General features: G+C 57.1%; 51 protein-coding genes and 1 tRNA gene (1 of these 52 running past the window's edge). 27 read left to right on the top strand and 25 right to left on the bottom strand.

Features of this window, described 5'->3' with window-relative positions:
- Positions 1–74: 74 nt before the first annotated feature.
- The 4 genes from ABVF61_RS16415 to ABVF61_RS16400 all read left to right on the top strand — a co-directional run bounded on the left by ABVF61_RS16415 (position 75) and on the right by ABVF61_RS16400 (position 2869).
- A complete protein-coding gene (locus ABVF61_RS16415; protein ID WP_353994610.1) occupies positions 75–641 on the top strand; it encodes a DUF3291 domain-containing protein in 567 nt (188 codons plus the stop codon).
- Between the two features lie 29 nt (positions 642–670).
- Entirely contained in the window at positions 671–1507 is an 837-nt protein-coding gene (locus ABVF61_RS16410) for a hypothetical protein (RefSeq protein WP_353994609.1), read from the top strand.
- Between the two features lie 138 nt (positions 1508–1645).
- Entirely contained in the window at positions 1646–2350 is a 705-nt protein-coding gene (locus tag ABVF61_RS16405; protein WP_353994608.1) for a pirin family protein, read from the top strand.
- A gap of 213 nt (positions 2351–2563) precedes the next feature.
- A complete protein-coding gene (locus tag ABVF61_RS16400; RefSeq protein WP_353994607.1) occupies positions 2564–2869 on the top strand; it encodes a GNAT family N-acetyltransferase in 306 nt (101 codons plus the stop codon).
- A 176-nt stretch (positions 2870–3045) separates the two neighbouring features.
- On the opposite strand, the gene ABVF61_RS16395 is transcribed toward ABVF61_RS16400, so the two are convergent.
- On the bottom strand, positions 3046–3423 hold the full coding sequence (locus ABVF61_RS16395; protein WP_353994606.1) for a hypothetical protein: 378 nt from the start codon (positions 3421–3423) through the stop codon (positions 3046–3048).
- Between the two features lie 187 nt (positions 3424–3610).
- Between ABVF61_RS16395 and ABVF61_RS16390 the strand changes: the two genes are divergently transcribed.
- Entirely contained in the window at positions 3611–3805 is a 195-nt protein-coding gene (locus tag ABVF61_RS16390; protein WP_353994605.1) for a hypothetical protein, read from the top strand.
- 146 nt (positions 3806–3951) lie between these two features.
- Here ABVF61_RS16390 and ABVF61_RS16385 read toward each other — a convergent pair.
- The 3 genes from ABVF61_RS16385 to ABVF61_RS16375 form a co-directional block, all read right to left on the bottom strand.
- Positions 3952–4028, bottom strand: a tRNA-His gene (locus tag ABVF61_RS16385).
- A 186-nt stretch (positions 4029–4214) separates the two neighbouring features.
- On the bottom strand, positions 4215–4730 hold the full coding sequence (locus tag ABVF61_RS16380) for a phasin (RefSeq protein ID WP_353994604.1): 516 nt from the start codon (positions 4728–4730) through the stop codon (positions 4215–4217).
- Positions 4731–5025: 295 nt separating this feature from the next.
- Entirely contained in the window at positions 5026–5412 is a 387-nt protein-coding gene (locus tag ABVF61_RS16375) for a phasin (protein WP_353994603.1), read from the bottom strand.
- A gap of 257 nt (positions 5413–5669) precedes the next feature.
- On the opposite strand from ABVF61_RS16375, the gene ABVF61_RS16370 reads away from it, so the two are divergent.
- Positions 5670–10442 (top strand): ATP-binding protein, encoded by a 4773-nt coding sequence (locus ABVF61_RS16370; RefSeq protein ID WP_353994602.1) that lies wholly within the window; start codon positions 5670–5672, stop codon positions 10440–10442.
- A 396-nt stretch (positions 10443–10838) separates the two neighbouring features.
- Positions 10839–12440, top strand: a complete 1602-nt coding sequence (locus tag ABVF61_RS16365) for an ABC transporter permease (RefSeq protein WP_353994601.1) — start codon at positions 10839–10841, stop codon at positions 12438–12440.
- A 192-nt stretch (positions 12441–12632) separates the two neighbouring features.
- Here the strand turns inward: ABVF61_RS16365 and ABVF61_RS16360 are convergent, their stop codons facing one another.
- Entirely contained in the window at positions 12633–13664 is a 1032-nt protein-coding gene (locus ABVF61_RS16360; RefSeq protein WP_353994600.1) for a Fe(3+) ABC transporter substrate-binding protein, read from the bottom strand.
- 453 nt (positions 13665–14117) lie between these two features.
- Here ABVF61_RS16360 and ftsH point away from each other — a divergent pair, with 453 nt between their 5' ends.
- Entirely contained in the window at positions 14118–15944 is a 1827-nt protein-coding gene (ftsH, locus tag ABVF61_RS16355) for an ATP-dependent zinc metalloprotease FtsH (protein WP_353994599.1), read from the top strand.
- Positions 15945–16079: 135 nt separating this feature from the next.
- Here the strand turns inward: ftsH and ABVF61_RS16350 are convergent, their stop codons facing one another.
- From ABVF61_RS16350 to ABVF61_RS16340, 3 genes are all read right to left on the bottom strand, one after another.
- Positions 16080–16706, bottom strand: coding sequence for a CoA transferase subunit B (locus tag ABVF61_RS16350; protein WP_353994598.1), 627 nt, complete (start codon positions 16704–16706; stop codon positions 16080–16082).
- A 12-nt stretch (positions 16707–16718) separates the two neighbouring features.
- Positions 16719–17414 (bottom strand): CoA transferase subunit A, encoded by a 696-nt coding sequence (locus tag ABVF61_RS16345; RefSeq protein WP_353994597.1) that lies wholly within the window; start codon positions 17412–17414, stop codon positions 16719–16721.
- Between the two features lie 230 nt (positions 17415–17644).
- Positions 17645–18352: a hypothetical protein gene (locus tag ABVF61_RS16340; RefSeq protein WP_353994596.1), complete on the bottom strand. Its 708-nt coding sequence runs from the start codon at positions 18350–18352 to the stop codon at positions 17645–17647.
- A 734-nt stretch (positions 18353–19086) separates the two neighbouring features.
- Between ABVF61_RS16340 and ABVF61_RS16335 the strand changes: the two genes are divergently transcribed.
- Positions 19087–19332, top strand: a complete 246-nt coding sequence (locus ABVF61_RS16335) for a DUF6460 domain-containing protein (RefSeq protein WP_353994595.1) — start codon at positions 19087–19089, stop codon at positions 19330–19332.
- 9 nt (positions 19333–19341) lie between these two features.
- Here ABVF61_RS16335 and ABVF61_RS16330 read toward each other — a convergent pair whose 3' ends face one another.
- From ABVF61_RS16330 to ABVF61_RS16310, 5 genes are all read right to left on the bottom strand, one after another.
- Positions 19342–20166: an ABC transporter permease gene (locus ABVF61_RS16330; protein ID WP_353994594.1), complete on the bottom strand. Its 825-nt coding sequence runs from the start codon at positions 20164–20166 to the stop codon at positions 19342–19344.
- Positions 20163–21092: an ABC transporter permease subunit gene (locus tag ABVF61_RS16325; protein ID WP_353994593.1), complete on the bottom strand. Its 930-nt coding sequence runs from the start codon at positions 21090–21092 to the stop codon at positions 20163–20165. Before ABVF61_RS16325 ends, ABVF61_RS16330 begins: the two co-directional genes overlap by 4 nt.
- A 9-nt stretch (positions 21093–21101) precedes the next feature.
- Complete coding sequence (locus tag ABVF61_RS16320; RefSeq protein WP_353994592.1) at positions 21102–22259, bottom strand: ABC transporter ATP-binding protein; 1158 nt, start codon at positions 22257–22259, stop codon at positions 21102–21104.
- A gap of 79 nt (positions 22260–22338) precedes the next feature.
- A complete protein-coding gene (locus ABVF61_RS16315) occupies positions 22339–23433 on the bottom strand; it encodes a polyamine ABC transporter substrate-binding protein (protein ID WP_353994591.1) in 1095 nt (364 codons plus the stop codon).
- A 150-nt stretch (positions 23434–23583) separates the two neighbouring features.
- Positions 23584–24972 (bottom strand): glutamine synthetase family protein, encoded by a 1389-nt coding sequence (locus tag ABVF61_RS16310; RefSeq protein ID WP_353994590.1) that lies wholly within the window; start codon positions 24970–24972, stop codon positions 23584–23586.
- Between the two features lie 165 nt (positions 24973–25137).
- Here ABVF61_RS16310 and ABVF61_RS16305 point away from each other — a divergent pair, with 165 nt between their 5' ends.
- The 5 genes from ABVF61_RS16305 to ABVF61_RS16285 all read left to right on the top strand — a co-directional run bounded on the left by ABVF61_RS16305 (position 25138) and on the right by ABVF61_RS16285 (position 30681).
- A complete protein-coding gene (locus ABVF61_RS16305) occupies positions 25138–25854 on the top strand; it encodes a GntR family transcriptional regulator (protein ID WP_353994589.1) in 717 nt (238 codons plus the stop codon).
- Between the two features lie 143 nt (positions 25855–25997).
- Positions 25998–27404, top strand: a complete 1407-nt coding sequence (locus tag ABVF61_RS16300) for a glutamine synthetase family protein (protein ID WP_502949973.1) — start codon at positions 25998–26000, stop codon at positions 27402–27404.
- Positions 27405–27436: 32 nt separating this feature from the next.
- Positions 27437–28831, top strand: coding sequence for an aspartate aminotransferase family protein (locus ABVF61_RS16295; RefSeq protein WP_353994588.1), 1395 nt, complete (start codon positions 27437–27439; stop codon positions 28829–28831).
- A 247-nt stretch (positions 28832–29078) separates the two neighbouring features.
- Positions 29079–29471 (top strand): YciI family protein, encoded by a 393-nt coding sequence (locus ABVF61_RS16290; protein ID WP_353994587.1) that lies wholly within the window; start codon positions 29079–29081, stop codon positions 29469–29471.
- On the top strand, positions 29440–30681 hold the full coding sequence (locus ABVF61_RS16285; RefSeq protein WP_353994586.1) for an RNA polymerase sigma factor: 1242 nt from the start codon (positions 29440–29442) through the stop codon (positions 30679–30681). The genes ABVF61_RS16290 and ABVF61_RS16285 overlap by 32 nt, the downstream gene beginning before the upstream one ends.
- Before the next feature lie 10 nt (positions 30682–30691).
- Here the strand turns inward: ABVF61_RS16285 and ABVF61_RS16280 are convergent, their stop codons facing one another.
- Entirely contained in the window at positions 30692–31399 is a 708-nt protein-coding gene (locus ABVF61_RS16280; protein ID WP_353994585.1) for an SDR family oxidoreductase, read from the bottom strand.
- A gap of 107 nt (positions 31400–31506) precedes the next feature.
- On the opposite strand from ABVF61_RS16280, the gene ABVF61_RS16275 reads away from it, so the two are divergent.
- From ABVF61_RS16275 to ABVF61_RS16250, 6 genes are all read left to right on the top strand, one after another.
- Entirely contained in the window at positions 31507–32373 is an 867-nt protein-coding gene (locus ABVF61_RS16275) for a LysR substrate-binding domain-containing protein (RefSeq protein WP_353994584.1), read from the top strand.
- A 144-nt stretch (positions 32374–32517) separates the two neighbouring features.
- Entirely contained in the window at positions 32518–32901 is a 384-nt protein-coding gene (locus tag ABVF61_RS16270) for a VOC family protein (RefSeq protein WP_353994583.1), read from the top strand.
- 110 nt (positions 32902–33011) lie between these two features.
- The gene (locus ABVF61_RS16265) at positions 33012–33419 is read left to right on the top strand and encodes an MAPEG family protein (RefSeq protein WP_353994582.1); all 408 of its coding nucleotides are present in this window, start codon (positions 33012–33014) and stop codon (positions 33417–33419) included.
- 450 nt (positions 33420–33869) lie between these two features.
- Positions 33870–34577 carry a response regulator transcription factor gene (locus ABVF61_RS16260; protein ID WP_353994581.1) on the top strand — a complete coding sequence of 236 codons (708 nt, stop codon included), beginning with the start codon at positions 33870–33872 and terminating at the stop codon, positions 34575–34577.
- 12 nt (positions 34578–34589) lie between these two features.
- Positions 34590–36206, top strand: coding sequence for an ATP-binding protein (locus tag ABVF61_RS16255; RefSeq protein ID WP_353994580.1), 1617 nt, complete (start codon positions 34590–34592; stop codon positions 36204–36206).
- 106 nt (positions 36207–36312) lie between these two features.
- Positions 36313–38613: a spermidine synthase gene (locus ABVF61_RS16250; RefSeq protein WP_353994579.1), complete on the top strand. Its 2301-nt coding sequence runs from the start codon at positions 36313–36315 to the stop codon at positions 38611–38613.
- Positions 38614–38719: 106 nt separating this feature from the next.
- Here ABVF61_RS16250 and ABVF61_RS16245 read toward each other — a convergent pair whose 3' ends face one another.
- From ABVF61_RS16245 to ABVF61_RS16220, 6 genes are all read right to left on the bottom strand, one after another.
- Positions 38720–39253, bottom strand: a complete 534-nt coding sequence (locus tag ABVF61_RS16245) for a DUF934 domain-containing protein (RefSeq protein WP_353994578.1) — start codon at positions 39251–39253, stop codon at positions 38720–38722.
- A 33-nt stretch (positions 39254–39286) separates the two neighbouring features.
- Positions 39287–40048, bottom strand: a complete 762-nt coding sequence (locus ABVF61_RS16240) for a phosphoadenylyl-sulfate reductase (RefSeq protein ID WP_353994577.1) — start codon at positions 40046–40048, stop codon at positions 39287–39289.
- A complete protein-coding gene (locus ABVF61_RS16235) occupies positions 40035–41693 on the bottom strand; it encodes a nitrite/sulfite reductase (protein ID WP_353994576.1) in 1659 nt (552 codons plus the stop codon). Before ABVF61_RS16235 ends, ABVF61_RS16240 begins: the two co-directional genes overlap by 14 nt.
- Positions 41694–41760: 67 nt before the next feature.
- Entirely contained in the window at positions 41761–42060 is a 300-nt protein-coding gene (locus tag ABVF61_RS16230; protein WP_353994575.1) for a DUF2849 domain-containing protein, read from the bottom strand.
- Between the two features lie 19 nt (positions 42061–42079).
- Entirely contained in the window at positions 42080–43543 is a 1464-nt protein-coding gene (gene cysG, locus ABVF61_RS16225; RefSeq protein ID WP_353994574.1) for a siroheme synthase CysG, read from the bottom strand.
- Positions 43544–44555: 1012 nt separating this feature from the next.
- Positions 44556–45722 (bottom strand): acetyl-CoA acetyltransferase, encoded by a 1167-nt coding sequence (locus ABVF61_RS16220; RefSeq protein ID WP_353994573.1) that lies wholly within the window; start codon positions 45720–45722, stop codon positions 44556–44558.
- Positions 45723–46265: 543 nt separating this feature from the next.
- Between ABVF61_RS16220 and ABVF61_RS16215 the strand changes: the two genes are divergently transcribed.
- The 4 genes from ABVF61_RS16215 to ABVF61_RS16200 all read left to right on the top strand — a co-directional run bounded on the left by ABVF61_RS16215 (position 46266) and on the right by ABVF61_RS16200 (position 50616).
- The gene (locus ABVF61_RS16215) at positions 46266–47936 is read left to right on the top strand and encodes an alpha-glucosidase family protein (RefSeq protein ID WP_353994572.1); all 1671 of its coding nucleotides are present in this window, start codon (positions 46266–46268) and stop codon (positions 47934–47936) included.
- Positions 47937–48022: 86 nt separating this feature from the next.
- Positions 48023–48811 carry a glycosyltransferase family 2 protein gene (locus tag ABVF61_RS16210; protein WP_353994571.1) on the top strand — a complete coding sequence of 263 codons (789 nt, stop codon included), beginning with the start codon at positions 48023–48025 and terminating at the stop codon, positions 48809–48811.
- A gap of 127 nt (positions 48812–48938) precedes the next feature.
- Positions 48939–50150 (top strand): BaiN/RdsA family NAD(P)/FAD-dependent oxidoreductase, encoded by a 1212-nt coding sequence (locus ABVF61_RS16205; RefSeq protein ID WP_353994570.1) that lies wholly within the window; start codon positions 48939–48941, stop codon positions 50148–50150.
- 7 nt (positions 50151–50157) lie between these two features.
- Positions 50158–50616, top strand: a complete 459-nt coding sequence (locus tag ABVF61_RS16200; protein ID WP_353994569.1) for a YaiI/YqxD family protein — start codon at positions 50158–50160, stop codon at positions 50614–50616.
- Positions 50617–50760: 144 nt separating this feature from the next.
- Here ABVF61_RS16200 and ABVF61_RS16195 read toward each other — a convergent pair whose 3' ends face one another.
- Both ABVF61_RS16195 and ABVF61_RS16190 read right to left on the bottom strand, forming a co-directional pair.
- The gene (locus tag ABVF61_RS16195; protein ID WP_502949972.1) at positions 50761–51120 is read right to left on the bottom strand and encodes a BA14K family protein; all 360 of its coding nucleotides are present in this window, start codon (positions 51118–51120) and stop codon (positions 50761–50763) included.
- A gap of 130 nt (positions 51121–51250) precedes the next feature.
- A complete protein-coding gene (locus tag ABVF61_RS16190; protein ID WP_353994568.1) occupies positions 51251–51904 on the bottom strand; it encodes a hypothetical protein in 654 nt (217 codons plus the stop codon).
- Between the two features lie 396 nt (positions 51905–52300).
- Between ABVF61_RS16190 and ABVF61_RS16185 the strand changes: the two genes are divergently transcribed.
- A complete protein-coding gene (locus ABVF61_RS16185) occupies positions 52301–52513 on the top strand; it encodes a cold-shock protein (protein WP_299484415.1) in 213 nt (70 codons plus the stop codon).
- 727 nt (positions 52514–53240) lie between these two features.
- On the opposite strand, the gene choV is transcribed toward ABVF61_RS16185, so the two are convergent.
- The 3 genes from choV to ABVF61_RS16170 all read right to left on the bottom strand — a co-directional run bounded on the left by choV (position 53241) and on the right by ABVF61_RS16170 (position 56141).
- Entirely contained in the window at positions 53241–54287 is a 1047-nt protein-coding gene (gene choV / locus ABVF61_RS16180; RefSeq protein ID WP_353994567.1) for a choline ABC transporter ATP-binding protein, read from the bottom strand.
- Positions 54284–55126, bottom strand: coding sequence for a choline ABC transporter permease subunit (gene choW, locus ABVF61_RS16175; RefSeq protein WP_353994566.1), 843 nt, complete (start codon positions 55124–55126; stop codon positions 54284–54286). Before choW ends, choV begins: the two co-directional genes overlap by 4 nt.
- 70 nt (positions 55127–55196) lie before the next feature.
- Positions 55197–56141 carry a choline ABC transporter substrate-binding protein gene (locus tag ABVF61_RS16170; RefSeq protein ID WP_502949971.1) on the bottom strand — a complete coding sequence of 315 codons (945 nt, stop codon included), beginning with the start codon at positions 56139–56141 and terminating at the stop codon, positions 55197–55199.
- 223 nt (positions 56142–56364) lie between these two features.
- Here ABVF61_RS16170 and betI point away from each other — a divergent pair, with 223 nt between their 5' ends.
- Both betI and betA read left to right on the top strand, forming a co-directional pair.
- On the top strand, positions 56365–56967 hold the full coding sequence (gene betI, locus ABVF61_RS16165; protein ID WP_353994565.1) for a transcriptional regulator BetI: 603 nt from the start codon (positions 56365–56367) through the stop codon (positions 56965–56967).
- Between the two features lie 14 nt (positions 56968–56981).
- Positions 56982–57671, top strand: partial view of a choline dehydrogenase gene (gene betA, locus ABVF61_RS16160; RefSeq protein ID WP_353994564.1) — the 5' portion only. It continues 969 nt past the right edge of the window; 690 of the gene's 1659 nt are visible here — the first part of the coding sequence; its start codon is at positions 56982–56984; its stop codon lies beyond the right edge, outside the window.

Genomic DNA, 57671 nt, shown 5'->3' with positions numbered 1-57671 from the left:
TCGCCGGTGCAATAAGCGCTTGAAGTCGACCCGGATTGCAGACAGTCTTCGGCGGGCAGGGATCGGGAGGGGACATGTCCGAACACTGGCTCGCGCTCTATACGTTCGCGCAATTCCGGAAACGCGCAGACGATCCGGCAAATGACGCTTTCTTCAGCAATGAACCCGCCATTTGGGCTGCCATGGAAAGAGCGGACGGGTTCATCGCCCGCGCCGGATACGAGGATGAACCCGGCACCGATATTTGGGGCGAGCAGGTCTTTCCGAAGTACTGGGCCGACAATGGCGACGGTTGGGCGCCTTCCACCATTTCACTCTGGCAGGATCTGGAATCGGCACTCGCCGCTGTTTACCGCGGGGCACATGCGGAGATCCTGAAACTGGGTCATCTCTTCGTCAAGGAAGCGGTCGACTATCCGCCCTATGTCCTTTGGTGGGTCCCCAAGGACCATCAGCCGGATTGGGAGCAAGCCGTGGAAAGACATGAACTGCTCGGCGATGACGGACCGACGGCAGATGCCTTTACGTTCAAGGTCGCGTTTGCGCCCGACGGGAAACCGGTGACAGTGGATATCGACCGGTCGCGCAAAATCGCCGAGCACAACAGGCTGCGCGCCGACCTGCCCAAGGCCGTGCAGTAGCTGCTCCCCTGAGAACAAGAGACAATTTGATGCCCGACGCGTCGCACAGGCAACGTAGCCCTGCAGAAATGGACTTGGTCAGGGCTCTTGCCGTCGCCATCAGCCAGAGACTTTGCCAAATCTTTTCCCGCGAAGAGGGAATGGGCACCGACGATGATTGGTGCATTTATCATCTGCATACGTCTGATTTCGAAACTGCCTGCGGTGCGCTGTGGTCGCTCGGGGTCTGTGCGGCCGCAGTCTTTCGACAACCAGAAGACAAATATCTGTCTCAGGAAGACTTTGAACGCGCCGGGCACAAAGGTTTTCCTGCTGGTTTCTTCATCTACACAAAAGAAGAAGTGGAACGACTGCTAAAGGACCAGTCAGGAACATCCTGGCCGTCGACCGAGGAGATCATCGACGCTTATCTCAGGATCGCCGAAGACTATGGAAGAGACAAAAGCGCGCTATTACCCATCCCAAGAGGAAAACCGTTTCTGCCAACGCATCCCGACCAGATTGCGCCCTTGGAAGCCCTGGTCACCAACGGCTTTGCGCACAAGACCGGCGATCAGTACATCTGGGCGAACCGGATGACCCCGATCATGGTCAAAAACTGGCTTTGGGATGAAACGGATGTGGATTGGTCTTCCCTCGACCGCACCAGGATCTTGGAACAAGTACAGGCTGTTCTGACCAGTCTCAAACCAGAGGGAACGGCCGAAGTCCGGAGAGATCTGAAGATGATGTCCATCACTTTCCGAGGCCTTGAAATCATGCAGAGATGGACGGGATCCGATTGGTTGCCGGCTGGACAAGACGCCCGGTTCCTGAGTTTTGACGAGGCCGTCGCCGTGTCCCGCGAGATTGACCCGGCGCTCTGAGCGCCAGACATCATCATTGTTCAAATATCGATGACTAATCGTCAAATTTCTACGCGATTGTCTGAATTGGCTTTCATAACAATCTTAGGCCCAACAGCGCACGGCTATCCCGTGCCCCAGTTGGGAAAGGATTGACACATGAACCAGATCTTACGTCCTTCAGATGCGCGCGGCGATGCCGATTTCGGCTGGCTTAAAAGCAAGCATACCTTTTCGTTCGGGTCCTATTTTGATCCGAACCACATCGGCTTCGGCGCGCTGCGCGTGATCAATGAAGACCGCGTCGCGCCTTCGGGTGGGTTTCCGACACACCCGCACCAGAATATGGAAATCATCTCCTATGTCGTCTCCGGCGGCCTGGAGCACAAGGATTCCATTGGAACGGGTTCGGTGATCAGGCCCGGCGAGCTGCAGCGCATGAGCGCGGGCACCGGCGTTCGACACAGCGAGTACAACCACTCAAACACCGATCCGGTTCATTTTCTGCAGATCTGGATCGTGCCGGAAGCCGATGGCCTCGCGCCCAGCTACGAGCAAAAGGCCTTTCCGGAAGGAGAGCGCCGCGATGCTCTTCGCCTGATCGGATCGCGGGACGGGCGCCAGGGGTCCGTAACCATTCACCAGGACGTCGATCTCTATGCGTCCTTGTTGAGCGCGGACAAAAGCGTCTCCTTCGATGTCAGGCACGGCCGCAAGGTCTGGCTGCAGATCGTCAAGGGCGCGATCAGTGTCGATGGTCAGGTTCTTGAAGCCGGTGACGGGCTTGGTTTGCTCGACCAGGGCAGGATTGACCTGAACGCCAGGGAGAACGCCGAGTTCCTGTTGTTCGACCTGGCTGCCTAGACTTTGGGGAGGCGCCATCGGCCCTCCCCAACCTCCCTGTCCCGGTTCTCTGAAGGTGCGCGAGCAACTGCTTTAAGGGACGGGCTGCTTCCTTAAATGGACGCCCTCCCCCTTTCCGGAAACTATCGGTCCACCCGGGACAGGGCAGTTGATCCAAACAAATGATTTTAAGCGTAGGACGAATGCGTGGGGGCGCAGGTCCAGGAGGCACTTATGTCGGAAGCGGTATCCCCATCGATTACTCTGGAACGTCATGGTGCCAAAGGACGCTACGTCGCGGTTGTCGATGGTATCGAAGACCCAGCGGAACTTACGTTTTCAATCGTCAACGATCATCTGATCATTGCCGACCATACGGGAGTTCCCGATACCATGCGCGGTCTCGGCGTCGGTAAGGCGCTTTTGGAACGGCTCGTTGCCGACGCCCGGGAAAAACAGGTCAAGATCGTCCCCTTGTGTCCTTATGTGAATGCGCAGCGGCAGAAGCATCCCGAATGGGCGGACGTGTTTCAGGGTTAGTTTCGATCACTCAGAATGTTCTGATAACGCGCCTCGTTCCGCGAGTATTGCATTCGTAACGGCCCACGCCTCAGCTTTCTGCGGCCTGGGCTGTCTTGTCTGCGCGGCACCCCCTGAGCGACAGGGCCGCATCGGTGAGCGTCTGCCCGGCCTGCCTCAAGGCCGCCTCTGCTATGTCAGGACCTGCAGAAGCCTATGATTGCCGCGCTCGAATTCAGGCGTTTGAGATTGCCATTCAATTCTGCGATCTGCGTGGCAATCGCCTTGTCTTCCCGGATATCTGCGACCTCCAATCGGTCCAGAAGCGCTTCTAGCCTGGCATCTACCGATTTCAAGCGCTCCTTGAGCGTCGCCGGCGTAATCTCAAGTTTCGCAAGAGTTGCCTCCGTTACCGTTTCGGCAATGCGCCCGCCTACGTGATCAACGCGGTTCAGCATCACGATGACCAAAATACACGCGATGATGACAAGGAGTGCCGACGCATTGACCAAGGCCAGCAGCAATTCACCGGGCAGGCGTTTCAGACGATCGGAAAGGTCAGGTGTGCGTTTCATTCAGCATGTCCTCGATTGGCGGCGAAAGCGTTCGTGAAGAGCGCGTTGCTCCAACGCGCCCCTTTCGGTCCAGAGGACAAACCGGTGACGCAGCTGTCAATATATGCAATTTTAACGAGAGAAATAAGCTGAAGCGAACACTTGTGCAGTATGAAGGGACTTCATTCATTCAATGGGTTCGCCAAAGATGAAACTGCCGCACATCGCCATTTCGCTTGTCTGTGTATTTGCCGCCTCGAGCCTCATGAAAATGGCCAATGAAAAGTTTGAGCTCATCGCAGCCGACTACGGCCCGCTCGGACCGCTTTTCATTCTCGCGACCGGCCTGTTTCTTATCGTTCTCGGCATTGTGATGTTTTTCCGTGCCTTCCGAAAGGCGTGAGTGCGCCTGGTAACGCGGCTCCTTCAAATCTGATGTTCATGTTTCTTTCAAAGGAACGCACAGGGCAAGATCGGCAGACCAAACGCATACGTCTTGCGGCGCGCACAGCGGCATTCGTTGCCTAAAAAATCGAGTGGAATTTGGAATGGTACAGACGAGTGGATTCGAACCACCGACCTTCGGAGCCACAATCCGACGCTCTAACCAACTGAGCTACGTCTGCTAAGGTCTTACGGTGCCATGAACAATAATTGTCCCGGCCATCGCTTTCAAGGGCGTCTTTTAACTCCCTTTAACATAAGCGGCAAGCTTGAAATTCGGAAAATTCTGAGCTGTTGAAAAGCAAAAGCCCGGGGCGTTGCCCCGGGCGATTCCGTGCGTGCCACATCGTGAATGCAGCGAAACCGGATTAGTTGACCTTCAGATCCTTGAAGGATTTTTCCATTGCTTCTTTGACCGGCGCGGAAACGTCAGTGCCGAGCTTGGTAGCCAGCTCCTGCATTTCCTTGCTCTGCGCGCTCAGCGCATCAAACTGCTGACGTGCGAATGTGGACTGCAGTTCGATTGCTTCAGCAAGGGTCTTGGCGGACATGATGTCCTTGATGAAGTTGAACGTTGCGTCGGCATTGGTTTTCGCTGCGTCGACAGCCTTGTGGTTGAACTCAACAACGCCCTGGCGGGAAGTTTCGAACGTATCTTCGATCAGGTCTGTTGCGTCCTCAGCAGCGGTTTTCACCTTTGCGTAAGCTTCACGTGCATTCTCGATGCCTTTTTCCGTGGCTTCACGGAAAACGGCTGGAACTTCCATTTGAGGAATGGAGAAAGCTTCAAAGTCTGGGAAAGTGGCAGCAGCCGGAGCAGCTTTGGCTTTGGTGGCGCGTGCCTTCGGTGCCGCTTTAGCGGTAGTCGTGCTTGTTTCGGTCATGATCTCATCTCCTAGAGTCCGGATGCGATCATCGGTGCAAATTGTCTCCGCCGTGTCTTCAACCGGCGAACCCTGTCGTCATCCGCAGACCCTACATAGTGCATTCTTTGCTGCATTGCAATATTTTTTTGCACTGCACAATGAAACTTCCGTCGCGGCGCGTTGATGTTCAGCGCCGAGAGGCATGATGCCAAGGGCGACTGCAAGAACCCGCTATTGTTTCCAGTCATATGTGGTGCACTGAAAACAAACGACGCGGGGCATGCCTCACCCCGCGCTCAACTTGCCAAGGCGCTTATTTCTTTTGGGCTGCCTTGGCCGCATCCTGAACGGTTTTGGTCGCAGTGTTGGAGAACTCGCGCGCCTGTTCACCGAGCGCTTCCATTTGTCCACGCAGATAGTCCTGCTGCAGCTTCATCATGTCTTCAACATTGTCCGCCTTGACGAGATCCTGCGCGAACTTGAAGGCTGCGTTGACATGCTCTTCAGCGTAGGTAAGCGCCTTCTTGTTGACGTCGGCCGCACCCGCCTGGACCGCACTGGCGCTGTCTTCCACGTTGGTGACCGCCTTTTGTGTAGCACCCATGAAATCGTCGAATGCCTTGCGCGCCTGATCAACGCTTTTTTCGGCAAATTCGCGCATCTGCTCGGGGACTTCGTAACCGGTTTTGTCAGTGCTCATGTCTGCGCTCCTCAGGTCACGGACAGGACTGCCCGTGTCTCATAAATTCTGACCTTGCCAAAAATTCGTAACATGCAGATGGCAATCCGGCAAACAATTGGGGACAGATTAACCACGCCTTCACGTAAGTCCTTTAGCAAACTTGCTTTACGTGGACGATGCAAAGCTTTGCTTGTATTAACAGAGTGTTTACAAATTCACTCAATCCGGCAGGAGCGTCGCCGCAATTCGGTATCGCCGACCATTGGAGCAACACCATGGACAACCAGACCCAATCGTTCCTGGAACTGAGTGCCATGAAGGATCTGGTCCAAATCGCCGCCGACAAAAGAGCCGCCTGGCTCTGGTCTGCCGACGGCGCGAAAATCTTATGGTCAAACGCAGCCGGCGCGGCCTTCTTCTCTGCACAGTCCGTTTCGGAGCTCGCGGCCCTGACTGCGCTTGAGCGGTCACCTGCCCGCCCGCACATTGCGCGGATCGCGCAATCTGGTCTCACCGATCGTTTCAGCATCGACAGGTTGCGGTTTTACCGCGGTCTCAGGGTGATGTTGCTCACCTGTCAGTGCAAGCGTGTTGAACTGCCCGATGGCGGCACCGCAGCATTGATCGTATGCAGCGACAAGGGACTTGCGCTGACGAAAGAGCCGATCCCCGCTTTTGCCCATCTGTTGCGCTCCGATGGCACAACGGTTTTTCTGATCTCGGACGAAACGGTCGAGGAGACATACGGCGCCCTTACGGGCAACCCTGAGGCCCTCGAGTTGCCGCAAGGCCAGAGAGTGCTATTCGGGCCGCTTGACCTCAACGGCAGCTATCACGACAGCGGAATCCTGCAGATTCCGGCAGGCCCGCGGATCATTGTAGTTCAGGACGCGCCGTTGAACGATCAGGAGGCTCCGGAAGAGCCCGACACTGAAACGGATGAGGCCGCGGCCCCTGTCATGAGCCCGGTCGTTGCCACATCGGAGGATGTTGCCGACGCCGATGCGGTTGAGGAAGTCGCCAGTGAGGACGCGCAGCCCGAAGACGCCGAAACACTCGGCGCTGACGCTGCAGCGGACGAGCCGGGTCAGGAACATGAACCCGAGATCAGCGCCGGCGACGACCCGATTATCGACGAAGCGCCGGAACCGATTGCCGCTGATGCGGAGAACGATCTCCAGGAAAGTGCGCCGGAAAGTGAGCTCGATACGCAGGATGATGCGGAGACTTCGTCTTTGGTTGCGGATCCATCAGAGCCTGATGGGGCTCTGGATGCCGAAGACGCTGGTGCCCCTGACAGTGACACCGCCAACATCGCAGCGGAGACGGAACCGTCAGAAGACGAACCTTCTCTTTCTGACAACGGTCCTGATGATGCGGATGTGGTGGATGGTTTCGTTTTTCAGCCCCGCCGGCGCCCGGTCCGCTTCGCCTGGAAAATGGACATCGAGCAGCGCTTCACTTTCCTGTCCGACGAGTTTGCCGAGGTTCTTGGCCCTGATGCGACGAACATCGTTGGTGCAACATGGGCAGACGTTTCTGAAGAATTCGGGCTGGACCCGCGCGGCAATATCGCCCGTGCGCTTGACCGGCGTGACACCTGGAGCGGAAAAACCGTCGCCTGGCCTGTCACAGGTGCCGCGCTTCGTGTTCCTGTCGACATGGCCGCACTTCCCGCTTTTGACCGGAACCGCAAGTTTGAGGGCTATCGCGGCTTCGGCGTTTGCCGGACATCGGACGCGGTTCAGGATCCGGACGGTTTCATACCTGCGCCCATCATCGCACCCGTACCTATTGAAGGCGACGAGACGCCACCAGCAAAGACGGATGCGGCAGCCGGCACCGAGGACATCGCGGACCAGCACGAGGACGTGGCCGACAGAGACGAACATGGCCTTGAGACCCCAGATCCGAACGACGCTCCAATAGATGAAGACGCATCTGATCTGCACATCGAGGCAGAGCCGGAAGGTCAACCGGAAGCTCCCGAAGAAAGCGAAGAGCATACCGAGATCGATGCCGATGATCGTTTGAGTGAAAACGGCACGAATAGTGTCACCGAAGGTGTCAAGGAAAATGCCGAGTTAAGTGACACCGTCACCAGCGATGCAGCTGAAGACGGTACTGATGAAGCAGCCGTTGAAGTGCAACCGGAGACGCATGACGCCGAGCCATCAGGAGAGACTTCGGAAGAAGTTGCCGCCGACAGCACCGCTGCTGAACAGGATCTGTCGGATCTGAAACCCGCAACTCCGAATTCGTTGGGAGGTCGAACATTTCTCGGGGCGAGTGCCGCTGCACTTGTCGGGTCGCTCTCCATGTTCAAAGGCAAAAAGGACGCCAAACCGGCGGAACCTGTCAACGACCGTGAACCCGTTCCGGAGACCGCTGAACTTGCCGAAAGTGAAGCGGCGGACAGCACAAACGACCTTTCTGAAGATCTGAAGAACGCGGCAGCAGCTCTGGACGCAGCGCCTGAAGACGACGTCTTGGAACCTGAAGCCGAAACCACGTCCGAGAACTTGGAAAGTGCTCCGGATGGTTCCGAAGAAATCGACGATCCGGTTACCTCCGACGAGGACGACATCGCGTCCGAGGGTAATGAAAGCGAAACCGGTTCGAGCGAAGAGACGCCGGAGTCGTCCGAAGGTACTCCAGCCGAGGAAGTTGCCGACGGCGCTGAAGACACAGCCGACGCGGTGGAAGACATCGCAGCCGGCGCGCCCGATCAGGTGGACGAAACGGACGAAGATAAACATGAGAGCGGTGCTGCCGATCATGCGGATGCAGACGCCGTTGAAAGCGGAGCAGTTGAAGAGACTGCTAGCGAGAGCATTGATAAAGAAGCGGAAGAACCCGTCGGCATCGCAGGTCCGGCGGCGCTGAAACCTGCAGAAATCGAAAGCGCTGTCAAAAGCCTGGCGAAGTCCTACAAGCAGTCGGAGACCAAATCGCCCGATCTCTTCGACGACGCTGGCGAAGAAGCGGCTGTAGAGGAACATGCCCACGAAGAAAGTGCGCATGAAGAGGCGACAGAAGCCTCCCTCGACGAAGAGCTTGAGACCGGCACAACAATCGACGAGGAGTCAGACGACGCTTTGTTCGAAGCGGCTAACGAAGAGGCAGACGACGAAGAGGGTGACGACGAAGAAAGCGGCGATGCTGGCCAACCCAGCGCGGACTTGCTGCCTGAGATTGATGAAGATCCTGCTGTTGACGAAGAACGCGAATTCTTCGAAGAAACGGCGGCATTTGAGCAGGAAGAACGGGCCGCCGAAGCTGAGAAGTCTTCAGACGACACGTCCGAGCCGGAGCAGAGAACCGGCGAAGTCATTCCCCTGGCAACGGCGCGGCCGAGAGTTGTTCCAGTTGATACGTCAGGGCTTTCGCGTCCCGAACGCCAGGCCTTCCGAAAGATAGCCGAGGCACTCGGTGCCAGGCTGGAAGGTGATCTGGAGGATTTCGAAGCACCGGATCCGGAAGAAGAAGAACCGATTGACGAGCTTCCGCCCGAGGTTCCCGAAGCCGGTCCGATCGATCCGACGCTCCTCGACCGGCTGCCCATCGGTATTTCGATCGTGCATGACCGCGAGGTGCTCTACGCCAACAAGGCGCTCTTGAAGATGCTTGGCTATACCTCCGTCGCCTCGCTGTGCGAGGCAGGCGGGCTCGAAGCACTGTTCATCGATGATACGGAAGAGCTTACTGATGCCGTTGGCGTCGACGGCGAAGTTGATGAGGCCATGAAAGTCCGGCTCGCCGACGGCGGTGTCATGAACGTGGATGCGCATATGCATTCGGTTCCTTGGAACGGCAGCCACGGCCTGATGATTTCCATCACCGAACGTCCCTCCAGGCAAACACCTGCAGATTCTGTTCCCGCTTCTCCGAACTTCTTCGCGGAAGTGCGCTCCGAACTGGACAATGCGCGCGACCAGATTGCGGAAATGGATACAATCCTGGAAACCGCGACTGACGGTGTGCTCGTGCTTGATCAACACGGAACAATCGTGAAGGTCAACGGTTCTGCAGAGGCCCTTTTCAGCGCGAACCGGGCCGACATGATCGGTGCACCCTTTACCGAATTCCTGGCACCGGAAAGCCACCGGGCCGCGACAGACTATCTTGACGGCCTTTCAAAGAACGGCGTTGCCAGCATCCTGAATGACGGGCGTGAAGTCCTCGGTCAGGTCCCTGCCGGCGGCCTCATCCCGCTTTTCATGACCATGGGCCGGATCACCAGCCGGAACGACGACGCGAAATACTGTGCGGTCCTGCGCGACATCACCCAATGGAAAACCGCCGAAGAAGAGCTGACCCAGGCCAAGCGGCAAGCGGAAAACGCCAGTTCGCAAAAGTCTGATTTCCTGGCCAAGATCAGCCATGAAATCCGCACGCCTTTGAACGCGATCATCGGCTTTTCCGAAGTCATGATGGAAGAGCGCTTCGGTGCGATCGGAAACGACCGTTACAAGGATTATCTGAAAGACATCAGGACTTCGGGCTCACACATCATGAGCCTGATCAACGACCTTCTCGATTTGTCGAAAATCGAGGCGGGAAAGCTTGATCTGCAGTTCACAGCGGTATCGACAAACGAAGTGATCAACGAATGTGTCGCCCTGATGCAGCCGCAGGCGAACCGCGAACGGGTGATTATCCGGGCAAGCCTTCCCGAATCGGTACCGGATGTCGTTGCCGATGCTCGTTCTTTACGCCAGATCGTTCTGAACCTTCTCTCAAATGGCATCAAATACAACAAGTCCGGCGGACAGGTGATCCTCTCGACAGCGCTTGAAAGCAACGGCGAGGTCGCGCTAAGAGTGCGGGACACGGGAACAGGCATGACGGCAAAACAGCTTACGGCTGCATTGGAACCCTTCCGTCAGCTGCATACTGCCAGCCGGGGTGGCGGAACCGGACTTGGCCTGCCATTGACCAAGGCGCTGGTGGAGGCCAATCGGGCGAGCTTCCACATCGATTCCACGCCGGACCAGGGTACGCTGGTGGAAATTGTCTTCCCGACACAAAGGGTCCTGTCTGAATAGCGCAGCGGAAAACCCCGACACAAAACAGGAATGGCGGTTGATCCAGAAAGCGGATCGGCGCTTTTAGTGAGCTGTCTTTGCTGTCCACGATTGCACGCTAATGGTCTTCTACATGCTCACGGGTTTTGCGGAAGGCAGGTGCCTTGATCAGCGCTTTTCATTAAGAATACTTGAGACTTTCACGCAAGTTTTGTAATGCAAGTGCGCAGACCGCATTTGCGAAACCTGTTTACCCGATGCAGCACACGCATTCAGCCACTAAGGAGACGACACCTGACCGACCTCTCTGTAAATAAGAGGAGAATTGCGGAGACGACAGGTCGCAGAAGGGCTAAGCCTGTCAGCAAGACGCTGACTTTCAGCGCTATGCTGCTTGCAGGTATGTGCTTGTTACCCATGGTAGCGGTCGCACTGGCAGCGGCCACAGGTTCATTGGAGACAATACAGCACCTCGCTGAAACCGTTCTGTTTCGCTACACGATGACGACGCTTGCGCTCATGCTGCTCGTCGCTGTGTTTACGGCGATCATTGGCACGGGAACCGCTTGGCTCGTGACGATGACAAAGTTCCCGGGCGTTCGATTTTTTGAAGTCGCCTTGGCATTGCCGTTCGCTTTTCCAGCCTACGTGATGGGCTATGCGTATACCGACTTCCTGGATCATCCAGGCGCAGTCCAAACAACTTTGAGGTCGCTTACGGGCTGGGGACCACGTGACTACTGGTTTCCCGAAATACGCAGCGTCGAAGGCGCAGCGATCATGCTTACGCTGGTTCTCTATCCCTATGTTTATCTTCTCGCTCGCGCCGCTTTTTTGCAGGAATCGGCAACAGCAAATATCGCGGCCCGGTCCATGGGCCGGAACGCATGGAGCGCTTTTTTCGCAGTGTCTCTGCCGATGGCGAGACCCGCGATCGCGGGTGGTGTCCTGCTTGCGGTCATGGAAACCATCGCCGATTTCGGGACGGTGAGCTATTTCGGAATTCAGACATTTGCAACGGGGATTTACACAAGCTGGTTCTCCCTTGCCGATCGCGCAGGTGCTGCACAACTGGCGCTGTGCCTCCTTTCTTTTGCGCTCTTCCTGGCAATTCTCGAACGGACGCAACGCGGTGCTGCAAGAAACTATCACGCCGGAAAGAGGTTCGAACGCGTCCCTCCGGTTGCGCTTTTCGGATGGCATCGCATTGGTGCGATTGTTGCCTGCGCAGCGCCTGTTTTCTTTGGCTTTGTCCTGCCACTGGTCTTGTTGTTCGAAATGGGCCTGGGGTCCGAACAGGATCTCTTTTCTGATCGCTACCTGGGTTTCATCCAGAACTCGATCATTCTTGCGAGCGTCGCGTCAATTGTGACAGTGGGCTCGGCATTTCTGCTCTCGTTCAACGTACGGCTAAATCCATCAAAGACCTCGATGTTTGCCGCACATGTAAGCCGAATTGGATATGCCGTGCCAGGCGGCGTCATCGCTGTTGGACTGCTAGTTCCCTTTGCTCTCCTGGACAACACCATTGACGCTTACATGCGATCCACATTCGGCATCCGAACCGGTCTGTTGTTCACCGGCACAATCGCTGTTTTGATCATGGCTTATGCTGTCCGCTTCATGGCCGCCGCCCTCAACACGGTGGATGCGGGGATGACAACAATAAACCCCTCCACCGACGCAGTAGCGCGCACGTTGGGACGCTCGCCTTTACAGATGCTGTGGAGCGTTCACATACCCATCCTGCGCCCCACTGTCCTAACCGCTCTTCTCGTGGTCTTCGTGGATGTCATGAAAGAACTGCCGGCGACGCTGATCATGCGACCGTTCAATTTCGACACGCTTGCCGTACAGGCCTACAGACTTGCGTCGGACGAAAGGCTGGAGGGAGCGGCGGTGCCGTCTCTGGTCATAGTGATGGTCGGACTGTTACCAGTGATCATCGTTTGCAAGACGCTCGCAAGGAAGAATACGTCTTCGCGAAGCGCACAGGCAGATACGTCACACCTCGCTTAGCGTCGCCACACATTGGGTGCGCTTGAGCAAAAGAGCCCTCCGACCGATCCATTGCTGTCCACGTCTCTTCTTAATGATCCACATCCCAAAGAAGACTGAAATGCGAACCTAAACTCAGAGCCGCGCGCACAAAAAACTCCCCTGCGCCAAGAGCGCAAGGGAGCAAAATGCAAGAAGCTGTGCCTTGCGGCGTTACTTCCAACCAGCTTCGTTAAGTACTTTCTGCGCAGCCGGGACGTTTGCTGCAATCGCGGATGCGTCAACATCATCCGGTTTGAAGAAGCCGAGCTGTGCAACAGATGGGCTAAGACCAACACCTGGGACTGCCGGGTATTCATCGTTGCCCGCTGAGAAATACTGCTGTGCTGAATCCGATGCCAGATACTCAAGGAACTTGATCGCGTTTTCCTTGTTCGGCGCATTCTTGGCAACGCCGCCACCTGACAGGTTCATGTGAGCGCCAATGCTCTCTTGGTTCGGGAATACCCAACCAACCTTGTCGACGCTGTCAGAAAGACCATCGACCGACTTACGGATAGCGCGGCCGAAATAGTAAGTGTTCGACATAGCAATCGCGCACTCGCCGGATACGATGCCACGCAGCTGGTCCGTATCACCGCCTTGCGGGTCGCGAGCAAAATTGCCGACCACCGCTGTTGCCCAGTCTTTCACCGCATCTTCACCAAGGTGCTCGATCAACGCAGCCGTGATTGTTTGTGTGTAGACGTTCGAAGACGAACGGATACAAATCATGCCTTTGTATTTCGGATCGGCGAGCTCCTGGTAAGTCAGCGGCGGCTCGGAGACTTTTTCTTTGTCGTAGAAGAGAATACGGGCACGCTGAGAAAAACCGTACCACTGGTTGTCATCATCTTGCAGATAACTTGGAATGCGCGCTTCAAGAAGCGGCGACTCTACAGACTGAAGCACACCTGCTTGCTTTGCGCGCTCAAGGCGAGACGTGTCGACGGTCAGTAGAATGTCAGCAGGGCTGTTTTCACCTTCTGCTTCCATCCGGGTAATCAATTCGTCTGCTTTGCCTTCAATACGATTGATCTTGATTCCGGTAAGTTCTTCAAAGTCGGAATAAAGACGTTCGTCTGTATCGTAATGGCGGGATGAGTACAGGTTTAGTTCGCCATCTGCGAGAGCAAGCGGTGAAGCTGCAAGCAACAAGGCTGCTGCAAGACCTGAGCTGGTCAGGGCTGAACGTAACGAAGGCATTTTAGACTCCCCTTATAAAGAACACGGGACTTAAATATGATCCCTGCACTCAGGTATCGCATTCAGCAGCGTGGTCAAGCAAAATCGGAACAAAAGACTCCAGTTTTCTGATTTTCTCACTCTTGGCGCTCAATTGAGACGCTTAAATTCAGGCAAATCTCGAATTGAGGGTCGTTGCGAACAAAAGTCCCGGTGTTCTATATGTGCGCCGCCAAGGCTCGAAAACATTCCAAAACCGGTTTCCAGAACCACTTTTGGTTAAACGGCCATGATTGATTGAGCCGCTCGTTAACTTGCAGATGCTTCATTGCCAGGACTTCGCAACAAACTGCGAGTTACAGAGGCGGGTTGCCGGAAACAATACAGAAACTCACTTACCCCATCCCTTGACAGGGTGTGCCCAAGCCGTCCCAATGGCGGCACTGCTAAGACCACAGTCAGGACGTGTTTTCCATGGACAAAAAACATCAGATCAATCTCTGGTATGCCTTCATCGCCATGATGCTGGTGCTGATGTTCCAGAGCTGGTGGACCACTTACAAGACTGTGGAGCCGATCCCCTACAGCCAGTTTGAACAGTACCTCAAGGACAAGAAGATCGAGGAAATCTCGATCAAGGAAAACACCATCGAGGGCAAGTTCAAGGAACCCTTGAAGGACGGCAAACAGTATTTTGTCACGACACGTGTCGACATTCCGCTTGCCGAAGAGCTTACCAAATACGACGTCAAATTCACCGGTATCGTTCAGAGCACTTTTGTCCGGGACATCATGTCCTGGGTGCTCCCGGTGCTGCTGTTCTTCGGATTGTGGATGTTCTTCATCCGCCGGATTGCGGAAAAACAGGGCATTGGCGGCATGATGACGGTCGGAAAGTCCAAGGCCAAGGTCTATGTCGAGACCGACGTCGATGTCCGCTTCGACAATGTCGCGGGGGTCGACGAAGCCAAGAGGGAGCTGAAGGAAGTCGTTGACTTTCTTAAAGATCCCTCGTCCTACGGCCGCCTCGGCGCACATGTTCCCAAAGGCATTCTTCTTGTGGGTCCCCCCGGAACGGGAAAAACGCTTCTGGCCCGCGCCGTGGCCGGCGAAGCGGCGGTGCCGTTCTTTTCCATCTCAGGATCCGAGTTCGTGGAAATGTTCGTCGGTGTCGGCGCGGCCCGTGTCCGCGACCTTTTCGAACAGGCGCGCAAGGCGGCCCCCGCGATCATCTTCATCGACGAACTCGATGCACTCGGGCGGGCGCGTTCCAGCGGCGCAATGGGCTCGAACGACGAGAAGGAACAGACGCTCAATCAGCTCTTGACCGAACTTGACGGGTTCGATCCGTCAAGCGGCATAATCTTGCTTGCAGCAACAAACCGGCCCGAGATTCTCGACCCTGCCCTGCTGCGCGCCGGACGCTTTGACCGGCAGGTGCTTGTCGACCGGCCAGACAAGTCCGGACGCAGGGCAATCCTGGACGTTCACATCAAGAAGATCGTTCTGGACCCCAACACAGATCTTGACCAGATCGCACAGCTCACGGCCGGGTTTTCAGGCGCTGATCTCGCGACCCTTGTGAACGAAGCTGCTCTTCTTGCAACGCGGCGCAAGGCTGAAGCTGTCACCCTGCAGGACTTCAACGAAGCCGTGGAGCGCGTGGTTGCCGGACTGGAAAAACGCAGCCGCATCCTGTCTGAAAAGGAGCGCAACACCGTGGCGTTTCACGAAATGGGCCACGCGCTCGTTGCAGCAAACCTTGAAGGCTGCGATCCGGTTCACAAGATCTCCATCATCCCGCGCGGCATCGGTGCTCTCGGCTACACGATGCAGCGGCCGACAGAGGACCGTTTTCTCTTGTCCACCCAGGACCTGGAAAACCGCATGGCAGTTTTGATGGGTGGCCGGGCTGCAGAAGAGATTGTCTTCGGCGAGATATCGACCGGTGCATCGGACGATCTCCAGAAGGTGACGGAGGTCGCCCGAGACATGGTCATGCGCTACGGGATGGAGAACGCTCTTGGAAATCGCGCCTATGCAACGCAGCGCCAGAACTTCCTGGGCCAGCCCGCCGGCGATGTCGCCGAAGTCTCTCCCGACACGCAGAGGGAAATCGATATCGCGATCAAAACGCGTGTCGAGGCGGCTTTCATGCGTGCCAAGGAGCTTTTGAACGAACACCGCTCCGAACTTGACGAGGGTGCGGGCCTACTGCTCTCGAAAGAAACGCTCACCGATACCGACTTCCCGGCAATCCGTCCGATTGCAGAACGGCGCGAAAGCGAGGCTGCCGAATAGTCTCTAAGAGATACACCGCACTTCTCTGGCGTGCGTTGGCATCTTTCGCCGCCATTCTGAATGAGAAAAGGCGCCGTCACTCATGTGAAGGCGCCTTTTTCGGATCTTTCGGGTCGGTTTACCGAACGTCTTTGCTCAGACGATGGTTGCCTGTGTCTTTTCCTTGACTTCGTCGAGCGTCACGTCCGGTGCCAGTTCAACGACCTTGAGGCCGCCTTCTGCAACATCAAAAACGCCAAAGTTTGTAATGATGCGATCGACGCATTTGACGCCGGTAAGCGGCAGCGTGCACTCCTTCAGGAGCTTCGGATCACCGGCTTTCGACGTGTGGTCCATGATCACGACGACGCGCTTTACGCCCGCCACCAGATCCATGGCACCGCCCATGCCCTTGACCATCTTTCCCGGGATCATCCAGTTGGCCAGATCGCCGGTTTCCGCCACTTCCATTGCGCCCAGGATCGACAGGTCGATGTGACCGCCGCGGATCATGCCGAAACTGTCGGCAGAGGAGAAATAGCTCGTCTGCGGCAATTCGGTGATGGTTTGCTTGCCGGCATTGATCAGGTCCGCATCGACTTCATCATCGGTCGGGAACGGTCCCATGCCGAGCATGCCGTTTTCCGACTGGAGCGTCACGTGAACGCCCTCCGGAATGTAGTTGGAAACGAGGGTCGGGATACCGATCCCCAGGTTGACGTAGAAACCGTCTTCCAGTTCCTGTGCGGCGCGCTTCGCCATGTCATCACGAGTCCAGGCCATGATGTATCCTCCTCAGGCTGCGCGCGTCGTGCGCTTTTCGATGCGTTTTTCGTGATCACCGAGAATGATGCGATCAACGAAGATCCCAGCGGTGTGGATGTTGTCCGCATCCAGTTCACCTATCTCGACAATTTCTTCAACTTCGACAACACAAACCTTGCCGGCCGTCGCCATCATCGGATTGAAGTTGCGCGCGGTTTTCCGGTAGATCAGGTTGCCTTCCTTGTCGGCCTTCCAGGCCTTCACCAGCGACACGTCGGCCACAAGACCGGTTTCCATGATGTAGGTTTCGCCGTCGAAATCCTTGTGTTCCTTGCCCTCGGCGATCAACGTCCCAACGCCTGTTTTGGTATAGAAACCCGGGATCCCGGCACCACCTGCGCGGATGCGCTCGGCCAGTGTTCCCTGCGGATTGAATTCAAGCTCCAGTTCGCCGTTCAGATACTGCTTTTCGAAAGTCGCGTTCTCGCCGACATAGGATGAGACCATTTTCTTGATCTGCCGCGTCTGCAGAAGAAGCCCAAGACCGAAGTCATCGACGCCAGCATTGTTGGAGATTGCGGTTATATCATTTGCTCCGGAGTCCCGGAGCGCAACAATCAGATTTTCCGGAATGCCGCACAGGCCGAACCCGCCAGCCATCACCTTCATGCCGTCAAAGGTCAGCCCGTCCAGGGCGGCCTTTGCGTCCGGATAAATTTTGTTCATGTTTCACTCCCAGTTTTGACCGCAAGGTGCGTGACGCGCACATTCGCTGCTCGGTTCACCCCGGTCAAGAGATCTTTGCCGCATTGCAGCGAAAATCAGAGCGATCCCGCGGGGAGATGGCGGGACGTCGGCGTTTGAAGCACGCAAGCGTGCACAAAAGCTCGATGAAAACAGATGGCCGGCAACCAATGCCAGCCACTCTATCTTGTGTTCGCGTCTTATCCAGTGGGTCAGATATTCAGCCCGTTGCCCCTCAGCAAATCTTTTCGCGACGCAACAGTCGGGATAGTCACAGCGTCCTCCGGAAAACGCAGCGCCAGCTCGTCATCGAAAAGAAAGGCCGACAAGAACTTCATGACATCTGCACGTGCTTTGTTGCCTTTATGCATACCCAGTTTGTTGAGTTCTTTGACGTATCTTTCAAAAGACGGTTGAGGACGTCCTTTGGGTCTTGAGAAACCCAGTTTCATGTAATTCATCTCAGGGGCATAATCGAACAATTGCAAACCGATCAATTCACGGGCAAGAACTCTCGGCACGCCGTTTTTGTTGTCCCAAAGCATGTCGAGATTTTCATACAGAAACTGTTGCCAAACCTTTTTGTAGTGGGCGGGACCGGTCGTGTGGAAGAAGATTGTCGATTGACGCGCGTAGTCTTTTTTCAGTTTTTCGTGTGCTCTTTTCGTTCCCGGGCTCTGGGTGAATCCGGGATTCTGACGAATGCGCCGATCCATTATGTCCAGCGTATTATTCATACGTTGCAGTTGTTCCAGTTTTTCGCGAATTTCAGGATCTGCCTTCCATTGGATGAACTGTTCGCAGTCTCTCCAGGAGTGGTGATAGCCGTTTTCAAGCGCCAGGTGGAATTCCTGTCCAGCAGATGCAGATCCAATGATCAGCGCGTCATTCAATAGCGGCGTCCAGTGTTTCTCGCTCAAGATACTTCCAACGCCGACAACCGGAACCGATGGCACCGGTCTTGTTGTCGAATTTGGACCTCGCTCGCCTTGTTCCGCGTTGACGTGTTGTTCCGTTTCCCTGTCCTGGATGCCATTTGCGCCGGTGACCCCGAAATTGACAATAAGGTCTTTGTTCTTTCGAATGCCTGTGCCTCCGAGCAGGACCAGTTTCAGTGCGTTGTTCGAAGTGGCCCGGTACAGGCGAAATGCGGCGTCGATGTATTTCTCCATTTCGTGGTAGTAATTCCAGGAATGGGTCCATTTGCCGACCCAGGCGTTGTCTCTGCGATAGATGGCTGTGAGAGGCGTAACTCTCTGCTTGAATGTCTCGAAGTTCATCTGGGGTCTTCCTCTGGATAGTGATCAGTCTCGACCGCGAGGCATCTTTTCGTGCCTTCTTCTGCGGCGGCTGTGCTCCATTTCGGAAGAAAGACCCAAGCTTCGAAGTGCCGGGCGTCACACGGCAGTACCGATCGGTATTTTTTGGAAGGTATCGGGCGAATCTCAGGCTGTGCGGCGGACCAGATCATGCATTCACCGACAGGTGTGCGATTGATCCGGAAAAGCAGACGTGATCCGTGTTTTCGTGCGTTTTTGGAAGATGTTTATGGTTTGTAAAGTCTTAAAGCGAAGAATTGAGGCGCGTCAGCCAAGGGATCAAAGCAAATCCAATCGGCTGAGTTCAGACATTTGCTTGAGAGAAACCGCGCGCCGTGTACCCGTTCTGGTCAACAGTTTTCAGGATTGCAGCCTTTTCCCTGCTGGTCGGCGCGGGCCTTTCGTTCGTCAACATTACGGCCGAGGACATTCTCGGGTCAGTCGGCCTCAGCCCACTGGAGCTCTGGATCTACCTGATCGAGTTCCGCGACTGGGCGATCCCCAACATGATCCTTGGCGCATTCATTGTCGTGCCGATCTGGCTGCTGTTTTTCCTGATCCGTCCGCCCAGGGCCGGCTAGGCCTCAACATCAGCCATCAGCTCCGAAAGCCGCACGCTCGTCACGTTCACGCTGCACCTGCTGTCGCTTGCTTACGAGCGAGGCCGCGATAACGCCGATCGTCACCAGACCAACCAGGATCGTGCAGACCGCGTTGATCTCCGGCGTGACGCCCAGGCGCACCTGGGAGTAGATCTTCATCGGCAAGGTCGTCGCACCAGGCCCCGTGGTAAAGCTCGCAATTACCAGATCATCAAGGGACAGGGTGAACGCAAGCATCCAACCGGCAATGACGCCAGGCAAAATGATCGGCAGCGTGATCAGAAAGAATGTTTTGACCGGCGGGCACCCGAGATCTTCGGCCGCTTCTTCGACGGACTTGTCGAACCCGACCAGCCGGGACTGGACCACAACAGCGACATAGCACATGGCAAAGGTCGTATGCGCCAGCATCACCGTCCAGAACCCGCGCGCGGTATCCATTGCCACGAAGAGCAACAGAAGCGACAGGCCGAGAATAACCTCGGGCATCACCAATGGCGCAAAGATCATTCCGGAGAACAGAGACCGTCCGATGAAGCGACCCGAGCGCACCAGCACCAGCGCCGCTAAAGTTCCAAGCACGGTTGCAATGGTCGCGGATGTGAACGCCACGCGCAACGTCACCCAGGCGGCATCGAGCAACTGATCGTTCTGGAGAAGAGACGCATACCACTTGGTCGAAAAACCACCCCAAACGGTCACCAGCCGGCTTTCGTTGAAGGAATAGATCACCAGGAGGACGATCGGCAGGTAAAGAAAGGAAAAGCCGAATACCAGTGACGTAATGTTGAACCAGGTCGGACCGCGCGTCATCCTTCTTTCTCCGACATTTTCTGCTGCTGGTTCTGGAAGAGCACGATCGGAATGACCAGGATCAGCAGCAGGATCACCGCGACGGCGGAAGAGACCGGCCAGTCCCTGTTGTTGAAAAACTCGACCCAAAGGGTCTTACCGATCATCAGGGTGTTGGACCCGCCCAGAAGATCCGGAATAACGAACTCGCCGACCGCCGGAATGAACACGAGGAAACACCCGGCAATAATGCCGGGCAACGACAACGGAACTGTTATCTTCCAGAAAGCTTTCCAGGGAGGACAGCCGAGATCTTCGGCGGCTTCCAGCAAGGTGCCGTCCAGCCGTTCCAGGCTTGCATAGAGCGGCAGCACCAGGAAGGGCAGATATGAATAGACGATACCGATATAGACGGCGATGTTGGTGTTCAGGATGACCAGCGGCTCATTGATCAAGCCAAACGTCAGCAACAGCTGATTGAGCAGTCCCTCGTTTTTCAAGATCCCGATCCAGGCGTAGACCCGGATCAGAAAGCTCGTCCAGAACGGCAGAATGACAAGCATCAAAAGCGTCGGCCGCCAGGACTGCGGACTGCGGGCCATAGCGTAGGCAATAGGGTAACCGATGATCAGCGTCATCAGCGTGGAGACAGCCGCGATGGAGACGGACGACACATAAGACTTCCAGTAAAGGGCGTCCTCTGTCAGCCAGACGTAATTTTCGAAGGAAAACTCCGACAGGGCCCCCTGAAAGGCCTCCCAACCTTCCGAAAGATCAAAAGTCGGAACATAGGGCGGAATTGCAATCGCGGTCTGTGACAGCGAGATCTTCACAACGATCAGGAAGGGGGCCAGGAAAAAGAGAAACAGCCAGAAATAGGGAACGGCGATCAGAAGCCAGCCTCCGAGGCTTCGCTTGGCCGGAGCGGCAACTTGTTCTGCGTCCATTTTGCCCTCCTATCGCGTCAGAATGACACCGGCGTCCCGGTCGAATGTGAGCACGACATTGTCGTCCCATTTGATCGGATTTTCGACCATGCGGGAGATGTTGGCGAAGGTTGCCCGTATTGTGTCGTGATCGTCTTCCCCGACCTTGGAGTGGATGATCGACACGTCTCCTAGATAGGCTATGTCCCAGACGATACCGCCGATCTCATTGACCTTGCCCTGTTCGGCCTCCCCTTGTGCGATACGCACCTTTTCCGGACGAATGGCATACCAGACCGTTTCGCCGACAGCGGCATCCGTTACCTGATCGCATTCGATGGCAAATCCGTCGGCGAGGGAAACCATCCTGGTACCCGCATCGTTTTTCTCGGCAACCCTGGCCTCAATCAGATTAACGTCGCCAATGAAATCCGCCACGAATTTCGAGTTGGGGGCTTCGTAGATCTCCGAGGGTGTGGCCACCTGCACCAGTTCGCCCTTGTCCATCACGGCGATGCGATCCGCCACGGTCATGGCTTCTTCCTGATCGTGCGTCACGATCAGGAAGGTCATCTTCAGGTCTTCCTGGAGCCCCATCAGCTCGAACTGTGTTTCCTCACGCAGCTTTCTGTCGAGCGCCCCGAGCGGTTCGTCCAACAGCAGTACCTTTGGCCGTTTCGCGAGCGAGCGCGCAAGCGCGACCCGCTGTCGTTGACCGCCGGAAAGCTGATGCGGTTTGCGCTTTGCGAATTGCTCAAGCTTGGTCAGACGGAGCATTTCCTGAACGCGCGCCTCTATCTCGGGTGCCGGCATGTTGTCCTGCTTGAGCCCGAAGGCGATGTTCTTTGCCACGTTCATGTGCGGGAAGAGCGCGTAGGACTGGAACATCATGTTGGACGGCCGCCGGTAGGGGGGTATGCCTGCAAGGTCCTGCCCGTCCAGAAAGATCTGTCCGGATGTGGGCGTTTCAAACCCGGCCAGCATGCGCATCAGGGTTGTCTTGCCACAGCCTGACCCGCCGAGAAGCGCGAAAAACTCTTTCTCATAAATCTTTAAGGACAGGTTCTTCACCGCGGTGAAGTCGCCGAATTTCTTGGTGACGTTTCGAAACTCGATAAAGGGCGGGTGCTCCGGATCTTCCCAGGGGCTGAACTCCCGACGGACCGGTCCTATCGATTTCTTTGCCACAACAGTTCCCCACCCCTAGAGAGATACCTACAAATCAAAAAGCCAGGCCCTGGTGCCGGGCCTGGCTTTTGCGTCTTCCTTACTGACCGCTCTTCACCGCGGTCCAGGTCCGGGTCACGATCCTTTGGACCTTTGGTGGATAGGGCGTGGTGGTGAAGAGGTTGCCGACCGTTGCCTCGTCCGGATAGATCGCCTTGTCGCCAATCACATCCTCGTTGAGAAGCTCTTTCGACGCCTCGTTGCCGTTGGCGTAGTAGACATAGTTGGAGGCCTTCGCCATGACGTCCGGCCGCATGATGTAGTTCAGGAATTCATGCGCTTCTTCCATGTTCGGCGCATCAGCCGGAATGGCCATCTGGTCGAACCACATCTGCGCGCCTTCTTTCGGGATGACATATTCGACGGTGACGCCGTTGTCGGCTTCCGCAGCACGGTCGCGCGCCTGAAGAACATCGCCGGACCAGCCCACCGCCACACAGATATCGCCATTTGCGAGGGCATTGATGTACTCGGACGAATGATACTTCTGAATGCTTGGGCGGATCGACTTGAGCAGTTCGCCGGCCTGTTCGATTTCGCCCGTGTCCTTGCTGTCCGGATCAAGACCCAGATAGTTGAGGGCGGCAGGGATCATCTCCGCCGGCGCGTCCAGCATGAAGACGCCGCAGTCTTTCAGCTTCTCGATGTTCTCAAGCTTGAAGAGGAGATCCCAGCTGTCGACCGGAGCATCTTCGCCGAGGGCTTCCTTGACCTTGTCGACATTATAGCCGATGCCCGTCGTGCCCCACATGTAGTTGATCGAATAAGCATTGCCCGGGTCGTATTTCTCAACCCGCTCCTCAATGTCCTTCCACATGTTGGAAAGATTTGACAGCTTGGATTTGTCCAGCTCGGTAAAGGCTCCGGCCTGGATCTGCCGCGCGAGGAAGGTGCCTGTCGGGACAACAACATCATAGCCAGTGCCGCCGGCAAGTATTTTGGTTTCAAGAACCTCGTTGCTGTCAAAGACGTCGTAGACGACCTTGATGCCGGTTTCCTTGGTAAAGTCTTCCAGGATGGATTCATCGATATAGTCGGACCAGTTGTAGACATTCACGGTCCGATCCTGAGCGTGTGCGACACTGCCCAGCAAGCTGAGAGCTGCAACCCCGGTCAACAAAGTCTTCACAGTCATTCTGAACTCCCCTTCAGAGGTTTGACGGCGGCCGTTTTCGGCCTTGTTCCTGTTTGTAAACGGATTTTTCCGTTCATCACTTCCCTTGTATTCTGAACATTGGCGAGGCGCTGATTGTTTGTCCAGCGCCGATTTTGGGCAACGTGTGCATCAAAGATAGGTCTGACGCTCAAGTGATGAGATCTCCCGCCCGAATTCGTTCAGTTCCTCCCGTTTTATCTCAGTCAGGACCTTGTGCATTTCCGGTCCCACCGCCTGTTTCATGAGCTTTGAGGCTTCAAAGGCATCAATGGCTTCGTCCATCCAGGGCGTCAGGCGCTTCTTTCGTTTCTCATAGGCATTCCCGGTCACAGGCGCCGGTGGATCCTTTTTCTGAACCAGACCTTCGAGCATTCCGGCAAGAATACCCGTCAGCACCAGATAGGGGTTCGCGTCCGCGCCCGCGATACGATGTTCAACCCTTGCAGCTTCCGGGCTGGAAGCGGGGACACGCAGAGCGACCGAACGGTTGTCGTAGCCCCAGCAGATCGAAGCCGGTGCGTAGGATCCCGGCTGCATGCGGCGGAAGCCGTTGAAGGTTGATATGAACAACAAAAGAGCCTCGGGCATCGTCTTCATCAGTCCGTTGATGGCATGACCAAGACGTTCGGGCCCTTTGTCCGGATCGGCGAAAAGATTGCCGTTTTCATCTTCCATAGACACATGCACATGCATGCCGTTGCCGGGCCATTCCACGAAGGGCTTGGCCATGAAGGATGCTTTCAGTTCATGCTTGCGGGCAACACCGGCCACCAGGCGCTTCAGAAGCACAACATCATCCGCTGCAAGCAGGGGGTTGCGCCGGTGATGAAGGTTCAGCTCAAACTGACCGGGCGCTGCTTCCGAGACAGCTGCATCCGCCGGAATGCCCTGTGCTTCGCACGCTTTGCGCAAGTCATCGACGACGGGCAAAAGCGCTTCCAGATCCGACAGGGCATACATGTTCTGCCGGGCAGGACCAAGATGGGTTGAAAACAAAGGCTTCGGCTGTTCCGTCCAATCCCCGTCGCTTTCTTCGAAGAGGTAGAATTCCAACTCGAAGGCGCACGTCGCGGATACGCCGAATTCGGATTTGAGCCTTTCGACCATGTTCTCCAGAACGTGGCGTGGATCCGCCGGGAAGGGTTGCCCGTCCCGGTCATACATCGACAGAAGAACCTGCGCGGTCTTTCGGTCCGTCCAGGGCACGAGCTTGAGTGATTCCGGGATCGGCCAGCAGACGCCGTCCTTGTCGCCGGTTTCAAGATGCATACCGGTCGCTTCCACTTCCCGGCCCCACACATCGAGACCGAACAGCGAATAAGGAAAGGCGACGCCCTGCTCGAAAACCTTCTTCAGCGCCTTGCCCGGCAGCCATTTGCCCCGAAGCACACCGTTGGTGTCAGGCAAGACCACTTCCAGGGTGTCCAGGTCGGGATGGGCTTCTAGAAAAGCTTCAAAATCCACCTTCCATCCGGGCTCCGCCGGATGTTCCAGTATCTGGTGGGGTAGTTCATTCATATAAAGTTTTTCTCGCCCGTGCTGTTGCACCGAATTGCTCTAATGAACAACAACAACGGTTTGTCAGCTTTCGTTTGCTTCATTTTCAAAAATGTGATCACTTTCGGATAAATCTGTCAAGACAGATCGCATTTATTGAAGATTTGTAATGGTGGGGAGGCCGCTTTGCCTGACCGACAGTCCGGTCTGACAAACGACCCGGCAGGGCATCTTGCCGAGTCCGCTCCAACGTCGCGCGGCGCAACACGCGGCCAGGTCGATGCTGAAATCCGGTCGGGCTTGCTCACGGGCCGTTTTATTCCCGGTAAAGCCGTTACGATCCGGGGCCTTGCCGGCGAACTCGGTGTCAGCCCCATGCCCGTGCGCGAAGTGCTGCAGCGGCTCTCGGCGGAAAACGCGCTTGAGGTCAAAAGCAACGGCCGGGTTCAGGTTCCCGACATGACAAGGGACCGGTTCGAAGAGGTTTTGAAGGCCCGGCTTTTGCTGGAGCCCGAACTGGCAGAGCGCGCGTTACCAAACTTGACCCTTCGCGATGTGAAGACCCTGACGAGGCTCGACGACGATATTGACCAGCGCATCGTCAGCGGGGATGCTGAAGCCTACATGCGGCTCAATCATGCTTTTCATTTTCATATCTACCGGGCCTCTGCATCAAAAGTCCTGCTGCCGCTGATCGACAGCCTTTGGCTGCAGTTTGCACCCTTCATGCGCACGGTTTACGGGCGCGTGGGCACAGCCAGCCTTGTCGATCAGCACAAGGAGGCCATCCGCGCGATCGAACTTAAGGACAGCACCGCGTTGCGCGCGGCGATCTCAGGAGACATTGCCGATGGAATGGGGCTCTTGGGCAACGAAATCCTTGAGAGTGCAACAGCCGGTTGATCCGGACCAAAGTCCGTGTCATTTTGTGATCACAAAATTCGAACTTACCCGTCTGCCGCTCCCACGGCGCTAGCGGGTAGGCGGTGCACAGATCCTGACTGAGGTGTGTGCATCGTAACCCTGCCGAACCGTTGGAGCCCGTTGTGAGTGATGAAACGCCAGCCATCGACCGTCTGAAACACGCGGACAGTTTGCGCGGCGTGCCCGACGGTGATGCCGCCCGCGACTGGCTTCATGCGCGCAACATTGAAGACATCGAGTGCATCGTTCCCGATCTTGCCGGCGTCGCCCGAGGCAAGATGATGCCGGTCGAGAAGTTTTTCTCCGGACCGGTCATGACCATGCCCGCTTCGATTTTCGCGCAAACCATTTCCGGCGATTATCCGGATGACGATGAGCGTTTTCAGCACAATCCGACCGATGGCGATCTTTATTTCCGCGCTGACTACAGCACCCTTACCTCGGTTCCCTGGGAGAGTGACCCGACTGCGCAGCTCATTCACGATGCCTACACCCGCCAGGGCGCCCCGGTGGAGACCGCACCGCGCAATGTCCTGAAGCGTGTTTTGAAGCTTTATGAGGACAAGGGCTGGCAACCGGTCATCGCGCCTGAAATCGAATTTTATCTGGTCCGGCCCAACACCGATCCCGACTATCCGCTGGAACCACCCACTGGCCGCTCCGGGCGCCCTGAAGTCGGGCGCCAGTCCTACTCGATTTCAGCGCTCAACGAATTCGACGACCTCATCGACGACATCTATGATCTCTCCGAAAAGCAAGGGCTTGAGATCGATACACTGATCCATGAAGAAGGCGCGGCGCAGATGGAAATCAATCTGCGCCACGGCAATCCGCTTGCGCTTGCAGACCAGGTGTTCCTGTTCAAACGCACCATTCGCGAAGCGGCGCTGCGGCACGAGATGTATGCGACCTTCATGTCAAAGCCGATGTCGCATCAGCCCGGTTCCGCCATGCATATCCACCAGTCTGTGATCGACAAGGAGACTGGAAATAATATCTTCTCGGGCGAGAACGGAGAGGAGACGTCGGCATTTCTCTCCTTTATCGCCGGCCACCAGACCTTTCTGCCCACCGTCACCTGCATCATGGCGCCTTTCGTGAACTCCTACCGGCGTTTTTCGAAGACATCGACGTCGCCGGTGAATGTCTATTGGGGCTACGACAACAGGACGGTCGGGTTGCGTGTCCCTTATTCCAGTCCCGAGGCACGCCGGCTTGAAAACCGCATACCCGGGTCCGATGCCAATCCGTATCTTTCGATCGCGGCGAGTCTTGCCTGCGGCTATCTCGGCATCGAGAAGGAACTGAAACCCGACGCACCCAAGAGTGACGACTGCACAGAACTTGCCAAGTCCCTGCCGCGCGGACTTCCGGAGGCAGTCGCCAAGTTCGAGAATTCCGAGGAAATGATCGAGGTTTTCGGCGAAAAATTCGTCGCGACCTATCGCGCGATCAAATACGAGGAATTTGAAACTTTCATGTCCGTGATCAGCGCCTGGGAGCGGGAATACCTCCTGCTCAACGTTTGAGTAACGCCCCTTTCCTTTCCGGAGTTCCCGCCATGACGGCCCATTCCAATATCTATCCGACAAAGGCGCTTCAGGAGATCGATGCGGCGCATCACTGGCATCCCTTTTCGGACATGAAATCGCTGAATGCGGAAGGCAGCCGCATCATCACCAGGGCGGACGGCGTCTGGTTGACGGATTCCGAAGGCCGCAGGATCCTCGACGGAATGGCCGGGCTCTGGTGCGTTCAGGTCGGTCACGGACGCACAGAAATCACCGAAGCTGTTCAGCGGCAGATGAACGAGCTCGCTTATTACAACACCTTCTTCAAGACGACCCACCCGCCCGCGATCGCGCTTTCCGAAAAGTTGGCCAAGCTGGCCCCGGATCACATCAACACGGTCTTCTACTGTTCTTCCGGATCGGAGGCCAATGACACGGTGTTCCGCATGGTACGGACCTACTGGGACAAGATGGGCAAACCGGACAAGAAAGTGATCATCGGCCGCTGGAACGGCTATCACGGTTCAACACTTGCCGGGACAAGCCTTGGCGGCATGAAAGCCATGCATGCGCAAGGCGATCTTCCGGTCGAGGGCGTCCACCATATCGATCAGCCATACTGGTTCGGCGAAGGTCAGGATATGAGCCGTGATGACTTCGGTGTTCATGCCGCGCGCAAGCTTGAAAGGGCTATTGACCAACTCGGCGAGGACAAGGTCGCTGCCTTTATCGCCGAACCGATCCAGGGTGCGGGCGGCGTCATCATTCCGCCCGAGAGCTACTGGCCCGAAGTCCGCCGTATCCTGCGCGAACGCGATATACTTCTCGTCGCCGACGAAGTCATTTGCGGGTTTGGCCGCCTCGGCGAGTGGTTCGGCTCGACCCATTTCGAAATCGAGCCCGATCTGATGCCCATCGCCAAGGGACTGACGTCCGGCTATCTGCCCATGGGCGGCGTTCTGGTGTCAGATCGTGTGGCCGAGGGCCTGATGAATGCTGGTGACGACTTCAATCATGGCTACACCTATTCCGGCCACCCTGTCTGTGCCGCCGCCGCGCTTGCAAATCTCGACATCATCGAGCGCGAAGGGCTTGTCGGGCGGGTCAAAACCGACATCGGTCCTTATCTGCAGGAGCGCTGGAGGCGGCTTGAGGAGCATCCGCTCGTCGGCGAAGCACGCATGACGGGCCTGATGGGGGCTCTTGAGCTCGTGCCGGACAAGAAGGATCTGAAAAAGGCCTTCCCGGATGTTGGCACGGTCGGCACCATCTGCCGCGACATCTCCTTCCAGAACGGCATGGTGATGCGCGCCGTGCGCGACAGCATGATCATTTCGCCGCCGCTTGTTCTCACGCACGAGGAAGCGGACTTCCTGGTTGAAACGGCAGAAAAAACGCTTGATGACACCTACCAGCGCCTGAAAAAGGACGGCTGGCTGGGCTGAGGCTTCCGCCCGTCGAGAGTTCTTTCCTGAGAACGCAGTACACCGTCCCGGGCTCGCGTAAGCCCGTCCGATCGACGGTCCCTTTGTGTGCCTGTTCTGTCGCGGCCTCTGCCGGGAGAGGAACACGGCATGTGCACGCTATTCCGCCATGCAGAAGGATTTCGTGTTTTTGTCGCATCCGTTTGTCGGATAAGCTTGTCGTTGCACGTTCCTAGGTGACACCGCTTTGAAACCGGAGGAAAAGACGATGCTGTTTTCGGTCCTGATCTATGCCAACGAAGACTTCATGGATGCCATCACACCAGAGGAACATGCGGAAATCATGCGACACCACCGCGCGTTCCACGAACATACCAAGGGCGCCAAGACCTTCGCCGCTGCGACCAAACTGATGTCGACGGGAACAGCGGTGACAATCAACAAGGAGAGCGACGACTATCTCGTCACCGACGGCCCTTTCGCGGAAACCAAGGAACAGTTCATGGGATTTTACATGATCGACTGTCCGTCGCTGGAGGAGGCCATCGACACGGTGAAACTGCTTCCGCTGGAGCATGGCCGCGTCGAAATCCGTCCGGTGGCATATTTTGAAGGAGCTGATTTCAAAAATGCCGAGCGCCTGGTTATCGACGCATCTTAGAGCCGCCCGCCCGCGCGTGCTGGCAGCATTGAACCGAGCGTTCGCCGATCTGGACCTTGCCGAAGACGCGTTTCAGGAGGCCTCGCTCAAGGCACTGAAAAACTGGAGCCCGGAGGATCTGCCCCGAGATCCCGCTGCCTGGCTGGTTGTCGCCGGGCGCAATGCAGGCATCGATATTGTCCGGAAGAAGAAGCGGGAAACGCTGTCAGCACCGGAAGACCTCGATCCGATCATCGATCTGAGCGATACGGAGGAGGCGTTGACGGACCAACTCGACAGGTCCGTCTACCGAGACGATATCCTGCGGTTGCTCTTTACCTGCTGTCACCCGGTGCTGCGCCGCGACCAGCAGATCGCGCTTTCACTCAAGATCGTCGCCGGCCTCTCCGTGGATGAAATCGCACGTGCGTTTCTGGTGCAGCCGAAAACCATGGAGCAACGGATCACCCGTGCCAAGAAGCGCCTCGGCGCGGCCAAGCTTCGCTACGAGGAACCGGATGCCAAGGCGCGTGCAGAGCGGTTTTCCGCTGTTGCCAATGCCATCTATCTTGTTTTCAACGAAGGCTATTCGGCCTCGCACGGTTCCCAGCTCATCCGCACGCCGCTGTGCCTGGAGGCCATCCGCCTTGCGCGGCTCATGGTCCGGCTGTTCCCCGAGGAGCCCGAGTTACGTGGCCTGCTGGCGCTTTGCCTGATCCAGCATTCGCGGCATAGGGCGAGGGTCAACACCAACGGTGAGGCCGTTACGCTGGAATTTCAGGATCGGTCAAAGTGGGACCGCAGACTGATTTCGGAAGGGAACGTGTTGCTGGAGGCCGCTCTTAGAAGCGCCGCGCCCGGGCCGCTCCAGATCGAGGCGGCCATTGCTGCAACACATACACGCGCTGCCACATATGACGACACAAACTGGACGGAACTGGACCGGCTCTACCGGGCGCTTGAGATCATTCGGCCATCCCCCGTTGTCTTGTTGAACCGGGCGGTTGTCATTGCCAAACTGAAGGGCCCTGAGGAGGCACTTCAGCTGCTGGAGAAACTGTCGGCACCGCTTGAACGCTATGCGAGTTATCATGCGGCGACGGCAGCTCTCCTGACCGACCTGGAACAATATCCGAAAGCGCGAGCGGCCTATAAAGCCGCGATCCGGCACGCCGGAACCGATGTGGAGCGGCAGCACATCCAGTCGAAACTGGATGCGCTTGGCCATTGACGTCCTCGCCTCATACGGATCGCGTGATGCCGCCGTCGACGCGAATGTTCTGGCCGGTGATATAACCCGCTCCTTCCGATGCCAGGAAAGCGACGACCGCGGCAATCTCGTCGTAAGACTTGCCATACCGCTCCATCGGAATGCGTGCGCGGAACTCTTCCTTTTCCGGAAGACTGTCGATGAAGCCGGGCAGAACGTTGTTCATGCGAATGTTCTCAGCCGCATATTTGTCTGAAAAGAGCTTTGTGTAAGCTGCAAGACCTGCGCGAAACACGCCGGAAGTTGGAAAGACAGGGTCCGGCTCGAAAGCGGCGAATGTCGAAATGTTGACGATCGACCCGGATTTTTGCGCCTGCATGATGGGCGTCACAAGCCGCGTCGGTCTGACGACATTCATGAAATAGACATCTAGGCCCTTGTGCCAGTCTTCGTCCGTCAGCTCCAGGATGGGCGCACGCGGACCGTGGCCTGCGCTGTTCACCAGAACATCGATCCTGCCCCACTTTTCCATGGTCAGGTCAACCAGCCGCTTCAGGTCGTCGTTCGACTGATTGGATCCGGAAACGCCCACGCCCCCATACTCCATGGCCAGCGCCTCGCCCTTGCCCGAGGACGAGAGAATTGCGATTTCATGACCGTCCTGCACCAATCTGCGCGCCGCATCTGCGCCCATGCCGCTGCCACCTGCGGTCACGACCGCCACCTTTTTGTCTGCCATCTCGGTATCCTCAATTGTTCAACCACCAAAAAGTAGGAACCCGCGCCGGCCTTGACCAATCATTTTTGAAGAACATAGACTATAGAAAAATTACTGGCTAAAGAACTATGCGCTCTCCGAGACTACAACATATAAAGATGTTCGATGCCGCCGCCCGGCATCAGAACTTCCGCCTCGCAGCTGAAGAGCTGAACCTCACACAGGGTGCGGTTGCCCAAGCTGTCAGAACACTTGAAGCAGATCTGAATGTCGTCTTGTTTGAAAGGAAAGCACGCGGCCTTGCCTTTACCGAAGCAGGCCAGCTTTTCCATTCGGAGATCTCAAAGGGCTTGGCCATTATTGAAGAGGCAACAAAAAAATTATATCCAATAATCAACAGTGTCACGATCAGCGTTCCACCCTCTTTCGCTTCGAAATGGCTCGTTCCAAGGTTGCCGCTCTTCATGGAGACACATCCGGACATTGACGTCCGCATCTTCGCCAGCGAGCAGATCACTGACTTCAAAAGCCAGAACGTCGACCTTGCAGTTCGTCAGGGAAACCGTCCGTCAAACCAAAAGCTTGAAGTGCGGAAACTCGCGCCGCTGGAGCTCAAAGCCTTTTGCAGTCCGAGCGCCGAGTTTTGTCCGCAAGGCCATCGCCAACTGACGGATCTGGTCCGGTTGCCGCTGATCCAAGACGGGCACCGGCACTGGGACCGGTTGCTAGGTGATCATGGTCTCTCGCACTCCGGGCCATCTCTTCAATTCAATCAAACCTCGCTTGCGCTCGATGCAGCGGCCAACCGGCAAGGCATTGCGGTCGCGCCGCGTCTGGTGGCGGAGGCTGATGTGCGCAGTGGACGCTTGTGCGAAGTCTGGTCGGACGATACCGAGACGGATCTCGGCTTCTGGCTCGTTCATCCGGTGAAACGGCCGGCAAACCTGAAAGCACGTTCTGCACTGGTTGACTGGATTTCCAGTGAATGCCGGTAATCTTTTCCGCGGACGCCTCCCGGCCTGCCGGTTCATTCGCTGCTTTTCAAAAAAATGGCACGGCCTGTCGGATTTACCGATTGCCGTCCGTCCTCTGATCACCTGGGCCGACCAGGTCGTTGAATTCGAGATGAGGAAAAAGACATGAGCAATCCGATGCAGACACACGGTGCCTTCAGCTGGATGGAACTGATGAGCGGAGATGGCGCAAAGGCCAAGGAATTCTATACAGGCCTTCTGGACTGGGGTCTGGAAGACATGGAAATGCCGGGGATGACCTACACCGTTATCGCCAATGGCGAAGACAAGATCGGAGGCTTTCCTCCAATGCCTTCTGAACCGGCACGCTGGTTGCCTTATGTGACCGTCGACGATGTCGATGCACGTATCGAAAAGGCCAAGGCGCTTGGCGCGACCATTTCCAGTGAACCAATGAGCATCCCGGGCGTTGGCCGTATGGCGACCCTCGTCGATCCGGTGGGCGGCGTCATTGCACTGATCACATATGAAGCGCCGGCCGAATCCTGAAGACCAGCGCTTCAGCGCAGGTGCACCTGAAATCCTTTCGGCCGGCGGTCCCTGTCAACCCCGAGCCTCTGCCGGCCGGTATGTCCAATTTCCGTTAAGAGGAGACATCGATGGAACTTGTTTCCGCTCTCCCGGTAACGATCCTGTTCGTTGCCGTTTTCGCGCTCATTCAAATACCGATGACCGTCGCCGTCGGTCTGCGGCGCGCCCAAACCAACGTCCAATTCCTTGATGGCGGGGACGGCGTCTTGCTACAGCGCATGCGCGCGCACGGCAACTTTACTGAAACCGTTCCGATCGCACTGCTTGCAATGGCAGCAGCCGAACTCGCCGGTGCGCCTTACCTTCTGCTCTGGATTGGAGGCTGCGCACTTCTCGCAGGGCGGCTCCTTCACTATGCAACAGTCGTTATGACGGGTTTCGGCATCGGCCGCGTGATCGGCATGTTGCTGACCCTGTCTTCGCTTGTTGTGTTTCCAGGATATGTGTTGCTCAAGACGACCGGTGTCAGTGTTTAGGAAAATGACCAGCGCCGGGAAAAATGACCGGCGCTGCTGCGCGTGGGAAGAGCCTACGCGCTGGTCGGAACCCAAAAACTCAATCTGCGCAAAATCTGCATAAAGCTTCACATCCGACTGCAAGAGTGCCGGGCTAGTTCTTATGTCAGCTTCGCTCACCAGGAGGATCAAATGCTTTTGAGCGCAATCAGGTTCCGTCTGAACTTTCACCCCTGTCCCTTCACCCCATGGACCGCAGAGAGACTGGCTGAGCCGAGCCGTCACCGGCGCCGCAGGTTTTCCAGGAGAGAAATGACAGATACATCCCTTCCACGCACGCTTCGCCGGGATGGCTGGTGGCTGGAAACATGATGTCGCCTCGGTTATCTCTTAAGAAACACCTGATTTAGACACCCCCAATTTAAGGCTCCCTCGATCCGATCCGGGAGCGCAATTGTCCGGACCAGTCCATTGCAGACAAAAACCATTCTTGTTGTCGATGATGACCCCAATATCCGGGACGTCATCTGTTTTGCCCTTCAGAAGGCCTCGTACAGTCACGAAATCGCGACCAATGGCAAAGAAGCTCTGGACAAGGTTGTCCTGTGCGCACCGGCTCTGATCATTCTTGATATCGGCCTTCCGGAGATGGACGGCCTCGATGTGTGCCGGGAACTCAGGAAAACGTCGGAAGTGCCGATCCTGTTTCTGTCGGCGCGCGATGATGAAATCGACCGGATCATTGGACTTGAGCTTGGCGCGGACGACTATGTCACGAAGCCCTTCAGCCCCCGGGAGCTGATCGCGCGTGTCGGTGTCATTCTCAAGCGTTACGCCGCGCCGCAGGTCGATCAGAACAACGAAACACCCCAACTCAAACAGGGACTCATTACGCTGGAGAAGGACGAACGCCAGGTGAAGATCGACGACGCCGAAGTCGGGCTGACCGCGATTGAGTTCGAGATTCTCAGCGCCCTCATGAGCCGGCCAAAGATCGTCTTCACGCGCGAACGCATTCTGGAGAAGGCCTACCGGGACAACATTCACGTCTCAGACCGCACCATCGACAGCCATATCCGCAACATACGCGCCAAGCTCGGCTCGAGCGGGTGCAACGATGCCATTGAGACTGTGCACGGCGTGGGATTCCGGCTCGGTCCTTGTGAAAACGCGGGCTAAGCGCGGCCGCCGATGGTGATATCCCGCACCTTCCGCGACCGCTGGCGACCGCCACTCAGTCTCGTCATTGCTCTCGTTCTTTGCATCATGCTGCTCGTCCCGCTTGCCGGGATCGTGTTTTTTCGCGTTTACGAAAACCAGCTGATCCAGACAACGGAAGGCGAACTTATCGCACAGTCCGCTGCTATCGCTGCGATCACCGCGCAAAATCTTAGAACGTTCGGCGGTCAGGATCTTCAGCTCGGACCCGTCGCCACTCCTCAAGCTCCCTACTCCCTGGAGCCGCTGGTTTCTTCAACGCGCCGATCGACAAAGGAGCCTGGCGGTGCCTGGACGCCGCAACTCCCGAGCCTCGATCTCAACAAGACGCCGGTGATGCCGGCGCGGCCAGATCCGATTGCGACCGACCAGGAAATCCACCCGGCCTATGAGGCGACCGGCAAGGCGATCGAACAGGTTCTCAGAGATACGCAGAAACTGACACTTGCGGGGTTCAGAGTTCTCGATCTGAACGGTGTCATAATTGCCGGGCGCGACGACACCGGCCTTTCCCTCGCACACGTCGCGGAGGTCAAGCGCGCACTTGCCGGTTCCTATTCAAGTGCCTTGAGAGAACGCACCGTGCAGAACCCGCAACCCATCTATTCCATCAGCAGGGGGACCAGCGTTCGCGTGTTCGTGGCGCAGCCGATCCTTATCGACAACAAGGTCGCCGGTGTTGTCTATGCCTCACGCACACCAAGTAACATCCTCAGGGAGATGTTCCTGAAATGGGACTACGTGTTCTGGGTGCTCGCCTTCGTGCTGGTCGCGACATTTGTCGTCGGATTCATCTTCGCGCGCGGGATTGCAGGTCCGATCAAAGCCCTTACGCAAAGATCCTTGAAGATCGGCCGGGGAGACCGGGACGCACTCAAACCTCTCGCAATCCACGGCAACAGGGAAATTCATGCGCTGTCGACCAGCATGCTGGACACATCGCGGAAACTGTTCGACCGTAACGACTATATCAATACTTTCGCCAACCACATCACGCACGAACTCAAGACACCCCTGACCGCCATTCAGGGTGCTGCCGAGCTGCTTCGCGACGCCGGTGCTGATCTGAGCGATGCCGATCGGGAAAGATTCCTGAGCAATATCCTGAGCGATACTCAGCGCGCCTCACGGTTGCTGAACCGGCTTCGTGATCTGGCTCGCGCCGACAGCGTGGAGATCGGTGGTGCGTGCCGCCTGTCTGATGTCCTTGCCGAAACGCGCTCGCGGTTCCAGAGCATTGCCATCGAAGAAAGCGCTGATTGCGAACTCCCGCTGTCTGCCGAAAACGCGCGGATCGTCTTTGAAAACATGATCGACAACTCAATACGACACGGTGCGGACAGGATTTCCTTCACTCCGGAAGCTGACGACGGCGGGATCTCGGTTCTCGTTTCGGACAATGGCGAAGGGATCTCGGCCGGTAATCAGGATCAGATTTTCGATCTGTTCTTCACCACGCGCCGGGCGAGCGGGGGCACAGGCATGGGGCTCGGGATCATCCGGGCGCTGCTGAAAGCCCATCACGCGACAATTGAAATGGTGCCGCAGGATCGCGGTGCGGGTTTCGAAATCCGTTTTCCGAACACTTGAAACTGATTTCGGCGCCGTTTGTTACCTTCTTCTTAAGCACGTCTTTTATGCGTTGCTTAACTTGACCTTCGTAGTCTCCCCCTGGGTCATATTGGGGAAAGACACGATGCAGCAACAGCGGCAACACCCGCTTTCAGCAGATGAAGGCGGGTATCTCGGCATAACCGTTCCGGTCCTGCAACTCTTTGCAGGAACCCTGTTCCTGAGCGCATTCCTGCTGTTTTCCGTTCAGCCGTTCTTCTCCAAACTGGTGCTGCCAAAGCTCGGCGGATCCCCCGGCGTCTGGTCTGTCGCCATGGTGTTCTTCCAAAGCGTTCTCCTGCTTGGTTATGCCTATGCACACGCGCTGACCCGGTTTTTGAGCACGAAGCACGCAATCATCATTCATGCGCTTGTGCTGCTATCCGCTTGTGTCTTTCTGCCTTTGGGGATCGCGAGCGGCTGGGATACGCCGCCTGCCACCTATCAGGAGCTCTGGCTTCTGGGCCTTTTTGCGGTCTCCGTCGGCCTGCCGTTTTTTGCCGTTTCCGCCAATGCACCGCTGCTTCAGGCCTGGTTTACGCAGACGGGCCACAAGCACGCTTCCGATCCGTACTTCCTCTATGGTGCAAGCAATATCGGCAGTTTCGCCTCGCTCTACCTCTATATTCTCGTTCTTGAGCCTGGCCTCAAACTCGGCACGCAGTCGCTGTTCTGGACAGCCGGCTACCTTGTTCTGGTCATCGCCATCCTGCTTTGTGCCGCGAGTGTTCTGCGCCAGCCACAGCTTGCAGCGAGTGAAACAAACACGAGCTCCGACGCTGCCGGTGACGCGCCGGTTCAGCGCATCACATCGCGGCAGATCTTCGTTTATCTCGGACTGGCCGCCGTCCCTTCAGCGCTTACGATTGCCCTGACGGCCCATATCGCGGTCGACATCGCCTCAGCGCCGTTCATGTGGGTGGTTCCGCTGTCGCTGTTCCTGCTGACATTCGTGATCGCGTTCAAAACGAAACCGCTGATCTCCGTCGACTTCCTGTCCAGCATTCTGCCTTTCGCCGCGATTTTGGCCGCCGGCGTGATCTTCCTGCCCAAGCTGCTGCCGCTTACTTTCGGGCTCGGTGCAAATCTGCTGATCTATTTCATCACGGTTCTTTACTGCCACGCGCGGCTCTATCAGCTGCGCCCGCATGCCAGCCAGCTGACCGCGTTTTATCTCTGGATGTCGGTCGGTGGCGTTCTGGGCGGCATCTTCGCCGGGCTCATCGCGCCGAATGTCTTCAACTGGGTTGCAGAATACCCGATGCTGATGCTAGTCGCACTGTTTCTGCTGCCGCTGAAGAACGGCGCAACCGCGTCCTCTGCGATCAAAACCGTCCTTTTTGGCGTCGGGCTCACGATGCTCTTCTGGATTGGTGTGACACGCGGCTGGATCCCTGAGATCGAAGGCCACGAGATCGTCGTCATGTCGATCATTGGCCTGATCACACTTGCGGCCGTGGTGCAGGTCAAATGGCAGGCGGTTGCCCATGTCCTGCTGATCCTGACGGTGCCGCTGGTGCTGCTCCTGCAACTGCACCCGAGCGTGGTGCACACGGAGCGCTCCTTCTTCGGCGTGGTCAAAGTCAAGGACACGGACGACGGCACGTACCGCAGAATGGTTCATGGAACGACGGTTCATGGCAGCATTGCCATGAGCGCGTTTGATGCGGAGGTCGGCAAGGGATCTCCCGAACCGCTCGCCTATTACCATGAAACCGGTGAGATGGCGGACACCCTGCGCGCCGCGCGCGCGTCTGCCGGGACCGGCATGGGCCATGTCGGCGTCGTCGGTCTTGGCACCGGAAGTTTCCTCTGCCACAGCCTTCCCGGTGAGACCTGGACGGTTTACGAGATTGACAGGTCCGTTATCGATGTCGCTTCCAACCCGGCCTATTTCCGCTTCATTTCGGACTGTGGACCCGACACGAAAATGGTGCTCGGAGACGCGCGTCTGACCCTTGAGGCGGAACCGGACGGGAAATTCGATTATCTTCTGATCGACGCCTTTTCGTCCGACTCCATTCCGGTGCACCTGATGACGCGGGAAGCGATCGCGCTCTTTTTCTCCAAGATCGAAGAGAACGGCCTGCTCGCGCTGCACATCTCCAATCGCTATCTGGAGCTGGCAAGCGTACTGGCAGCGATTGCAGAGGCGGACGGATATTCGATCCGGTTTGCCGAACATGGCGCCATTGAAGGCGAGACCAGACCGGACCAGGTTTTCGCGGCAAACGTTATGGTGTTCGCACGCGATGAGGCCGATCTCGGACCACTCCTGGACAATCCCAGATGGAATGAGGTTCGCTCAAACGGCACGGCGCTGTGGACAGACGATTATTCGAATATCGTCGGTGCCATCATCCGTCACGAATTCAGCGAAAAGTGATACCAAACTCAAGAAATAAGACGCAGCAAACCCGGCCGCAGCAAACTGCAGCCGGGCTAAAGAACCGGCGGAAAAAACGAGACGCTGAGTTTCCTCCGCCGACGTTTTATTCTGCTGCGACTGCGATATCCCGGAAAGAGCGGCGCGCCCACGGACGGGTGCCGACGGGGATCTCGTCAACCGCACCGACCGGCTGCAGATACTTCGTGACTTCCGGCCACTCACCTGCCTTGAGCGCCTTCAGGACTTCCGGCTTTGAAATCTCAAAGGAAGAGACGCCGCAGCGGCGGGCAAGCGGAACCTGGTCGAGGATGTATTTTCCGGCGGCGCGGATGTCGCCCTGATAGCCGATCTGTTCACGCAGGACACGGGCTGCGGAAAATCCGCGGCCGTCGGCAAAGCTCGGAAAGTCAACGGCAACATAAGACAGCCGGTCAAGGTAGGACCGGATCAGTTCGACATCGTCTCCAGCTTCCACCAGCACGGCCGTCTCACCGTCACGGTTCAGATAGTCTTCGGCGGCTTCCAGGAACAGGTTCTGGGGCACCAGCGCGTCGCCTTTGATTGCAGCCCTCGTTTCCGCGTCGGCGCGGGTCCAGTTTTCTTCGACGAATTCGCCGTCCTTGTAGATCGTGGTCATGTTTTGCGTCCTCAGTTTCAATTGAACCAGCGGTCAGATACCGCTGCCATCGATTTCCTTGCCATGGGTCGGCCAGTGAATGCCGCATTCCGTTTTGTCCTTGCCACGCCAGCGACCGGCGCGCGGGTCCTCTCCCGGGGCCACCTTGCTGGTGCAGGGCAGACACCCGATCGAGGGGTATCCCTGGGCGATCAGGGGATGGGGCGGCAGATCGTGCGACCTTGCGTAGTCAAGCACTTCGGATGCGGACCAGTCGGCGAGCGGATTGACTTTCACGCGGCCGGCATCGATTTCGAAGTGTTCAAGATCCGCGCGGGTCGCGCTCTGGTGGCGTTTGCGTCCGGAAATCCAGGCTTCAAATCCATAAAGCGCCCTTTCCAGCGGAACGACCTTCCGGATGTGGCAGCACGCATCCGTATCGGACATCCAGAGCATTCCCGCCGGATCCTTTTCGGCCAGGTCTTCCTGCGTCGGCTTGAAGGTGCGCACGTCCGTGAGACCCAGCTTTTCAACCAGTTCGTCCCGGTAAAGCAGCGTCGCTGGAAACAGTTTCACCGTGTCGACGAACAGGACCGGCGTCGACGGATCAATCTGGGCGACCATGTGCAGAAGCACGGCCGAGTCTGCGCCAAAGCTGGAGACCATGGCGATTTCACCGGCAAACTGGTGCCGGATTGCGCCCATCAGGATCTCCTGCGCGGACAGGTCCTCGTACTGGGAGTTCAGCGCGGCGACTTCCGACTGCAACCCCAGTTCAGGATCTACCCCCAGACTGAATGTCTCATGCAGCGCCATAAAGGGCCTCCTTGAACGGCGCCTCCCCAACCCGGCGGTAGGCCTCCAGGAAGGTTTCTTCCTTGCCGGATCTCAGACCAAGATAGGTCTCGACCAGCGTCTCGATCGCATCGACCACTTCATCGGAAGAAAAGCCTCGGCCGACAATCTCGCCGATGGACGCGTTCTCGTTCGCAGAACCGCCGAGTGTCACCTGGTAGAACTCCTCGCCCTTCTTTTCCAGGCCGAGGATGCCGATGTGGCCGACATGGTGGTGTCCGCAGGCGTTGATGCAGCCGGAGATCTTGATCTTGAGTTCGCCGATCTCCGCCTGGCGGCTGGCGGTGCCGAAACGCTCCGAGATGCGCTGTGCAACCGGGATCGAACGGGCTGTTGCCAGCGCGCAGTAGTCCATACCCGGGCAGGCGATGATGTCCGTGATCAGGCCAGCATTCCCTTCCGCGATTTCCGCCGCCGTCAGCCTATCGAAAATCGCAGGCAGATCGTCGAGCTTCACATGGGGCAGAATGACATTCTGCTCGTGGCTGATGCGGATTTCATCGTGGCCGTACTTTTCCGCCAATTCCGCGATCACTTCCATCTGCGCATCCGAGGCATCGCCGGGGATACCGCCGATCGGCTTCATGGAGAGCGTCACGGATGTGTAGCCAGGCACCCGATGCGGGTTGAGGTTGTGCGCCAGGAACTGGGCAAAGGCAGCGTCATTTTCGCGGCGTGCTTCCACAGCAGCCGAAGTTGCCTGACCGACTTCCAGCGGGGGCGGTGCGAAATAGGCTTCGATCCGGCGGACTTCCTCATCCGGCAAGCGTAGAACGCCGTAGCGGATTTTCTCGAATTCTTCCTCGATATCCGCCTTCAGCTCTTCCAGCCCGGTTTCGTGTACCAGGATCTTGATACGGGCCTTGTATTTGTTGTCCCGGCGGCCGTAGCGGTTGTAGACGCGCAGGATCGCTTCGGAATAGGCCAGCAGATCCTCTTCCGGCAGATAATCGCGCACCTTGCGCCCGATCATCGGCGTGCGGCCAAGGCCACCGCCGACATAGACGACAAAACCGATCTCGCCTTCGTCGTTGCGGGTCAGCTGCAAGCCGATATCGTGGACCTGAACGGCGGCACGATCGTTCGGCGCGCCGGTGATGGCGATCTTGAACTTGCGCGGAAGGAACGAGAATTCCGGATGAAGCGAAGACCACTGGCGCAGGATTTCTGCGTAAGGACGCGGATCCGCGACTTCATCGGCAGCAGCGCCGGCGAAATGGTCCGCCGTGACGTTGCGGATGCAGTTGCCGGAGGTCTGGATGGCGTGCATCTCCACTTCCGCCAGCTCCTCCAGGATCTTCGGGGTGTCTTCCAGCTTCGGCCAGTTGAACTGGATGTTCTGGCGCGTGGTGAAGTGCCCGTAGCCCTTGTCGTAAGTGCGCGCGATGTGCGCAAGTTTGCGCATCTGGCGACCGTTCAAAGTGCCGTAAGGAATGGCAACACGCAGCATGTAGGCATGGAGCTGGAGATAAAGGCCGTTCATCAGGCGCAGTGGTTTGAACTCGTCCTCGGACAGCTCGCCCGCCAGACGGCGGCGAACCTGGTCCTTGAACTGTTCGGTGCGCTGATTGACAAAGCTGGCGTCAAATTCGTCGTAGCGGTACATCTTTGAGCTCTCCTGGCTGGCGCTGCCGTTTTTGCTTATGCGGCGCTGCCTTTTCCTTGTGTCCTGATCAGGCCGAGACGGCCTGTGCCTGTTTGCCGAATTGGGGATGTGTGGTCGGGCCTGCGGCACGAATACGCTCGCGCAGGCGGACCGGTACGATCACGCCGTCCTCAAGCGTCACGTCCATTTCGTAGACCCCAACGACTTTCTGCGCCTTTTCAGCGCCTTGTCCGATGGCAAGTCCCTGAGCGACCTGGTCCTTGCCCTCAAAGGTGCTGGCAAGCGTGACACGCTCGACCCAGTTGCCGTTTTCGCCGAGCCAGACGACGTCGCCGTTGAGGAGGCGGTTGGCTGTGATGACTTTCATAGCGTTTGCTTTCTTTTCCTCAGGCGACCGCAGCCCGGGCCACAATATGCGGCGCCAGCGGTTCGGCCTTATCCAGTGCGGCGTGACCGACGGCCTCGCCAATGACAATGAGAACCGGTCCGTCGATCTCTTCACGGTTCGACAGAACCGCGAGTTCAGAGAGCGTTCCGGCAAATAGGCGTTCGTCGGAATGCGCGGCGTTTTCTACGACCGCGACCGGCGTATCAGGCTTCAGGCCCGCTCCGATCATCTTGTCGGCAACGGCGGCGGCAACGGTACGGCCCATGTAGACGGCAACGGTCGCGCCCTTCAACGCAAGACCGGCCCAGTCAGGCAGTGTCTCAGACTTGGCGTTGTGACCTGTTGCAAAGACGAGATTGGAGGCGACACCGCGCAGGGTCAGCGGGATCTGGGCCGAGGCTGCCGCGGCGAAGGCTGCTGTCACGCCGGGGACAATCTCAAAGCCGACCCCACCTGCGCGGAGCGCCTCCATTTCTTCTGCAGCCCGGCCGAAGATCATGGGATCGCCGGCCTTAAGGCGCACAACTTTCATGCCTTTATCAGCAAGGCTCACCAGAAGCTCGCAGATTTCAGACTGCGGCACGGAATGAGCCCCTTTGCGTTTGCCAACCGAAATGCGCTCTGCATCGCGGCGCCCCATGGCGACGACGCTTGAGGGAACCAGCGCGTCGTGGACAATCACATCGGCTTCCTGAAGCAGGCGCTGCGCCCGCAGCGTCAGAAGATCCTCTGCACCAGGTCCTGCACCAACCAGCCAGACAAAACCCGGCTCGTCGGCCATGCCGTTCAAAAGACGCTGCGCGTCGGCGCGGGCCGTATCGGCCTTGCCGGCATAAAGATTGGTTGCAACCGAACCGGAGAAGAAGCGAGCCCAGAAATTGCGCCGCAGAGCTCCGTCGGTGATGACCTTGGTCGCCGCATCACGAAAGCTTTCCGCCAGACGCGCCAGTTCGCCCGTCGCGCGGGGCAGCATTGCCTCTATGCGTGCACGAATGTGACGGGACAGAACCGGACCGACACCGGTGGAAGTGATTGCAACGGCTATCGGCGCTCTGTTCACAAGCGCGCCGGTGTAGAAATCGCAAAGCTCGGGCTTGTCGACCGCATTGACCGGGACGCCCATGATCCGGGCGGCGTCGACAACAGCCTTGTCGAGATCCCAATCTTCACGCGCCGAAAAAACAAGTGCGGCACCGTTAAGATGTACCGGGCGGAAGTCTTCGGCGATATGCTCGGCCCGAAAGAGATGGATCGCCTCCCGAAGATCTGCTTCAACGACTTTCGAAATCACGACGACGCTGGCATTGGTTTCGCCAAGCAGACGCACCTTTGCAGCCGCTTCGCCGCCATGGCCAACGACGAGCACACGCTGACCGGCAACCTTCATGAACGCCGGAAAGACATCGAGGCGATCTTCAGGCTTTTTCAGCGTTTTTATCGTGTCGCTGCGGCGGCTGGCCATCTGCAAGGGTCTCCAATCCCAGTCTGATGGCCTTAATGTAATTTGCCCTCCCGCAATGCGCCGGGCACCGCTTTTCAAAGCTCAGCGCGGAAGAGGAATAGTTTTTTCCGGTTCCGGCATTTGACCGATTTCCGTTCCAGAACACGTTTTCAGGTGAGCGTTTTCACAGATACCGGCAGGACATTCGCTCAGTGTTTCCAAGGAGCTTGTGGGGCCATACCGCTCGATTGCACTGTCACCACACAGGTCTTGCGTAGCCACTATCCAGGTCGCTTGGGTTGGTCCCGGATCAAGTCCGGCACGGCGCGGAGTTCGTTGCGCAGCACAGAATTCCATTGTCCATGCATCTACCAAACGCCGTCATCCCGGACGCAACATAGTGGAGATCCGGGATCGGAGAGCATCGGCGCTGGCTTTGTAACGAATGACGCGGTTTTTCAAAGCTTTCCAGTCCCGGCTCACGCTTCGCTTGACCGGGACGACGGTGGATATTTCTCGTTTCACAGCAATCCAGTTGTCATCCCTGCACAGGCAGGGATCCAGTAGTCACCGGGCTCAATTCAGTGCCAATTACCTAAAGCTACAGACTACTGGTTCCCGGTCTTGGCTCGCGCCAAACCGGGATGACAAGGAAATTGGGTCTGACACAAAAAAGCCGGCAGAAACCGCCGGCTCTTCAATCGGAAACAAAAAGCGCTATCGCATCGCCTGTACGACGGAGACCAAGTTGGCGGCCACGGCGGCGTAAAGGTTGAAGACGCCGCCGGTCCCAGCTCACGCTGTGTTTTTCCAGGAAGACGGTCGTGAATGTCCGTCACGCGACCATCCAGTTGTCATCCCTGCGCAGGCAGGGATCCAGTAGTCACCGGTTTCAAAGTAGTGCCCATAACTTGAGGTCACAGACCACTGGATCCCGGTCCTGGCTCGCGTCAAACCGGGATGACAAGTAAATTTGGCCTGACACAAAAAAGCCGGCGCAAACCGCCGGCTCTTCAGTTGGAAAGAAAATGCGCTACCGCATCGCCTGCATGACGGAGACGAAGTTGGCGACGGCGGCGCCTCCCATGTTGAAGATGCCGCCGATTTCGGCGTCCTTGACCTGGATGTCGCCTGCCGTGCCGGTGAGCTGCATGGCGGTCAGAACGTGCATGGAAACGCCGGTTGCGCCGATCGGATGACCCTTGGCCTTCAGACCGCCGGACGGATTGACCGGCAGCTTGCCGTCCATTTCGGTCCAGCCCTCCAGGATTGCCCTTGCTCCTTCGCCTTCCGACGCAAGACCCATGGCCTCGTATTCCAGGAGTTCGGCGATGGTGAAGCAGTCGTGGGTTTCGACAAAGGAAAGATCTTCCAGCGCGAGATTGGCGTCGCCAAGCGCTTCACCCCATGCTTTCGAGCAGCCTTCGAACTTCAGAATGTCGCGACGCGACATCGGCAGGAAGTCCTGGACATGGGCCATGCCGCGGAAGGCAACGGCCTTCTTCAAGCCGAGCGCTGTCGCCGGATCCGTAAGGACAAGAGCTGCGGCACCGTCGGACACAAGCGAGCAATCGGTGCGTTTGAGCGGTCCGGCGACGTAAGGGTTCTTTTCGCTTTCCGCGCGGCAGAACTCGAACCCGAGATCCTTGCGCATCTGGGCGTAGGGATTGCCGGTGCCGTTCTTGTGGTTTTTGGCCGCGATCTTGGCAAGCGCGTCTGACTGGTCGCCATACTTTTGGAAATAGGAGGCTGCAATCTGGCCGAAGACACCGGCAAATCCGGCCGGAATGTCACCCTCTTCCTTGAGATAAGAGGCTTTCAGAAGGTTCTTGCCGATTTCCGGGCCGGGCGTTGTGGTCATCTGCTCAACGCCGACAACCAGAACGATGCGGGCATCACCAGAGGCGATCGCACGCACGCCCTGATGGACTGCGGCAGATCCGGTGGCGCAGGCGTTTTCCACGCGTGTTGCCGGTTTGAAACGCAAGGCAGGATCGGCCTGCAACACCAGTGAAGCGGTAAAATCCTGAAGCGAGAACCCGGCATTGAAGTGGCCAAGCAGGATCTCATCGACATCTTCCGGTGCGATACCGGCATCGTGAATGGCGTCGACTGCCACCTTGACGATCATGCTTTCGACCGTTTCTTCCGCGTGCTTGCCGAAGGGCATGTGCGCCCATCCCACCATCGCTGCCGTCATGAGATTTCCTCCAATTGCATCCAGTGCCGGAAACGGGCGCGCTCGCGCGAACCTCACGCGCCGGAGCCAACCAAACCTAACACTATGGGACCTTATCTGGTCCGGACAGTCCCAGCTTCCAAGAGTTATTGCAAGAAGAAATTGACCTAAACGTCATTACGCTTATTTTTCACGTTTTTTTTCATATATATAGCCGATTGCTTTTTTCTTGATTCAGGTGCTTGTGACGACTTGACGCGCGAAATTTTTCTCGCGACTGCACTACGCTGAGGAGTTGTTCATACCCCTGTCATGTTTAGCAATTATCGAAAAAAACGTTCAAAACAAATTCGTTTTTTGAGCTGTTTTTTTGGCAATGCCGGTCCTGTTTTCGCAGGGCCGGTTTTTTCATTTCAGAGCGGATGATCGCACCCGATTTCAATCAATTTTGGTCATACGCACCGCTTTTTGTGCGTTGTAACTTGACCTCATGATCCGCGGCATATAGCCATTCAAAGCGCTTTGAGTACAACCCCGCTGCATATCGCGGAACGGAGACCGGCAATGTTTGAGGAAGCCGACACCGGCCACGAGGCCGTTATGCCCGATAAGATCATCAAGGACCCGGACTGGTGGCGTGGAGCCGTTATCTACCAGATCTACCCGCGTTCCTTTAATGATTCCGATGGAGACGGCATCGGTGACCTCAACGGTATTACCGAACGCATGGACTACATCGCGTCGCTCGGTGTCGACGCGATCTGGCTTTCCCCGTTCTTCACTTCGCCGATGGCGGATTTCGGTTACGACGTTTCCGACTATGAGGACGTCGATCCGATGTTCGGGACGCTCGCCGACTTCGACCGCATGGCAAAGGCCGCACATGAACGTGGCCTCAAAGTCATGATCGATCTGGTGATCTCGCACACATCCGACCAGCATCCCTGGTTCAAGGAAAGCCGTTCTTCGAAAGACAATGCAAAGGCGGACTGGTTCGTCTGGGCGGATTCCAAACCGGACGGGACTCCGCCGAACAACTGGCTTTCGCTATTCGGCGGCCCGGCATGGGAGTGGGACAGCCGGCGTTGCCAGTATTACATGCACAATTTCCTGACGAGCCAGCCGGACCTCAACTTCCACAATCCGGACGTCCAGGACGCCGTTCTGGATGTGGCCCGGTTCTGGCTGGACCGCGGCGTCGACGGGTTCCGCCTGGATACAGTGAATTTCTATTTTCACGATGCGGAATTGAGAGACAATCCGCCCTTGAGCGCTGACGAAGCACCTTCAACGGTCGATCCGACCAACCCGTATGGGTTTCAGGATCATGTCTACGACAAGACCCGTCCGGAGAACCTGGCTTTCCTTGAGCGCTTCCGCGCGCTTCTGGACAAATATCCTGGCTCAACGTCGGTCGGCGAGATCGGTGCAGACGGCCAGGCCGTGGAGCTGACGGCGTCCTATACGGATGCGGACAAACGCATCCACATGGCCTACAGCTTCGATCTGCTCACACCGCAGCATTCTGCCGCCTATATCCGGCGGATCGTCGAAGAGATGAATGCCGGCATAGGCTCGGGCTGGGCCAGTTGGGCGCTGTCCAACCACGACGTCAAGCGCGTCGGCAGCCGGTGGGGAGACGGCAAGGACCTTGCCCGCTTCGCGCCGCTCGAAACCGCCCTGTGTGCCTCCCTGCGCGGAACCCCGTGCCTTTACCAGGGGGAAGAACTCGGCCTGACGCAGGCCGAAGTCCCGTTCGAGAAGCTTCAGGACCCCTACGGCATCCGGTTCTGGCCCGAATACAAGGGCCGGGACGGGTGCCGCACGCCGATGCCGTGGGTAAAGGACAATGGAAACGGCGGCTTTTCGGACGGTGAGCCCTGGCTGCCGGTTGCCGCCGAGCATCTGCAACTTGCCGCGTTCGAGCAGGACAAGGATGCCGGTTCCATCCTGAATCGTAACCGGACATTTTATGCCTGGCGCCAGAGTGTTGCCCCGTTGAAGAAAGGCGACATGGTCTTCCTTGAGAGCGAAGGCGAAACCCTTGTCTTCACCCGCAGCTACGAGAACAAGACCGTGCTTTGCGCGTTCAATCTCGCCGATACGCCGGCGACATTGATCCTGGACGGACTTGAGCTTGAAAATCTCAACGCCCCGGGCTTTTCCGGGACCGTTCACAAGAACACTTTGGCCCTTGAAGGTCTGGATGCGGTGTTTGCCCGCGTAAAATCCTGATTTCTTTGCTTCAAAACACTTCCCGGTGCGGCTAAAAAGGCGCACCGGGCCCCTGCCGGCCCTTTCCATAACCAGCCGGACCCTGAATGACTGACCGCCTTCCCCTGTCCGCGTTCATCATCTCGAAAAACGAGGCCGACCGGATCGCCCGCCCGATCCGAAGCGTCATCGATTGGGTTGACGAGGTCATCGTCGTCGACAGCGGGTCCACCGACGATACGATCGCTGTGGCTGAAGGTCTTGGTGCCAAGGTCGTGCACAAGGACTGGGAAGGCTACGGTCCGCAGAAGCGCTATGGCGAAGACCAGTGCCGCAACGACTGGCTCATTAATCTGGATGCAGACGAAGAAGTCACGCCGGAACTTGCCGACGAGATCAAATCGAAATTCGCGAATAAAAGTTATGCGGATGCCGACGGCTGGCGCATCATGATCCGGGACATGTATGCCCACGAAACAGATCCCGCGCCGTGGGCCTATGGTTATCATCAGATACGCCTTTATGACCGGCGCAAGGGCCGGTTTTCGGACTCAACGGTGCATGACACGGTCAGGCCGCAAGAGGGCGCGCGCATTGAAAACCTCTCCGGCATCATGGCGCACCGATCCATCCGCTCGCTTGATTTTCAGGTCGGCAAATACAATCGCTATTCCGGAATGCAGGTCGAGGACATGCGCGCCCGCGGCCGCTCATTGCCGCGTTCCCGCCTCCTGACGGAGTTTCCGGTAAGTTTCTTCAAGGCCTATTTCGTCCGCAAGTACCGCAAGTACGGCTGGTGGGGGTTCATCCTTTCGATAAACTATGCCCACGCACGTTTCCTGCGGGTCGCAAAGGCCTATGAGGCAGACCTGCTGGACAAGACTTCCAAGCGATGACGTTGGCAGACGGTTCAGGTTCGCCTATTTGTCTCGCTCCGATCAGCTGACATGTACCACAGCAAAGACCATCTTGATTGTGCATTCAGTGGTGGCGCGATCGGCCGGTGTCGCCTTATAAGGCCCCATGCTTGACGTGCTTATCATTGGCGCAGGTCCCGCCGGACTTTATGCCGCCGATCAACTGTCCGCTGCGGGATACTCGGTGACAATCGTCGATCAGATGCCGTCGCCCGCCCGCAAGTTTCTGATGGCCGGACGCGGCGGTCTCAACCTCACGCATAGTGAGGATGTGAAGACGTTCCTTGGGCGGTACCGCGACGCGGCGCCCTTTCTCGCCCCACTGATCGAATGCTTTCCACCGGATGCCCTGACCGCATGGTGCCATGAGCTCGGGCAGACGACATTTGTCGGCTCAAGCGGCCGGGTGTTCCCGACCTCCATGAAAGCCTCGCCCCTGCTGCGCGCGCTGCTGCGCCGATTGCAAACCAACGGCGTTGAACTGCTGACGCGTCACAGGTTCGCCGGGCTGAGTTCATCCGGAAGAGCTCTGGTGCAATCCGGAGACGAAGATCCGCACCCCATGCCGGCACGCGCCTTACTGCTTGCGCTCGGCGGAGCGAGCTGGCCGAAGCTGGGCTCCACGGCAAAATGGGTTCCTAACCTCAAAGAACGCGGCGTCGGCATCACACCTTTTCAGCCCGCAAATTGTGGCTTTCACATTTCATGGAGCCCTTATCTCAAGGAACGGTTCGCTGGCCACCCGTTGAAACGGGTCGAACTCAGGATGGGTGACAAAAGCCGGTTTGGCGAAGCGATTGTGTCGGAGAAGGGCCTTGAAGGAGGCGCAGTCTATGCCTTGTCTGCAGATATCCGCGAGATCATCAACACGGCCGGTTCCGCACGGCTTGTTATTGATTTGCGTCCTGCCATGGATGCAGGCGCCATAGCCGAAAAGCTCTCGCGCCCGCGGGCCAAGCAGTCTCTGTCCACCTTCCTGAAAAAGAGCCTCAAAGTGACGCCGCTTGAAATGGCACTGCTTCGTGAGACAGGCCCTTTACCCGAATCCCCTGCTGGTCTTGCCAGCCTGGTCAAGTCCGTGCCGATAACTTGCACAGCGCCTTATTCGATCGACCGCGCGATCTCATCGGCTGGTGGCATTGCCCTTGCCGAATTGACCCCGGATCTGATGCTCGAGAAACTGCCTGGTGTTTTTGCTGCCGGAGAAATGCTCGACTGGGAAGCTCCGACCGGCGGTTACCTCTTGCAGGCCTGTTTTGCGACGAGCCATTGTGCCGTTCAAGGCATCAAACGTTATCTCGAACAGAAAGCTGTATAACGAGCCCATGACGATTCTTTACGTAGACGCCGATGCGTGCCCGGTGAAAAACGAGGCGATTCGTGTGGGAGAGCGTCACAATGTGACAATCACATTCGTCTCCAACAGCTGGATGCGGCTGCCCGAAGGCGACCTGATCGAGCGCGTTGTCGTTCCCGAGGGCCCGGATGAAGCCGACAACTGGATTGCGGATCGGGCAAAGGCCGGTGATGTCGTTGTGACGGCTGACGTGCCGCTTGCTGCGCGCTGTGTCAATGCGGGAGCAATGGTAATCGGCCCGACTGGAAAACCCTTTCGCGAAGACGCCATGGGCATGCGGCTTGCGATGCGCGACCTCAACACGCATTTGCGGGAAACTGGTGAAATCCGCGAAAGCGGACCGTCCTTTACCAAGGCTGACCGGTCGCGGTTTCTCAATCAGCTGGAGACGATCATGCGGGCGGCCAAACGAATATCCGGCGGCTAAACAAAAACTCCCTGCAAGGCTGGGAGGAGAACCTTGCAGGGAGAACGCCGGAAACACACGCGGGTGTCATTTTCTTACCGGCTTTGTTGCATTGTCATTTAACTGGCCGGAACCGGATGCCCGGTTCCCGAAAACCCGATGCGCTTAGCGGCAGAACTTGTACTGACCGGAATAAGCCAGGAAGTAGCCTGTGTTCGGGTTGAACGAACGGTATTTGGCGCGGCAATAGTTGTACCAGGCCGGGGACCACGGTGCCGGACGATAGGTTACGACCGGAGCCGGTGCCGGATAATATGCAGGCGGCGGAGCGTAGTAACGCGGTGCCACGTAACGGGGGCGGGACAGAGCAGAACCGATGATTGCGCCTGCTGCAATGCCACCGGCGATACCGGCACCGACGCGCCAGCCATTGTTGCCGGCTTGAGCGGTCGTCGTCTGGGAGGTAAGCATGACACCGGCGACAAGAGCCAGCGCAGTGGTTGTGGTTGCGATTTTCTTGAACATTCCGTTGTCCCTTCATTTTTGCGAGGCAATCACTGTCTCTCCGCCTCACCTCATGAAAGGACAATAGCCGCCCCGAATACTTCGCTCTGTGACTGGAGTCACAAGAGGTCACTTTACGGAAATTTGGTCGTCAGGGCCGGAAAACAGCGTCCGGGTGACACGCCTGCGACGCCATATTGTCCTGACATTCGCTCACGCGTGACAGGTAAGCCCGAAGATAGTCGGCGTTTTCGTTTTGCTCATCCATGGCGTCGGCCAAAGACACCGCGCGGGCCAGCCATTCATCAGCAAGTTCGGTTTCGTCCGCAAGAGCGAGCGCATATCCGGTGATGGCCGCAACAAACGGCTTTTCCTTATCGACCCGGCCGAATTCGGCTTCCGCCTCTTCGATAAACTCCTCAAAGAGGTCCCCATTTTTCAAAAGCGCTTCGTTCTCGAACCAAAAAGCCTGCAACAAAATCAGGAAAGCACCTTTCGAACGCGTATGCTCCAGGACCTCTGCGAGCTTGTAAGCGCGCTGCCAGGGAGGAAGTTTCCGGATGACCTTATAGTCCTCGGTCTCAACAAACTTCCCGAGCTGCTCCAGTTCCCGCTCTGAAAACTCCCGATAAAGGGGCAGGCCGTTTGAGGGGCACACCGGCAGTTTGGTAACAAACTCACAGGTCGTCACCTGTCTGAAGGACATGGTTCTGCCCATGATCGTGCACATCATGGTTTCGACGATTTCAAACTTTTCGCCGCCAAGGGGACAGGTCTTCTCGCCGCGGACCGGGCTTCCTGACATCGCGGGGCTGGCTGAAAGTGCCCACAGCACAGCCAAAAAGGCTAACCTGATCAATGCCGATTTACCTCACCTGGTCTCCAATCCGAAGGTTCGAACCGCAGCTTGTCAAAAAGATGGTGCGAACCAGACCACAAAAAGAATTCTGCATTTCGTGCAAACTAAGAGAAATCTCACACTTGTTTCACTTGCCACGCCACCACCTCAGACCTACATTGTCGCGCATCGGCGCGCGTTGCGCCGTACGGGACATGACGAAAGACCCGGTGAGACTGACTTCGGCAGCGCTCCATCAAGCACTGCTCTGAATACCCAAGCTTTCCGTTTCTTGTTGACTTCTCGTATATCCGCGTTCTGCCGGGAACGGGCAGGCGCACACACTAACGGAAAGGTTTCTCCATGCGTGAGAACGGCACCATCAAGTTTTTCAACCACGACCGCGGTTTCGGCTTCATCACACCGGACAGCGGCGGCAAGGACGTTTTCGTCCACGTGACCGCATTCGAGCAGGCCGGAATCGGTACGCCCGTTGAAGGTGCGAAAATTTCTTTCGTCGCCGAAGACGATCGCCGCGGCCGCGGCAAGCAGGCAGCCCAGCTCGAGCTGCTTTGACCCTGTTTCGCGGGTTTCCTATCAAGCTCGCTTGAGACAAAGGAAACGGGGCCAATCGGCCCCGTTTTTTTTGCGACAAAACCTCCGCTCAGTTTCACAACCTCTTCCGTCGCTACAAGAGTGAATTTCACCCCCTCGCACTACGCGAAGGTACGGTTTGTGGCAGGCGAACATTTCTTTCACTGGCGTGATTGCCAAACACGCACAAGACTCTCTCAGTCCCATCCACAAGCCTATCGTCGTCATCCCGGCCAAACGGAGTGCGAGCGGGGATCGGTGAGCCCCAACATGCGTGATCATTACCAAACCAAGGGCTGTTTTTGCCTCTCCGGTCCCGGATCTCCGCTTCGCTGCGTCCGGGATGACGAAGGTGAGGCTTTCAGGAGCTCATCAGACACACTCGAGTGCGTTCTAAGGTAGTCGGGCAATTCACTATTGCCTTTCTGGTGCGGCTGGCGCTCACGCAACGTCCACGCTCACGGCTTTGGCGGCCCATCCTTCGAGACAGCGCTTTCGCGCTTCCTCAGGATGAAGTCGTTCGATTTTGCAACCTTGGAACTTGCTTGTTACCAACAGCCTCATCCTGAGGAGGACCGCGAGGTCCGTCTCGAAGGATGGGTCACGAATTTCCGGCGTTTAGAGTTGTGCAGCGAAACTTTGGCCCATTGGGTAGGACCAACAATCAATGCGTTGACGTCGAGAGTGTTGGTTCTTGGTGCAGCACACCTCACTTCAACATGCAGTCGAGAAGTTCTTTCTCGCCGATGACACCCACGATCGCGCCGTCACTTTGAACGATGACGGGCTCGGAGCTGGATTTCTTAAGCTTGGCGACTTCGCGGACGGGTGTGCCGCTTTCGCAGGTCGGTCCACTTGCGAGAGATCCCGGAAGACTTCCCGGAGGCACCATGATGTCGCGTGCGCGCAGTACGTTGAGCGGGTTCATGTGGCTGACGAAGTCCGACACGTAGTCGTCTGCAGGGTTCTTGACGATTTCCTGCGGTGTTCCGAGCTGAATGACACGGCCACCTTCCATGATCGCGATGCGTGAACCGATCTTGGCGGCCTCGTCGAGATCATGACTGACAAAGATGATCGTCCGGTTCAGTTCCTTTTGCAGATCCAGCAACTCGTCCTGGAGCTTGTCGCGGATAAGGGGATCAAGGGCCGAAAACGGTTCGTCCATCAGCAGGATCGGTGCGTCCGTGGCAAATGCGCGGGCCAGGCCGACACGCTGCTGCATGCCGCCCGACAGTTCGTGAACGTATTTCTCACCCCAACCGGAGAGGCCGACGAGCTTGAGCTGGGTTTCAACCTTGGCCGCGCGGTCCTTGACCGACATTCCGGCAAGTTCGAGACCGAAGCCCACATTTTCAGCGACCGTGCGCCAGGGCAGCAGTCCGAATTGCTGGAACACCATGGCAATCCGGCTACGGCGCAACTCACGCAGTTCGGTGGATGAACAGGTTTCCGGGTTCACGTAACGGCTGCCGTCATGGACCTGAACTTCGCCGCGGATCACCGGATTGAGACCGTTGACCGCACGCAGCAAAGTCGACTTGCCAGACCCGGAAAGGCCCATCAGCACCAGAACTTCGCCCTCGTGGATATCGAGGCTGGCTCCTGCGACGCCGAGGATCTGTCCAGTTTCGGCCTGGATTTCCTGACGCGTCTTGCGTGCGTCTACCAATGGCAATGCGGACTTTGGATCATCGCCGAAAACGATGTCGACATCCTTGAAAGTGACAATCGGGGTTCCGGACATGTTAGTCATCGCTTGGCCCCCTCTTTGGAGCGGAAGAAGCGGTCAAGCACAATTGCAATGAGGACAATGCACAGCCCTGACTCAAACCCGAGAGCAATATTGGCCGTATTAAGCGCGCGCAGTACAGGTTCACCAAGTCCGTCGGCTGCAACAAGTGCTGCGATGACCACCATAGAAAGCGATAACATGATTGTCTGGGTCAAACCCGCTTTGATTTGTGGCAGCGCATAGGGAAGTTCGACCTTCCATAACAGCTGCGACTTGGTTGCCCCGAACGCCTTACCTGCTTCAAGTAACGCATTTGGGGTCGAGGAAACACCGAGTTGGGTGAGCCGGATCGGGGCTGGTATCGCAAAAATAACCGTCGCGACAAGACCGGGGACCATGCCAAGACCGAATAGAATGAGAGCGGGGATCAAATAGACAAAGGTTGGAAGGGTTTGCATCAAGTCGAGCACAGGACGCAAAAAGGAATAGAATTTTGGATTGTGCGCAGCAAGAACACCGACCGGAACACCCACAACCATACAGACAACAGACGATGAGACCACAAGCGCCAGTGTTTCAGTAGTCTGTTCCCAGTACCCCTGATTGATGATCAAAAGCAGACACGCGGCCACAAGGGCAGCAAAGGTTAATGTCCGTTGGACCAGGAAAGCCAAAGCAACGATGATCGCGACCAACAGCAATGGATGTGGAGCCTGAAGAACCCAGAGAATTCCATCAATCATTGCAAGGAGAAATGCGGAAATTCCGTCGAATATCCAGTAAGCGTTTTCTGTCAGCCAATCAACGCCGTTTTTTGCCCATTTGCCGATCGGTATTTTGTTCTCTGTAAGCCAGTCCAACTTGTCGCCCCTTCTGTGTCTAAAACAAAGACGCCGGCGATCAAGCCGGCGTCCCAGTAAGGTTTAAACCTTAGAGGCCAAGTGCACCTTTCACAGCGGCAAACGAGTCGCCTCCGTCGAATGTCTTTACACCCACCAGCCAGCTTTCGAATGTAGCGGGATGCTCTTTTAACCAAGCTGCTGCCGCCTTGTTCGGATCCTCTCCATCAGTCAGGATCGCGCCCATGATCTCGTTTTCCATGGCAAGCGAGAACTCGAGGTTTTCAAGAAACTTGCCGACGTTCGGGCACTCTTTGGTGTAGCCCGCGCGGACATTCGTGTAGACCGTCGCGCCACCGAAGTTCGGGCCGAAAATGTCGTCGCCACCTTCCAGATAGGCCATCTCGAAATTGGCGTTCATCGGATGTGGTTCCCAGCCGAGGAAGACGATATCGTTTTCCCGTCTTCCGGCACGCGTCACTTGGGCGAGCATGCCCTGCTCGGACGACTCAACAACTTCAAAGCCTTCGAGACCAAAAAGGTTTTCGTCGATCATGCCGATGATCAGGCGATTGCCGTCATTGCCCGGCTCAATGCCGTAGATCTTGCCATCAAGATCGTCCCGGAACTTGGCGATGTCCTGGAAGCTCTTCAGGCCCTTGTCATAGGTGTATTTCGGAACCGCGAGCGTGTATTTGGCCCCTTCCAGATTGGCGCGAACGGTTTCGACCGACCCATCTTCACGGTAATTCTTGATATCGCCTTCCATTGTCGGCATCCAATTGCCGAGGAAGATGTCGATGTCCTTGTTCTTAAGGGACGCATAGGTAACCGGCACGGACAGCAATTTTACATCCGGTTCATAGCCAAGCGCTTCAAGCACCACCGATGTCGCTGCCGTCGTTGCCGTGATATCCGTCCAGCCGACGTCCGAGAACCGAACCGTCTTGCAGGCATCCGGGTCGCTGGCAAGTGCCGTGCCGGACAGCATCAGGCTAAGTGCCAGACCTCCAGCGAGTTTCGCTGCAATGTTCATGAGTATACCTCCTTCGGAAAGCTGACTTATCTATTTTACAGGGTGCGTGGTCCTGCACGGCGCATAACGCCGGAACCCGCGAAGGACGGACGTCAGAAGTGTCCGTGACATTCCTCCAAGACCCTGCCCCGGCGCAATCCAAACATCCACTGCAAAATTTTGCAAGTTTTCATTGATTGAACGTTCAATTAAAAATAATACTCGGGAAAGCCCGGAGATTGCGATGCCCAAAGTCGGAATGGAAGCGGAACGTCGGAAAAGCCTGATCGATGCGACCGTCGACGCAATTCATGAACGTGGTTACAGCGACATCACGATGGCCCAGATCGCCAAGCGCGCTGGCGTCTCCGGCGGGTTGGTTCACCACTATTTCGGGTCGAAAGACCAATTGCTTGCAGCAACAATGCGACATCTGTTGACCGAACTCGGCCGCGCAATCCGCAAGGACCTTGCCCGCGCTGAAACACCGCGCGAACGCATTTCGGCAATCATCACCGGCAACTTTGCGACCGACCAGTTCCAGCCCGCCGTGATAGCCGCATGGCTCGCTTTTTACGTGCAGTCGCGCACGACGAAGAGCAACAGCCGGTTGTTGCGTGTTTATGCGGCACGGCTGGCTTCAAATCTGACATTCAATCTGCGCTCATTCATGCCACGTGCCGAGGCGCAGCGTGTTGCAGAGGGAACGGCTTCGATGATCGATGGTGTCTGGATCCGCCAGGCCTTGAGCGATGCCCGTCCGGACCGGCAGGCAGCGATCGCAATCGTTGAAGACTATGTTGAAACCAAAATCGCCGCTTACACGAACCGTGCCGACAACGGCTGAGCAGGAGCTCTTTCATGCCTGACCAGTTTGACTTCATTATCGTGGGTGCCGGCTCCGCAGGATGCGCCATGGCGAACCGCTTGTCGGAAGATCCGAACAACCGGGTGCTGGTGCTGGAATTCGGCGGGACTGATGTTGGCCCGCTGATCCAGATGCCGGCGGCGCTTTCCTATCCCATGAACCTGCCGATTTACGACTGGGGTTTTGAGAGCGAGCCGGAGCCTCACCTTGGCGGACGCCGGCTTGCGACACCGCGCGGCAAGGTGATCGGCGGATCGTCCTCCATCAACGGCATGGTCTACGTGCGCGGCCACGCCTGCGACTTCGATACCTGGGAAGAAATGGGGGCAAGCGGCTGGGGCTACCGGCATGTCCTGCCCTACTACAAGCGGCTTGAACAGAACCCGCAGGGACAGAATGGCTGGCGCGGGACCGACGGCCCCTTGCATGTGCAGCGCGGCACAAAGTGGAACCCCCTGTTTCATGCCTTCCGCGATGCCGGTCAGCAGGCGGGCTATGGCGTCACGGAAGACTATAACGGTGAAAAGCAGGAAGGTTTCGGCGACATGGAGATGACGGTCCACAAGGGCCGTCGCTGGTCTGCCGCCAACGCCTATCTGAAGCCCGCCCTCAAGCGCGGCAATCTGGAACTGATAAAGGGCGCACTTGTCCGCAAGGTTCTGATCGAAAACAACCGCGCCGTT

The organism is Roseibium sp. HPY-6 (assembly GCF_040530035.1).
GTDB lineage: Bacteria > Pseudomonadota > Alphaproteobacteria > Rhizobiales > Stappiaceae > Roseibium.
This window is presented reverse-complemented; position numbering and strand designations above follow the sequence as displayed.

What these genes read in the sequence shown, in the direction of transcription:
- ABVF61_RS16280 (WP_353994585.1), bottom strand. Translation starts at nt 31,399, where the DNA reads ATGGCAGACAAAAAGGTGGCGGTCGTGACCGCAGGTGGCAGCGGCATG.
- ABVF61_RS16230 (WP_353994575.1), bottom strand. Translation starts at nt 42,060, where the DNA reads ATGAAAGTCATCACAGCCAACCGCCTCCTCAACGGCGACGTCGTCTGG.
- ABVF61_RS16400 (WP_353994607.1), top strand. Translation starts at nt 2,564, where the DNA reads ATGTCGGAAGCGGTATCCCCATCGATTACTCTGGAACGTCATGGTGCC.
- ABVF61_RS16330 (WP_353994594.1), bottom strand. Translation starts at nt 20,166, where the DNA reads ATGACGCGCGGTCCGACCTGGTTCAACATTACGTCACTGGTATTCGGC.
- ABVF61_RS16370 (WP_353994602.1), top strand. Translation starts at nt 5,670, where the DNA reads ATGGACAACCAGACCCAATCGTTCCTGGAACTGAGTGCCATGAAGGAT.
- ABVF61_RS16375 (WP_353994603.1), bottom strand. Translation starts at nt 5,412, where the DNA reads ATGAGCACTGACAAAACCGGTTACGAAGTCCCCGAGCAGATGCGCGAA.
- ABVF61_RS16270 (WP_353994583.1), top strand. Translation starts at nt 32,518, where the DNA reads ATGAGCAATCCGATGCAGACACACGGTGCCTTCAGCTGGATGGAACTG.
- ABVF61_RS16405 (WP_353994608.1), top strand. Translation starts at nt 1,646, where the DNA reads ATGAACCAGATCTTACGTCCTTCAGATGCGCGCGGCGATGCCGATTTC.
- ABVF61_RS16240 (WP_353994577.1), bottom strand. Translation starts at nt 40,048, where the DNA reads ATGGCGCTGCATGAGACATTCAGTCTGGGGGTAGATCCTGAACTGGGG.
- cysG (WP_353994574.1), bottom strand. Translation starts at nt 43,543, where the DNA reads ATGGCCAGCCGCCGCAGCGACACGATAAAAACGCTGAAAAAGCCTGAA.
- ABVF61_RS16200 (WP_353994569.1), top strand. Translation starts at nt 50,158, where the DNA reads ATGACGATTCTTTACGTAGACGCCGATGCGTGCCCGGTGAAAAACGAG.
- ABVF61_RS16380 (WP_353994604.1), bottom strand. Translation starts at nt 4,730, where the DNA reads ATGACCGAAACAAGCACGACTACCGCTAAAGCGGCACCGAAGGCACGC.
- ABVF61_RS16170 (WP_502949971.1), bottom strand. Translation starts at nt 56,141, where the DNA reads ATGAACATTGCAGCGAAACTCGCTGGAGGTCTGGCACTTAGCCTGATG.
- ABVF61_RS16345 (WP_353994597.1), bottom strand. Translation starts at nt 17,414, where the DNA reads ATGAACAAAATTTATCCGGACGCAAAGGCCGCCCTGGACGGGCTGACC.
- ABVF61_RS16365 (WP_353994601.1), top strand. Translation starts at nt 10,839, where the DNA reads ATGGTAGCGGTCGCACTGGCAGCGGCCACAGGTTCATTGGAGACAATA.
- ABVF61_RS16235 (WP_353994576.1), bottom strand. Translation starts at nt 41,693, where the DNA reads ATGTACCGCTACGACGAATTTGACGCCAGCTTTGTCAATCAGCGCACC.
- ftsH (WP_353994599.1), top strand. Translation starts at nt 14,118, where the DNA reads ATGGACAAAAAACATCAGATCAATCTCTGGTATGCCTTCATCGCCATG.
- ABVF61_RS16290 (WP_353994587.1), top strand. Translation starts at nt 29,079, where the DNA reads ATGCTGTTTTCGGTCCTGATCTATGCCAACGAAGACTTCATGGATGCC.
- ABVF61_RS16255 (WP_353994580.1), top strand. Translation starts at nt 34,590, where the DNA reads ATGGTGATATCCCGCACCTTCCGCGACCGCTGGCGACCGCCACTCAGT.
- ABVF61_RS16285 (WP_353994586.1), top strand. Translation starts at nt 29,440, where the DNA reads ATGCCGAGCGCCTGGTTATCGACGCATCTTAGAGCCGCCCGCCCGCGC.
- choV (WP_353994567.1), bottom strand. Translation starts at nt 54,287, where the DNA reads ATGACTAACATGTCCGGAACCCCGATTGTCACTTTCAAGGATGTCGAC.
- ABVF61_RS16245 (WP_353994578.1), bottom strand. Translation starts at nt 39,253, where the DNA reads ATGACCACGATCTACAAGGACGGCGAATTCGTCGAAGAAAACTGGACC.
- ABVF61_RS16325 (WP_353994593.1), bottom strand. Translation starts at nt 21,092, where the DNA reads ATGGACGCAGAACAAGTTGCCGCTCCGGCCAAGCGAAGCCTCGGAGGC.
- ABVF61_RS16360 (WP_353994600.1), bottom strand. Translation starts at nt 13,664, where the DNA reads ATGCCTTCGTTACGTTCAGCCCTGACCAGCTCAGGTCTTGCAGCAGCC.
- ABVF61_RS16350 (WP_353994598.1), bottom strand. Translation starts at nt 16,706, where the DNA reads ATGGCCTGGACTCGTGATGACATGGCGAAGCGCGCCGCACAGGAACTG.
- ABVF61_RS16390 (WP_353994605.1), top strand. Translation starts at nt 3,611, where the DNA reads ATGAAACTGCCGCACATCGCCATTTCGCTTGTCTGTGTATTTGCCGCC.
- ABVF61_RS16205 (WP_353994570.1), top strand. Translation starts at nt 48,939, where the DNA reads ATGCTTGACGTGCTTATCATTGGCGCAGGTCCCGCCGGACTTTATGCC.
- ABVF61_RS16215 (WP_353994572.1), top strand. Translation starts at nt 46,266, where the DNA reads ATGTTTGAGGAAGCCGACACCGGCCACGAGGCCGTTATGCCCGATAAG.
- ABVF61_RS16250 (WP_353994579.1), top strand. Translation starts at nt 36,313, where the DNA reads ATGCAGCAACAGCGGCAACACCCGCTTTCAGCAGATGAAGGCGGGTAT.
- ABVF61_RS16315 (WP_353994591.1), bottom strand. Translation starts at nt 23,433, where the DNA reads ATGACTGTGAAGACTTTGTTGACCGGGGTTGCAGCTCTCAGCTTGCTG.
- ABVF61_RS16210 (WP_353994571.1), top strand. Translation starts at nt 48,023, where the DNA reads ATGACTGACCGCCTTCCCCTGTCCGCGTTCATCATCTCGAAAAACGAG.
- ABVF61_RS16415 (WP_353994610.1), top strand. Translation starts at nt 75, where the DNA reads ATGTCCGAACACTGGCTCGCGCTCTATACGTTCGCGCAATTCCGGAAA.
- ABVF61_RS16190 (WP_353994568.1), bottom strand. Translation starts at nt 51,904, where the DNA reads ATGTCAGGAAGCCCGGTCCGCGGCGAGAAGACCTGTCCCCTTGGCGGC.
- ABVF61_RS16275 (WP_353994584.1), top strand. Translation starts at nt 31,507, where the DNA reads ATGCGCTCTCCGAGACTACAACATATAAAGATGTTCGATGCCGCCGCC.
- ABVF61_RS16310 (WP_353994590.1), bottom strand. Translation starts at nt 24,972, where the DNA reads ATGAATGAACTACCCCACCAGATACTGGAACATCCGGCGGAGCCCGGA.
- ABVF61_RS16195 (WP_502949972.1), bottom strand. Translation starts at nt 51,120, where the DNA reads ATGTTCAAGAAAATCGCAACCACAACCACTGCGCTGGCTCTTGTCGCC.
- ABVF61_RS16395 (WP_353994606.1), bottom strand. Translation starts at nt 3,423, where the DNA reads ATGAAACGCACACCTGACCTTTCCGATCGTCTGAAACGCCTGCCCGGT.
- ABVF61_RS16295 (WP_353994588.1), top strand. Translation starts at nt 27,437, where the DNA reads ATGACGGCCCATTCCAATATCTATCCGACAAAGGCGCTTCAGGAGATC.
- ABVF61_RS16265 (WP_353994582.1), top strand. Translation starts at nt 33,012, where the DNA reads ATGGAACTTGTTTCCGCTCTCCCGGTAACGATCCTGTTCGTTGCCGTT.
- ABVF61_RS16185 (WP_299484415.1), top strand. Translation starts at nt 52,301, where the DNA reads ATGCGTGAGAACGGCACCATCAAGTTTTTCAACCACGACCGCGGTTTC.
- ABVF61_RS16220 (WP_353994573.1), bottom strand. Translation starts at nt 45,722, where the DNA reads ATGACGGCAGCGATGGTGGGATGGGCGCACATGCCCTTCGGCAAGCAC.
- betI (WP_353994565.1), top strand. Translation starts at nt 56,365, where the DNA reads ATGCCCAAAGTCGGAATGGAAGCGGAACGTCGGAAAAGCCTGATCGAT.
- ABVF61_RS16410 (WP_353994609.1), top strand. Translation starts at nt 671, where the DNA reads ATGCCCGACGCGTCGCACAGGCAACGTAGCCCTGCAGAAATGGACTTG.